The sequence below is a fragment of the Anaerostipes sp. genome (assembly GCF_018381315.1).
Lineage (GTDB): Bacteria > Bacillota > Clostridia > Lachnospirales > Lachnospiraceae > Anaerostipes.
This window is the reverse complement of the sequence record NZ_JAGZSD010000001.1, coordinates 115344-172435: the sequence shown is the minus strand read 5'-3', so window position 1 is coordinate 172435 and position 57092 is coordinate 115344. Positions and strand designations below refer to the sequence as shown.

At 44.2% G+C, this 57092-nt stretch carries 64 protein-coding genes and 1 tRNA gene (2 of these 65 cut by a window edge); 12 read left to right on the top strand and 53 right to left on the bottom strand.

Going from position 1 to position 57092, the window contains the following annotated elements:
* From KH180_RS00895 to KH180_RS00820, 16 genes are all read right to left on the bottom strand, one after another.
* A protein-coding gene (locus KH180_RS00895) for a DNRLRE domain-containing protein (RefSeq protein WP_290755497.1) crosses the window boundary here: on the bottom strand, positions 1–2119 show its beginning. 4973 nt of this gene lie to the left of the window's left edge; 2119 of the gene's 7092 nt are visible here — the first part of the coding sequence; it begins with the start codon at positions 2117–2119; its stop codon lies beyond the left edge, outside the window.
* A 462-nt stretch (positions 2120–2581) separates the two neighbouring features.
* Positions 2582–3184 (bottom strand): AAA family ATPase, encoded by a 603-nt coding sequence (locus tag KH180_RS00890; RefSeq protein ID WP_290755494.1) that lies wholly within the window; start codon positions 3182–3184, stop codon positions 2582–2584.
* Positions 3181–4083 carry a PfkB family carbohydrate kinase gene (locus KH180_RS00885; protein WP_290755492.1) on the bottom strand — a complete coding sequence of 301 codons (903 nt, stop codon included), beginning with the start codon at positions 4081–4083 and terminating at the stop codon, positions 3181–3183. Before KH180_RS00885 ends, KH180_RS00890 begins: the two co-directional genes overlap by 4 nt.
* Positions 4084–4086: 3 nt before the next feature.
* Positions 4087–4737: a deoxyribose-phosphate aldolase gene (gene deoC, locus KH180_RS00880; RefSeq protein ID WP_290755491.1), complete on the bottom strand. Its 651-nt coding sequence runs from the start codon at positions 4735–4737 to the stop codon at positions 4087–4089.
* A gap of 123 nt (positions 4738–4860) precedes the next feature.
* Positions 4861–5706: a class II fructose-bisphosphate aldolase gene (locus tag KH180_RS00875; RefSeq protein WP_290755490.1), complete on the bottom strand. Its 846-nt coding sequence runs from the start codon at positions 5704–5706 to the stop codon at positions 4861–4863.
* Positions 5707–5783: 77 nt separating this feature from the next.
* Positions 5784–6167 (bottom strand): tetratricopeptide repeat protein, encoded by a 384-nt coding sequence (locus KH180_RS00870; protein ID WP_290755488.1) that lies wholly within the window; start codon positions 6165–6167, stop codon positions 5784–5786.
* Between the two features lie 20 nt (positions 6168–6187).
* The gene (locus KH180_RS00865) at positions 6188–7465 is read right to left on the bottom strand and encodes a PTS ascorbate transporter subunit IIC (protein WP_290755486.1); all 1278 of its coding nucleotides are present in this window, start codon (positions 7463–7465) and stop codon (positions 6188–6190) included.
* Between the two features lie 24 nt (positions 7466–7489).
* Positions 7490–7780 carry a PTS sugar transporter subunit IIB gene (locus KH180_RS00860; protein ID WP_290755485.1) on the bottom strand — a complete coding sequence of 97 codons (291 nt, stop codon included), beginning with the start codon at positions 7778–7780 and terminating at the stop codon, positions 7490–7492.
* 88 nt (positions 7781–7868) lie between these two features.
* Entirely contained in the window at positions 7869–8318 is a 450-nt protein-coding gene (locus KH180_RS00855; RefSeq protein ID WP_290755484.1) for a PTS sugar transporter subunit IIA, read from the bottom strand.
* A gap of 1 nt (position 8319) precedes the next feature.
* Positions 8320–10311 carry a BglG family transcription antiterminator gene (locus tag KH180_RS00850; protein WP_290755482.1) on the bottom strand — a complete coding sequence of 664 codons (1992 nt, stop codon included), beginning with the start codon at positions 10309–10311 and terminating at the stop codon, positions 8320–8322.
* A 183-nt stretch (positions 10312–10494) separates the two neighbouring features.
* Positions 10495–10797: a septum formation initiator family protein gene (locus tag KH180_RS00845; protein WP_290755480.1), complete on the bottom strand. Its 303-nt coding sequence runs from the start codon at positions 10795–10797 to the stop codon at positions 10495–10497.
* Positions 10772–11251 (bottom strand): spore cortex biosynthesis protein YabQ, encoded by a 480-nt coding sequence (gene yabQ / locus KH180_RS00840; RefSeq protein ID WP_290755478.1) that lies wholly within the window; start codon positions 11249–11251, stop codon positions 10772–10774. Before yabQ ends, KH180_RS00845 begins: the two co-directional genes overlap by 26 nt.
* Complete coding sequence (gene yabP / locus KH180_RS00835) at positions 11251–11541, bottom strand: sporulation protein YabP (RefSeq protein WP_009289329.1); 291 nt, start codon at positions 11539–11541, stop codon at positions 11251–11253. The genes yabQ and yabP overlap by 1 nt, the downstream gene beginning before the upstream one ends.
* A 78-nt stretch (positions 11542–11619) precedes the next feature.
* Positions 11620–11859, bottom strand: a complete 240-nt coding sequence (locus KH180_RS00830; protein WP_290755475.1) for an RNA-binding S4 domain-containing protein — start codon at positions 11857–11859, stop codon at positions 11620–11622.
* Positions 11860–11975: 116 nt separating this feature from the next.
* Positions 11976–12254, bottom strand: a complete 279-nt coding sequence (locus tag KH180_RS00825; RefSeq protein WP_137327438.1) for an HU family DNA-binding protein — start codon at positions 12252–12254, stop codon at positions 11976–11978.
* Between the two features lie 102 nt (positions 12255–12356).
* A complete protein-coding gene (locus tag KH180_RS00820) occupies positions 12357–12785 on the bottom strand; it encodes a MazG family protein (protein WP_290755471.1) in 429 nt (142 codons plus the stop codon).
* A gap of 95 nt (positions 12786–12880) precedes the next feature.
* Here KH180_RS00820 and KH180_RS00815 point away from each other — a divergent pair, with 95 nt between their 5' ends.
* The gene (locus tag KH180_RS00815) at positions 12881–13717 is read left to right on the top strand and encodes a CvfB family protein (protein WP_290755470.1); all 837 of its coding nucleotides are present in this window, start codon (positions 12881–12883) and stop codon (positions 13715–13717) included.
* 22 nt (positions 13718–13739) lie between these two features.
* The gene (locus tag KH180_RS00810; RefSeq protein ID WP_290755468.1) at positions 13740–14657 is read left to right on the top strand and encodes a CPBP family intramembrane glutamic endopeptidase; all 918 of its coding nucleotides are present in this window, start codon (positions 13740–13742) and stop codon (positions 14655–14657) included.
* Here the strand turns inward: KH180_RS00810 and KH180_RS00805 are convergent.
* The 4 genes from KH180_RS00805 to KH180_RS00790 form a co-directional block, all read right to left on the bottom strand.
* Positions 14648–15589: a ketopantoate reductase family protein gene (locus tag KH180_RS00805; protein ID WP_290755466.1), complete on the bottom strand. Its 942-nt coding sequence runs from the start codon at positions 15587–15589 to the stop codon at positions 14648–14650. The genes KH180_RS00810 and KH180_RS00805 overlap by 10 nt on opposite strands.
* Positions 15586–16347, bottom strand: coding sequence for a glycoside hydrolase family 25 protein (locus KH180_RS00800; RefSeq protein WP_290755464.1), 762 nt, complete (start codon positions 16345–16347; stop codon positions 15586–15588). Before KH180_RS00800 ends, KH180_RS00805 begins: the two co-directional genes overlap by 4 nt.
* Positions 16348–16358: 11 nt before the next feature.
* A complete protein-coding gene (srtB, locus tag KH180_RS00795; protein WP_290755463.1) occupies positions 16359–17078 on the bottom strand; it encodes a class B sortase in 720 nt (239 codons plus the stop codon).
* A gap of 90 nt (positions 17079–17168) precedes the next feature.
* Complete coding sequence (locus KH180_RS00790; protein ID WP_290755461.1) at positions 17169–18395, bottom strand: NlpC/P60 family protein; 1227 nt, start codon at positions 18393–18395, stop codon at positions 17169–17171.
* A 225-nt stretch (positions 18396–18620) separates the two neighbouring features.
* Between KH180_RS00790 and KH180_RS00785 the strand changes: the two genes are divergently transcribed.
* Entirely contained in the window at positions 18621–19031 is a 411-nt protein-coding gene (locus KH180_RS00785; RefSeq protein ID WP_290755459.1) for a secondary thiamine-phosphate synthase enzyme YjbQ, read from the top strand.
* 23 nt (positions 19032–19054) lie between these two features.
* Positions 19055–19558: a GNAT family N-acetyltransferase gene (locus tag KH180_RS00780; RefSeq protein ID WP_290755457.1), complete on the top strand. Its 504-nt coding sequence runs from the start codon at positions 19055–19057 to the stop codon at positions 19556–19558.
* Positions 19559–19924: 366 nt separating this feature from the next.
* On the opposite strand, the gene KH180_RS00775 is transcribed toward KH180_RS00780, so the two are convergent.
* From KH180_RS00775 to KH180_RS00755, 5 genes are all read right to left on the bottom strand, one after another.
* The gene (locus KH180_RS00775; protein ID WP_290755455.1) at positions 19925–20656 is read right to left on the bottom strand and encodes an ABC transporter permease; all 732 of its coding nucleotides are present in this window, start codon (positions 20654–20656) and stop codon (positions 19925–19927) included.
* Entirely contained in the window at positions 20653–21498 is an 846-nt protein-coding gene (locus KH180_RS00770; protein WP_290755453.1) for an ABC transporter ATP-binding protein, read from the bottom strand. Before KH180_RS00770 ends, KH180_RS00775 begins: the two co-directional genes overlap by 4 nt.
* Positions 21499–21596: 98 nt before the next feature.
* Positions 21597–22499 (bottom strand): LytTR family transcriptional regulator DNA-binding domain-containing protein, encoded by a 903-nt coding sequence (locus KH180_RS00765; RefSeq protein WP_290755451.1) that lies wholly within the window; start codon positions 22497–22499, stop codon positions 21597–21599.
* Positions 22500–22510: 11 nt separating this feature from the next.
* Positions 22511–23350 (bottom strand): carbon-nitrogen hydrolase family protein, encoded by an 840-nt coding sequence (locus tag KH180_RS00760; protein WP_290755449.1) that lies wholly within the window; start codon positions 23348–23350, stop codon positions 22511–22513.
* A gap of 11 nt (positions 23351–23361) precedes the next feature.
* Positions 23362–24525 (bottom strand): AI-2E family transporter, encoded by a 1164-nt coding sequence (locus KH180_RS00755; protein WP_290755448.1) that lies wholly within the window; start codon positions 24523–24525, stop codon positions 23362–23364.
* A 248-nt stretch (positions 24526–24773) separates the two neighbouring features.
* Here KH180_RS00755 and KH180_RS00750 point away from each other — a divergent pair.
* Positions 24774–24846, top strand: a tRNA-Lys gene (locus tag KH180_RS00750).
* A gap of 99 nt (positions 24847–24945) precedes the next feature.
* Entirely contained in the window at positions 24946–25425 is a 480-nt protein-coding gene (locus KH180_RS00745; RefSeq protein WP_290755446.1) for a C-GCAxxG-C-C family protein, read from the top strand.
* A 262-nt stretch (positions 25426–25687) separates the two neighbouring features.
* Here the strand turns inward: KH180_RS00745 and iolE are convergent, their stop codons facing one another.
* From iolE to trmB, 9 genes are all read right to left on the bottom strand, one after another.
* A complete protein-coding gene (gene iolE / locus KH180_RS00740) occupies positions 25688–26587 on the bottom strand; it encodes a myo-inosose-2 dehydratase (RefSeq protein ID WP_290755444.1) in 900 nt (299 codons plus the stop codon).
* Positions 26588–26717: 130 nt separating this feature from the next.
* Entirely contained in the window at positions 26718–28295 is a 1578-nt protein-coding gene (locus KH180_RS00735; protein ID WP_290755442.1) for a response regulator, read from the bottom strand.
* Positions 28296–28308: 13 nt separating this feature from the next.
* Positions 28309–30042: a sensor histidine kinase gene (locus KH180_RS00730; protein ID WP_290755441.1), complete on the bottom strand. Its 1734-nt coding sequence runs from the start codon at positions 30040–30042 to the stop codon at positions 28309–28311.
* A gap of 160 nt (positions 30043–30202) precedes the next feature.
* A complete protein-coding gene (locus KH180_RS00725) occupies positions 30203–31222 on the bottom strand; it encodes a Gfo/Idh/MocA family protein (protein ID WP_290755439.1) in 1020 nt (339 codons plus the stop codon).
* A gap of 213 nt (positions 31223–31435) precedes the next feature.
* Positions 31436–32377: a substrate-binding domain-containing protein gene (locus KH180_RS00720; RefSeq protein ID WP_290755438.1), complete on the bottom strand. Its 942-nt coding sequence runs from the start codon at positions 32375–32377 to the stop codon at positions 31436–31438.
* A gap of 13 nt (positions 32378–32390) precedes the next feature.
* On the bottom strand, positions 32391–34172 hold the full coding sequence (locus KH180_RS00715) for an ABC-F family ATP-binding cassette domain-containing protein (protein ID WP_290755437.1): 1782 nt from the start codon (positions 34170–34172) through the stop codon (positions 32391–32393).
* 138 nt (positions 34173–34310) lie between these two features.
* Positions 34311–34628, bottom strand: coding sequence for a thioredoxin (trxA, locus tag KH180_RS00710; protein ID WP_290755435.1), 318 nt, complete (start codon positions 34626–34628; stop codon positions 34311–34313).
* A gap of 11 nt (positions 34629–34639) precedes the next feature.
* Complete coding sequence (locus KH180_RS00705; protein WP_290755433.1) at positions 34640–34768, bottom strand: hypothetical protein; 129 nt, start codon at positions 34766–34768, stop codon at positions 34640–34642.
* A gap of 48 nt (positions 34769–34816) precedes the next feature.
* A complete protein-coding gene (trmB, locus tag KH180_RS00700; RefSeq protein WP_290755431.1) occupies positions 34817–35452 on the bottom strand; it encodes a tRNA (guanosine(46)-N7)-methyltransferase TrmB in 636 nt (211 codons plus the stop codon).
* A gap of 126 nt (positions 35453–35578) precedes the next feature.
* Between trmB and KH180_RS00695 the strand changes: the two genes are divergently transcribed.
* A complete protein-coding gene (locus KH180_RS00695) occupies positions 35579–36022 on the top strand; it encodes a CYTH domain-containing protein (RefSeq protein WP_290755430.1) in 444 nt (147 codons plus the stop codon).
* Positions 36023–36088: 66 nt separating this feature from the next.
* On the opposite strand, the gene atpC is transcribed toward KH180_RS00695, so the two are convergent.
* The 12 genes from atpC to KH180_RS00635 all read right to left on the bottom strand — a co-directional run bounded on the left by atpC (position 36089) and on the right by KH180_RS00635 (position 45408).
* The gene (gene atpC / locus KH180_RS00690) at positions 36089–36496 is read right to left on the bottom strand and encodes an ATP synthase F1 subunit epsilon (protein ID WP_290755428.1); all 408 of its coding nucleotides are present in this window, start codon (positions 36494–36496) and stop codon (positions 36089–36091) included.
* Between the two features lie 12 nt (positions 36497–36508).
* Positions 36509–37906, bottom strand: a complete 1398-nt coding sequence (gene atpD, locus KH180_RS00685) for a F0F1 ATP synthase subunit beta (RefSeq protein WP_290755427.1) — start codon at positions 37904–37906, stop codon at positions 36509–36511.
* A 19-nt stretch (positions 37907–37925) separates the two neighbouring features.
* Positions 37926–38783, bottom strand: a complete 858-nt coding sequence (gene atpG / locus KH180_RS00680) for an ATP synthase F1 subunit gamma (RefSeq protein ID WP_290755426.1) — start codon at positions 38781–38783, stop codon at positions 37926–37928.
* Positions 38784–38797: 14 nt separating this feature from the next.
* Positions 38798–40309 (bottom strand): F0F1 ATP synthase subunit alpha, encoded by a 1512-nt coding sequence (gene atpA / locus KH180_RS00675; RefSeq protein WP_290755425.1) that lies wholly within the window; start codon positions 40307–40309, stop codon positions 38798–38800.
* A gap of 27 nt (positions 40310–40336) precedes the next feature.
* Complete coding sequence (gene atpH, locus KH180_RS00670; RefSeq protein ID WP_290755423.1) at positions 40337–40882, bottom strand: ATP synthase F1 subunit delta; 546 nt, start codon at positions 40880–40882, stop codon at positions 40337–40339.
* Positions 40870–41385: a F0F1 ATP synthase subunit B gene (atpF, locus tag KH180_RS00665; protein ID WP_290755421.1), complete on the bottom strand. Its 516-nt coding sequence runs from the start codon at positions 41383–41385 to the stop codon at positions 40870–40872. Before atpF ends, atpH begins: the two co-directional genes overlap by 13 nt.
* 77 nt (positions 41386–41462) lie before the next feature.
* A complete protein-coding gene (gene atpE / locus KH180_RS00660; RefSeq protein WP_006567604.1) occupies positions 41463–41726 on the bottom strand; it encodes an ATP synthase F0 subunit C in 264 nt (87 codons plus the stop codon).
* 61 nt (positions 41727–41787) lie between these two features.
* Positions 41788–42516 (bottom strand): F0F1 ATP synthase subunit A, encoded by a 729-nt coding sequence (gene atpB / locus KH180_RS00655; RefSeq protein WP_290755418.1) that lies wholly within the window; start codon positions 42514–42516, stop codon positions 41788–41790.
* A gap of 15 nt (positions 42517–42531) precedes the next feature.
* Positions 42532–42963, bottom strand: coding sequence for a hypothetical protein (locus KH180_RS00650; RefSeq protein WP_290755416.1), 432 nt, complete (start codon positions 42961–42963; stop codon positions 42532–42534).
* Positions 42947–43183 carry an AtpZ/AtpI family protein gene (locus KH180_RS00645; protein ID WP_290755414.1) on the bottom strand — a complete coding sequence of 79 codons (237 nt, stop codon included), beginning with the start codon at positions 43181–43183 and terminating at the stop codon, positions 42947–42949. The genes KH180_RS00650 and KH180_RS00645 overlap by 17 nt, the downstream gene beginning before the upstream one ends.
* A 275-nt stretch (positions 43184–43458) precedes the next feature.
* Complete coding sequence (rpiB, locus tag KH180_RS00640) at positions 43459–44340, bottom strand: ribose 5-phosphate isomerase B (protein ID WP_290755412.1); 882 nt, start codon at positions 44338–44340, stop codon at positions 43459–43461.
* 12 nt (positions 44341–44352) lie between these two features.
* Positions 44353–45408, bottom strand: a complete 1056-nt coding sequence (locus tag KH180_RS00635; protein WP_290755411.1) for an L-threonylcarbamoyladenylate synthase — start codon at positions 45406–45408, stop codon at positions 44353–44355.
* Between the two features lie 210 nt (positions 45409–45618).
* On the opposite strand from KH180_RS00635, the gene KH180_RS00630 reads away from it, so the two are divergent.
* Both KH180_RS00630 and KH180_RS00625 read left to right on the top strand, forming a co-directional pair.
* Positions 45619–47046, top strand: coding sequence for an alanine/glycine:cation symporter family protein (locus tag KH180_RS00630; RefSeq protein WP_290755408.1), 1428 nt, complete (start codon positions 45619–45621; stop codon positions 47044–47046).
* 165 nt (positions 47047–47211) lie between these two features.
* Positions 47212–47898: an N-acetylmuramoyl-L-alanine amidase gene (locus KH180_RS00625; RefSeq protein ID WP_290755407.1), complete on the top strand. Its 687-nt coding sequence runs from the start codon at positions 47212–47214 to the stop codon at positions 47896–47898.
* A gap of 45 nt (positions 47899–47943) precedes the next feature.
* Here KH180_RS00625 and KH180_RS00620 read toward each other — a convergent pair whose 3' ends face one another.
* Positions 47944–48141 (bottom strand): hypothetical protein, encoded by a 198-nt coding sequence (locus KH180_RS00620; protein WP_290755405.1) that lies wholly within the window; start codon positions 48139–48141, stop codon positions 47944–47946.
* 259 nt (positions 48142–48400) lie between these two features.
* Between KH180_RS00620 and KH180_RS00615 the strand changes: the two genes are divergently transcribed.
* The 3 genes from KH180_RS00615 to KH180_RS00605 all read left to right on the top strand — a co-directional run bounded on the left by KH180_RS00615 (position 48401) and on the right by KH180_RS00605 (position 51831).
* Entirely contained in the window at positions 48401–49096 is a 696-nt protein-coding gene (locus tag KH180_RS00615; protein WP_290755403.1) for an adaptor protein MecA, read from the top strand.
* Positions 49097–49357: 261 nt separating this feature from the next.
* On the top strand, positions 49358–50371 hold the full coding sequence (gene iolG / locus KH180_RS00610) for an inositol 2-dehydrogenase (protein WP_290755401.1): 1014 nt from the start codon (positions 49358–49360) through the stop codon (positions 50369–50371).
* A 77-nt stretch (positions 50372–50448) separates the two neighbouring features.
* Positions 50449–51831, top strand: a complete 1383-nt coding sequence (locus tag KH180_RS00605) for an MFS transporter (protein WP_290755400.1) — start codon at positions 50449–50451, stop codon at positions 51829–51831.
* A gap of 103 nt (positions 51832–51934) precedes the next feature.
* Here KH180_RS00605 and KH180_RS00600 read toward each other — a convergent pair whose 3' ends face one another.
* The 6 genes from KH180_RS00600 to KH180_RS00575 form a co-directional block, all read right to left on the bottom strand.
* Entirely contained in the window at positions 51935–53113 is a 1179-nt protein-coding gene (locus tag KH180_RS00600) for an iron-containing alcohol dehydrogenase (RefSeq protein WP_290755398.1), read from the bottom strand.
* 134 nt (positions 53114–53247) lie between these two features.
* Positions 53248–54066: a leucine-rich repeat protein gene (locus KH180_RS00595; RefSeq protein ID WP_290755396.1), complete on the bottom strand. Its 819-nt coding sequence runs from the start codon at positions 54064–54066 to the stop codon at positions 53248–53250.
* A 274-nt stretch (positions 54067–54340) separates the two neighbouring features.
* Positions 54341–54964, bottom strand: a complete 624-nt coding sequence (locus KH180_RS00590) for a dihydroxyacetone kinase family protein (protein WP_290755394.1) — start codon at positions 54962–54964, stop codon at positions 54341–54343.
* A 20-nt stretch (positions 54965–54984) separates the two neighbouring features.
* The gene (locus KH180_RS00585) at positions 54985–55992 is read right to left on the bottom strand and encodes a dihydroxyacetone kinase subunit DhaK (protein WP_290755393.1); all 1008 of its coding nucleotides are present in this window, start codon (positions 55990–55992) and stop codon (positions 54985–54987) included.
* A gap of 12 nt (positions 55993–56004) precedes the next feature.
* A complete protein-coding gene (locus tag KH180_RS00580) occupies positions 56005–56673 on the bottom strand; it encodes a class II aldolase/adducin family protein (RefSeq protein WP_137327391.1) in 669 nt (222 codons plus the stop codon).
* On the bottom strand, positions 56667–57092 hold the 3' portion of the coding sequence (locus KH180_RS00575) for a BglG family transcription antiterminator (RefSeq protein WP_290755390.1). Its footprint extends 1653 nt past the window's final position; the window shows 426 of its 2079 coding nt (coding positions 1654–2079); the start codon falls outside the window, past its right edge — the gene reads right to left on this strand; the stop codon is at positions 56667–56669. Before KH180_RS00575 ends, KH180_RS00580 begins: the two co-directional genes overlap by 7 nt.

Here is a 57092-nt window from a genome sequence, read left to right as displayed (position 1 = left end):
TATCAATATAGTAATAGGTTCTTGATGTCTCGGCTGTATAGCCTGCCTTGTCTGTAACCTTCATACTAATCTGATAGGTTCCTGCATCTTTAAAATTAGATGCCGGTATGGAAACCTGGCCGTTCAATGCACTTCCTGCATTGACATAACTTCCATTTCCTACTTTATACTCTACTTTCGACAAATATTTTTCAGTGATATTCCATTTCAGTGCCGGTGTCATGTTCGAGGATGGATTTTCTTCAGATCCTCCCTTTCCGTCTCCTGCATCAATGGTCATACTGTTAATCTTTGGGGCGGTACCATCCACATAGAAAATATATCCTTTTCCTGTCCCCTTGATTCCTCCGTTGTCAACTCCCCGGATGACAAACTTATAGCACCCCTCCGGCCAGTTCTTGCTGTCTGCCACTGATGCACTTCCACTGGCGGCTGTTCCAAGCTTGGTACTTCCTGAATAGGCACGGTAGTTGGCGTTCACTTCCGCATTTTTCGATGGGTCATAGGTTGCAACTCTGTATTCCACCCGGTTCAGGGATTTTGAACTGATCCCTGCCCACTTTGCTGTCAGTGTCTGCCCCTTCTTCATGTACTGCGGTGTCACTGACACAGAAGTCGGTGTTGTCGGCCCGTCATAATAGGTCACACTCATCTTTGGCCGATAGCTCGCATTGGAATAACGGGAACTGTAAAACTGCCCGTATTTTTTTGTTTCATCTGCATTTTTTAGCATCACGCCATAGGACGTAATCGAACCGTTGGCACACTCCCTGGCATACTTGGTAAGATTAATACTCCTTGACTTGTGTGTGGTTCCTGTTGTCTTTACACTTCCATAGTTGGTAGAATATCCGGGACGATTGCTCCATGTGAGTCCGGGCCTTGACCAGTTTGCAGTAACTCTTCTTGCTTCTATAGTCTGTCCGCTGGTACTGTCACCAGTTTCATACATCGTCAGTGTGGCAGAATCCACATACTTATTTTTAATCTTTGCTGTAAAATCTTTAAACCGCAGATAGGTACGGTATGTTCCCTTGCTGGCTTTTCCCGCCATCATGGCCGTTACGCCGGAGTCATAAAAATTGGTGTTTTTATAGCTTCCATTGATCACGTATACATCCCAAAAATCTGCAGATCCTTTCCATGTGACCGTAGGGTCAATAGTGATCGGATATTTTCGGTCTTTGTCTTTTAAATATGCTTCATCCAGTCTCAATGTCAGCTCATACGTATCCTTTTCGCCCTTGATTGGTTCAATATCATAGGACAATTTCTCGCTGTATGCTTCCTCTGTTGCGTCATTCATTGACGGTGCTTCCAGTGAGGCAATGATGTCCTCACTATCTTTATCATAGAAGGTAATGCCGCCGTCACCGATATTTTTCTTGGCAGTCAAGTTTTTGGCATAAAACTTAAATTTAAGTTCATTGCTTTCAGGAATCTCTTTTAATGTAACACTTTCTTTGATCCCTGTATCCAGTGACTGGTATAAGAAAGAACAGCTTTTATCTTCAGATTCATAAGCCACGCTGACCGGCAGCTCTTCCTTTTCATCCTCGGCTGTTAACACCTCTTCCTTTTGCAGTTTTGTTCTCTTTAGATTCTTGATCGAAGAAAATGCATTTGATTCGTCTTCTGCCTTTTTCTCTTCCTTTAAGCTGTCTTCACCCAGCATAGGAGCAAAAGAGATCTCATACTGGTCATGCTCCATTAAAACCGGGGTGGACTCTGTCAGTTTTTTCGGCAGATACTGTTTTTTATCTCCATCTTTATTCTCATACTGATAATCTTTGAGACTATGTCCATGTTCACTTGTTTTATCCTGAATCTTTACTAAACTCGGATCATAATCTTTTAAATTTCCATTCTCATCTTTGTACCGGATATCCTGCCCGTAAAAGACAGATTCCTTCTTTCCGCCGGATAGACGGAATGTTGTAGAGTTTTTTGTACTTTCGCTTTTAATAACTTCCTTGACTTCTTTTGGCTGTGCTGTCTTTGTTTCTGCTGCTTTTATCTGTCTGGAACCGATGATTATGTTGTTCCAAGGAACAGATGTAAAAATTAAAAGAAAGGACAAAACCGCACTAAGTGCCGGCTTTCCTGCTTTTTTTATCATAACTCCTTCTCCTTTTATCCTGCTGTACTGTCTGTTATAATAAAAATATCCATGTGATACACTATCTGCTTACGCAGATACCTGGTTTGCCGGCCATATGTATTGCATGGATATTTTTTAAATTATTCTCTTTTTTCTGATCAGTCTCATCTCTGCCCACTGACACCAGAATCGCTACCACCCCCAACAAAAAATAACAGAAAAATCTTAAAGTACAGAACATTTTTCTTTCTGCAGCTGAGAAAGAAAAATTCTGTTCAAAGCTCTGTAACTATAGCTTTTCACTTTGTAAATTTCCTGTAATTTCACTCTATTTTCTCCTGTTAAATACTTTATGATTTTAACATAATTGAAACAGTATTACAATTATTTCTTGTCCCTCATGAATATTCCATAACAAAAAAAGAGTATTCCAAAAAGTTATATAATAACTTAAGGAATACCCCTTTCTTTTCTTAAATATTAAAGCCATTTCTTCAGCTGTCCCAATATCTTTTCATAGTCAATCCGGCTGTAATCTGTCACATCCACTTCGATCAGGCGGCCAAGCTGAAATTCTCCATACCCTCTGGTTCTGCACCGTTCCATGAAGATCTCATGATTGACAAAACAGTCCCCTTTCGTCCGGTCCGACAGCACATCTCCTTTATGGTAACGGCTTACTACATGGGCCAGATGCCTTCCGGTGTCCAAATCTCTCTGTCTGGATCTCTCAAACAGTACCTCCAAATCACCTACCAGCCGGATCGTAACTGCCTGGTACCCATAATTTTCGCAGAGTTTTTTAAGCCTTCCCTTCTGTTTATCACTGAATGGATAATCGGAAATCACTCTGCTTTCTTTTTTCATGGCATCTTCGATCTTTTCATAATAAAGTTCCCAGCTTTTATTTTCCAAAGCAGTTTTCTCTTCCATATTATTAAAGCCATACTGATCCCATAGCTGTTCTTTCATATCATCCTGTGAGATCACCTGAAAGTCCTTTTCCTGCTCAAGGATTTTGCTGCACATATAAGTCTTTCCGGTACCCGGATATCCTGCCAGTAAAATCAATGTCTTTTTCATCGCTCCTGCTCCTTTAACTTACGTTCCACCAAATCAAGAGCCGGAATAGACGTCTGCCCTCCCAGGCTTTCTACAGAAATAGAAGATGCCATGGAACTCATTTTCAGTATGGCAGGAAGCGGCATTTTCTTTGCCAGACCATAGGCAAATGCCCCATGGAAAATGTCCCCGGCTCCGCTGGTATCAACAGCTTTTGCAGGATAGGCGGGCAGATGTTTTAATTCCCCGTCTTCCTCATACAAAAGCCCTTTTTCTCCAAGGGTAATAACCGCCTGTCTCTTATTGATTCCCTTGATCTGTCCAAAGATCTCCCGGCAGAGTTCCGGCTGTTCCAAATCCACAGCCTTTCCTGTATACTGCCTCGCAAAATCCTCAGAGCAGACAATATAATCCACATGAGGCGCCACCTCCATGGTGCTTTCCCTGCAGGTTCCAGCGTCCAGCACCGACAAGGCATCCGGGTATCGGCGGATAGCCTGAAGGCTCAGTTCCGGCAGATGCCCGTCACTCAAAATCACATCTGCGTCCAGGTCAGGATACTCATAATCCTTATAATGGATTTCTCCCGGGAAATTAAAAATCGTGCGGGATCCGTTTTTACGATTGGAAAGGATAATGCTGTAAGGGGTCTCTATGTTTTCACCTTTCACAAGATACTCTATGTGAACTCCCGCTTTCAGAAGAATACTTCTGATCTTTTTTCCATAGTCATCCTCTCCGATTCTGCTTATAAGATAAGCCTGTTCTCCCCACACTGCACAGAGATAAGCCGCATTCAAAGCCGGCCCTCCTCCGCACTCCAGACGTGAGTTCACCCGGTATTTCTGGTTTTCAACCAGTGCCTCATCATATGGAATGACAATATCATAGACAGACTGTCCCACACAGATGACTGCCATAGTCTACTCCTCCTTTATAATCTTAATCAAACGGCTGGTTCCGAGACGGTCTGCCCCCAGAGAAAGAAAACGTTCGGCGTCATCAAAAGATGCAATACCGCCTGCGGCCTTGATCTGCACTCCCTCTCCCACATACTTTTTAAACAGCTCCACATCTTCAAAAGTAGCACCGCCTGTGGAGAATCCTGTAGAGGTTTTAATGAAATCCGCTCCTGCTTCCGTGACAATCCGGCACATACGGATCTTTTCATCCTCTGTCAGCAGACAGGTTTCCACAATGACCTTTAAAATCCTGTCACCGCAGGCTTTTTTCAGCAGGCAGATTTCATCCTTCACTGCTTCAAAACTGCCGTCCTTGATATCTCCAAGATTTACTACCATGTCAATCTCATCTGCCCCGTTTAAAATAGCGTCCTTTGTCTCAAACTCCTTTACAGCAGCAGTAGCGTAACCATTTGGAAAACCGATAACAGTACAAATCTTCATCCGGTCTCCCACATACTCTTTTGCTCTCTTTACAAAAGAGGGCGGAATGCAGACAGAGGCTGTTTGGCAGGCAATGGCATCATCACAGATTACTTTGATCTCGTCCCAGACTGCAGTCTGTGCAAGCAGTGTGTGGTCAACTGTTTTTAAAATCTCATTTCTCTCCATAAAAAACTCCTTCTCCCAAAACTTTGGCGGCTCATTGACTGGTTTCTTACAATCTATTGTAACAGATAAAACCGGAGAAGACATCATCCCTCGGAAGGTTTCCCCGGTCTCATCCCGGCACCGCTAAATTCTGAATAAAGATGCTTTTTCTTTTACGACTTCTGCGATCTTTTCATTTGCAGGCCCAAGCAGATTTCTTAAAGAAGTAAGCGGCGTCACGTCATCCGCAGTAAAAGTTTCCCTCACTACTTCAATATAAGATTTGTTAAGCTCTGTTCCCACGTTGATCTTTTTCATACCTTCCCTGACACAGCGTCTCATATCCTCGTCGGACACTCCGGTTCCGCCGTGAAGAACCAGGCCCGTACTTCCCAATTTGGCTTTCAGCTCTGTCAGCAGTTCGTAATTAATCTTAGCTTTGGATTTGTACTGCCCATGTGTTGTGCCTATTGATACGGCAAGTGCATCCACCCCGGTACTCTGTGCGAAATGCAGTGCATCTTCCGGCTGTGTATACATGGCGTCATCCTTGGCAACCACAACACCTTCTTCTGCACCGCCGATGGAACCCACCTCTCCTTCTACAGAGACATTTCTTTCATGGGCATAAGCTACCACTTCTTTTGTGTTCTTAATATTTTCTTCCAAAGAAAGTGAAGAACCGTCATACATTACAGAAGAATATCCAAGGTCAATGGCTTCTTTTAATGCTTCGATATCCTTGCAGTGGTCCATATGTAATGCAACGCTTATGGATGATTTCTCTGCAATGGCTTTTACTGCTGCAATGAGAGGCTCCAGTCCAATATATTTTGCCGTTCCCAGGGAAGTCTGCAGGATAACAGGCACCCCCAGTTCCTGGGCAGCCCCGATCATAGACGGAAGCATTTCAAAACAGTGTACATTGAATGCTCCTACAGCCCCTTTTCCTTCATTCTCTTTAAATAAGTCAATTAAATTCTTATACATCCTGATTATCTCCTTTTACAAACAATGACTAAATAACACCTTCTGTTTAACCGTCATCCTTATCTGGCGGAACATGTTCATGCTTTTCCCCGAATTACGTCTTTGGACAGTGTCATGAGCTCTGAAATTTTGTCCATATACAGTTTCACCTGCTCTTCGTCCTTTGCCTCCTGGGCCTCCTGACGCTTTTTGTTGTAAAGCTTCATCAGGTCCGTGTAGGCTTTTCCTAACTCCTTGCTCTCATTCAGGCTGCTTTCATAATAAAAGATGGCCTGATCTGTCTCTTCCGCCTGGAAATAAAGGGAACCAAGTTCATTGAGAAGCTTCACCCTTGCGGCATCTTCAGCACTCTTAAGATCTTCCTTCTTTTCTGCTGCGGCTTTTAACAGTTCATCTTTATCTGCTTTCTGCACCTCTTTGGGAGCAGCCTTTTCTTTCTTGTTTTTATTAAAAAAGAACATTTTGATTCCTCCATTCCCGGCTAGAAGATTCCTGCAACAGATTTGATCAGCATGAAGAAGAATCCGGTCACAACGGTATCCACATCAGTACATGTCATGTTGACAAATCCAATCTGTCCTAACATCGGTGAGAGCAATGCCGGCAGGATCATGATAAATATACCGTGGGCAATACAGCCAATCATAACTCCCCGGCGGCCTCCCACCTGGTTTGCAAAGATTCCCGCAGTTCCTCCGGCAAAGAAGTTGCTCATAACTCCCGGAAGAATCATTGGAAGTCCGAAGACAGGTGTCAGGAACATTCCGATAATAGATCCGATGGTTGTAAAGATAAATCCTAAGATAACTGAGTTCGGTGCATACGGGAACAGTACCGGACAATCCAGCGCAGGTTTTGAGTTGGGAACCAGCTTCATGGAGATACCCTGGAATGCAGGAACGATCTCAGCAAGAAGCATGCGGACTCCGGACATCAATACATAAAGACCTACAACAAACTGTAAAGACTGAAGGAATGCATAGACCATGTAGTTCGTATCTCCGGCATATTTAGCACAGGCTGCCGGTCCTGCAAATGCTGCAGAGATAAGGTAAAACGGAATCATAACCACCATGACAGACAAATAGGTGTCCTGTAAGAATTCCATGCTCTTCGGCAGTTTGATATCTTCTGATGACTTTGACTCATCCCCTGTAAATTTGGCGATCAAAGCCGTAAACATATATCCAATAGTACAGAAATGTCCTAAAGCGATATCATCGCTCCCTGTAATTCTGCGCACGATCGGCTGTGCAAATGCAGGCATCAAAGTTGCAAACAGTCCTCCGACAACACTTCCTGCAAGGATCAGCGGAATTCCGCGCAGTCCTACGTAGTATGCAAATACCATACAGAGGGTGGCTTCCCAGAGCAGAGCCTGTCCTGTTAAGAAAATGTATTTAAACTTTGTGACTCTGGCCAGGATGATGTTGACGACAAAGATACCGGCCAATGTAATGGCGATTTCTTTTCCAAGTCCCAGCTGGTTCATGGCCTGCCCGTTGATTCCCTCAATAGAGGCAACAAGCCCTCTAAGCCCGAATGCTTTGTTAAAGATATCCCCGAAAAAAGCCAGAGACCCCTGGATTACTGTGGATCCTGCGGATAATACAAGGAATCCGAGCATGGTTTTCATAGTTCCGGAAAGGACTGTTCCCACTGATTTTTTCTGCAGTACCAGTCCCAGACACGCAATCAGCCCGATAATAACAGCCGCCTGCGTCAGGATATTATTGATAATAAAATTCAATGCTGACATATTTTCTCCTCACTTTCTCTTCTCTTATAGTTTTCCAAGTTCTTTTAGTACAGGGACCAGTTTTTCACGGATCTCATTTTTGTCCACCAGCCGTTCCAGAAATATGGTTGGGCAGTCGATTGTAAACCGTTCAAACTGTTTTTCAAAGTTCTTTGCGGCCATAATAATGTCCGCATGAGCTCCGGATACACTGGAAATATCCGTATGGTCCATCTGAGCTTCCACATTAAGCTCCTTGAGCACTGCCTCAGTACTCATCTGGCAGGCAAAGCTGCTTCCCAGTCCTGCTCCGCATACAGCCAAAATTTTTACCATGTTTTCTCCTCCTTTTTATAAATGAATTGTCTTGTGTCATATATACCAATGCGTCCGGAATGCCGCACGCATACAGCAGTCTCTTTTGTTACTCGGCCGCCTGATGGGATTCAAGGAAGTCAAACAGCTCCTGCTTTTCCTTCATATCTGCTATGGCCGGAATCCATCCTTTTTCCACAAATCCCACAATCATTTTTAGTATGTCTAAGTGGCTTTCGCTGTCCACTGCTGAAAAACAGATCAGCACTCTCACCGGCTCCTTATCACCGTCAAAATAGACCGGCTTTTTTAAAGTGATCAGGCTGCATCCGATATCCGTAGCCCCGCATTCGGGGCGGGTGTGCGGCATCGCCAGTCCTTCAGCTACAATAATATAAGGGCCCAGTTCTTTGACAGCATCAATGATTCCCTCCACATAAGACTGTTTTGCACAGTTCTGGCTGACCAGTATTCCGGCTCCGATCCTTACTGCCTCTTCCCAGTCTTTTGCTTCTACCTGCAATTTCACATTATTTTCATTTAAGATTAGCCTTTCCACTTTATATCCTCCTTGCTGCTTCTTTCAGTTTTTCTTCCTGTTCCAGCAGATCCTCGATAAATTGTTTGTAACACGGCTGCTTTACCAGCTTTGCCACCCCGGAATTTCCGATCAGGAACTGGTACAGATTCTTAAATACGCTCTCCCAGACATCATATTTGCTCTGGGGAATGTTCAGCATCAAGATTACCTGCACTTTTTCGTTTTCCCAGACAACCGGTTTTTTCAAGACCATGACGGAAACTGCCGCTTCCTCCATATCGTTAAATAAAGCGTGGGGTATGGCCACCAGACTTCCCAGTTCTGTGGTAGACATTTCCTCTCTTTTAAAAATTGATTTCTTGATTTCTTCGTTGATGTACCCTTTTTCCACCATGGCATTCGTCATAAATTCCAGGATCTCCTGTTTCCCCTTAAATTCCATTCCGGTAAAAAACAATTCCTTCCTGAAAATACTGCTGTAATCTATCACCTTCATCTGATTTCCGCTGTCCGTAATCACTGTAGCCAGATGGTTCAGATCTTCGTCATCCAGAAACAGATTAATCTTCTTAATCTTTTCCGACTGAAAATCCTGAAGCTCCACGGTTGTCAGCACCAGATCGGCGCTGGAAATCAGCTCCTGGTCCACTTCCTGCACCGGACAGGATTTTATGATTTCTATATACTGCCCAAACTTATGCTGCAGTTTTTCTTTCAGCAAAAGGGCGGTAGCAATACCTGCGATACAGACAAGAACAACCTTTTTCGGCTTCTGCTTCTGATTCAGCCCTTTTCTCTCCAGCGCTGCCCCGAAGTGCATAGCCAGAAATCCAATTTCCGACTCTTTGGCTTTCAGCCTGTGCTTCTTTTCAATAACCTCCCCGGCCACGACTGCCAGCTCAAAGGCCAGCGGATATATATTTTTAATGCTGTCCAGAAATTCATTCCTGATATTCATGTCAAACCGCAGTCTCTGGAGTGCCGCACTCAAATGCATTGCAAGACCGTTGACCAGCTGGTTATCATCTGACAGGTCAATCCCGGTTCCCTGCCGGATAGTAGACAAGATTTCTTCTATTTCGTCTTTATATTCGTAATCTCCGTCCAGGTTTTCGATCAAAAAACGCTGGCTTGAGATCAAATGCTGGGTCAGATAATAGACCTCATCCCCCAGGGAAATATCCAGTTTCCTATAAATTTCACTGATGATCTGCTGGGCGCACCTGAACTCTTTTGTTCCCGAGAACAGCTCAATATCATCTTCATCGTATTTCACATGACGCTTTTTCTCGAAACGCTTCAGCATAATGAGACTGTGCACCAGAAGATTCCGAAAGGCGATATCTGTCAGCCTTAAATTAAAGTCTGTGATCGCTTCCATCAGTATGACTCTGAGATCTTCCACCTCCTGCGGGGGAAAAATGTCTTTATAAAACTTATTTCCCAGATCACCTGTGACTTTCTGGCTGTTGAATATGTATTCGGAAATGCAGAAACGAATCTTTGTCTCCTGCCCTACTACCCTCATCCCCTCTTTTTTTGTGTCACTGATCCTCAGCTCATGTTTTTTTAAAATCCCGTCGATAGTTCTCAGATCTTTCTTCAGTGTGGATGTGCTCACAAACAGTTCTTCCTCCAGGTCAAAAAAGTCAATCCGCTCTCCGCTGTTCAGTGAATGAAGCAGAAGCCGGGAAATGATATAATTTACCCTCTCTTCTGAGTCCGACGGAATGATATTTTGAAATGGTTTAGAGGTTTCCTCCTTTTGAATCTCTCTTCTGAAGACATCAAACTTTTTTTGATCTGTCACAACAAGCTTATATCCCTGTCCGATTTCTGATGTAATCTCTGCTCCGCGTTCATTAAGGATCTGGTTCAGTTCCTTAATGTCATTTCTCACAGTTCTGGTAGAAACCCCCACAGACAATGCGATGCTGGCCCCGGTGATCTTTTTTTCGTTTTCTAAAAAGAAATGAAGAATCTTGATCAATCTCTTGTTGTACCTCTCCATAGTTTCCTCCTCTTTGTTTTTCATTATATGAAACCCGTATTTATCATTATAGTCAGTAAATTTCCGCTTAAAGCGGAAAGAACAAAGCGGGCATTCCTACATGAAATAAAAAAGAAAGCCCGACGATTTCCGTCAGGCTTTCCCCTGGTCCCATTACTGGCAGTTCTGTTTTCAATTATATCATCACTTTGATGGCCGAAGTACATATTCATCCGGATAGAACAGACCGAACTTCTCACGCGCCGTCTTCTCAATGAATTCCTTCGTCTTAATATATTCTTTCTTTTCTTTCAGTTCCTCTTTTTTATCTTTGGCCTTTTCAATCTGCTGCTCCAGCTGCGCTTCCTCTTTTTTCAGCGCCGCTGACTTTTCTGACAGCCTGCGGTAAGCAACAGACATCACGATAACGAACACAATGACGACAAATAAGATCACTCTTGTGCGCTGTCTGTGCCCCTTTTTATAGCTGCTTATCTTTCTCCCCATGTGCATCACCTCTTTTGTGCCCCTTCCTCATTAAGGCTATTTTAACGTTTTTTCTTTCCCGTTTCAATCTCCATCTGACATTAATTCCGATTTTAGCAAAAGGATGACGGATCACACGAAATATGCTTCCAAAGATTTTTCTAATTTTATGTAATAAAAACACAAGACCTTCCAAAACCTTCGGACTGATCAGCAGATAATAGACTGCCATTCCGATGAACAGTCCTAAAAAGAAAAAACCCCTGAGTTCTCCCCAATTATACCAGCACAGAAACCGGAAGCATAAAAATCCCACAAAGATCCAGTACAGCACATCTTCTGCAGATACCACCCACATTTTATGGCGGAATACAATACGGAAACTTCTTATGCCGTCATAGACAAGAAGCAGGCATGCCCCGAACCAGACGGCTCCCAGGAAGAAGTAAAGCTGTCCTAAGACTGCTTCCTGCATTATTTCAGCAGCCTTCCAAGAAGTCCTTCTTTTTTGCCTCCGTTATGGTCATCCACATCTGAATAAAGGAAACTGTCAACCTTTCCGTCAATCTCCACTTCCCCTTTTTCCACCAAAAGCTTTTTCACATGCAGATTAAATCCTTTGATCATTAAAAGCCCCTGTTCTGTGTCCAGTATGATTTCATTTAAATCGAAGGATACCACATCCCTCACTCCTGTAATAACACCTAAGGAACGGTTCAGCAAATCTACTTTATGTGTTTTCATAGGTTGTCTATCTTCTATCATGAAAAAATCTCCTTTCATAGTTTATACACTATATGAAAGGAGAGCTGTAAACATGCATAGGAGTTTTTCTCCAAAATATCAAAGATACTTATATAATTCGGCTGCCTGGTCTTTTTTTACTGTGTCTTCTACTCTGAGAACTTCCACAGCGGCCTCCTTGTTTCCGAACTGAATGCGGATCACATCCCCCGGTTTTATATCAGTGCCTGCTTTGGCTGTTTTGCCGTTTACTGTCACCCTTCCGGCGCTGCAGGCGTCATTGGCTACGGTCCGGCGCTTAATCAGCCTGGACACTTTCAAATATTTATCTAGTCTCATCTATACTACTCCTTATACTCAAAATAAAGAACGCTTTTTTATTCTGTAGTTTCCCTATAGAATAAAAGAAGCCGCCCACGTAAAAAGAGGGCAGCTTGACTTCTTAATCTGACAGATTATTTCTCGTTTACCATATCTTTCAGAGCTTTTCCAGCTTTGAACTTCGGAGCCTTGGAAGCAGGAATGTTCATAACCTCACCGCTTCTTGGGTTTCTTCCTTCTCTTGCAGCTCTCTCTGAAACTTCAAAAGTTCCGAATCCAACTAACTGAATTTTCTCACCCTTCTTTAATTCTTCAGCGATAACATCTGTAAAAGCCTTTAAAGCCTTTTCTGCATCTTTTTTAGATAATTCAGTCTTGCTTGCGATTGCCGCAACTAATTCTGTTTTGTTCATTGATTATATTCCTCCTAATTTCGTCATAAGCATTTTTCTGCTCTTCGATTACATGAATTCATTGTATAATTAAGGTGAGAGCATGTCAAGCCAAAATGCTCTTTATTCCTTATTTTCAGCCAATTCACGGGCTTTGCGCTTCTTTTCTATCTTTTCTAATTCCTTAATCTTCCTCCAACTGGATAATTGTTCCTCCGCACTTTCAAAAACTGCGTCTCCGAACACATGCGGATGGCGTCTGATCATCTTTTTACATACACCGTCCACCACATCAGAAAAATCAAAATCCCCCCGTTCTTCAGCGATTCTGGCATGCATCACGACCTGGAGAAGTACATCCCCAAGTTCCTCTTCCAGATTTATCATATCCTTTTTTTCAATCGCTTCCACCACTTCTTTGCTCTCTTCCATAAGACACGGAATCAGAGATTCATGCGTCTGCTTTTTGTCCCACGGGCACCCGTTCTCTCCCCGCAGCTCGCCCACTACCCGGACAAAATCTTCTATTGAATACCGCTCTTTTTCCTGCATACTGCCTGATCCTCCGTTTTCTTTTTATAGTATCACATTTTCTGCAAATGAAAAGTTATTTATGCTATAATAGGAAAACAAAGAAAGGAAGAATTATGATTAGATTAGGAGAAAACCAAGAACTTTATATTGTAAAATTTGCCGATTTCGGCGCATATCTAAATGACGAAGAGGGAGTGACAGAGCAGAGCATCCTCCTGCCTAAAAAACAGGTTCCGGAAGGAGCCGCTGTGGGGGACTGTCTGTCCGTGTTTGTCTATAAGGACTCCAAGGACCGCCCCATTGCCACCACATCCCATCCGCTGATCACCATTGGACATCTGGCTGTCCTCACGGTAAAAGAAGTTACTGATATCGGTGCATTTTTAGACTGGGGCCTTGAAAAGGATTTATTCCTTCCGTTTAAAGAACAGACTTCAAAGGTAAAACCCGGCCATTCATATCTGGTCCGGCTTTACATTGACAAAAGCCAGCGTCTCTGTGCCTCTATGAAGATTTACCAGGCCCTGAACAGTGAACATGATTATGTAAAAGACGACTGGGTTTCCGGAACAGTGTACAGCATCAATCCTGAGATCGGCACTTTTGTTGCAGTAGATGACCAGTACTTCGGTCTGATTCCCCTCAATGAGCTGCACACCAAACTCTCTGTGGGAGATACGGTAAGTGTCCGTGTCATCCGGGTCCGTGAAGACGGCAAGCTGGACCTTTCCCCGAGGAATAAAGCTTATCTGCAGATGGACACCGACAGTGAACTTGTCCTGGAAACCATCAAAAGCTATGACGGAGTTCTGCCATTTACAGATAAAGCAGATCCCGCCGTTATCGACAAGGAACTGGGTCTCAGCAAAAATGCGTTCAAACGTGCTGTAGGCCGTTTATTAAAACAAGACAAAATTGAAATCAAAAATGGAACAATCCGCATAAAATAATCTGACAAGGAGCTGAAGTTCTATGAAATATTTTAAGTCACCTGGATGCTTCTGCCTGATGTACCTGTTTGTTTACTTTTTTATCTCCCCGCTGCTGCAGTTTGCACTTCAGGACCAATACCTGTTTATGATTGTTTTTTATCTGCTGCTTCTGGGCCTGGCGGCAGGCTATCTGAAACTGAGCAGAAAAAATATAAAAACACGTCTTCGTTTACAGCCATTAAAGCCTTCCGCCGCTCTGCTGACTGTTCTGCTGGGTTTTACGATCCTGCCTGTTATCAGCCTGATCAACAATTTAAGCCAGCTGTTTTTCCGGGACTTCGTCACTTCCAGCGTTTCCACATCCGCACAGCACCCATGGCTCTCTATTCTGGCACTGTCAATACTTCCGGGAATTGTAGAGGAAGTTCTGTTCCGGGGTGTTATTTACTCCGGTATGAGAAAGGCCCGTCCTATCAAGGGCATTTTTCTCACAGCGCTGTTTTTTGGTATCGCACACATGAATTTTAACCAGTTCAGCTATGCATTTGTTTTGGGACTTGTGTTAGGTCTTCTGCTGGAAGCTTCAGGCAGTATCTACTCCTGTATGCTCCTTCATGCAACATTTAACGGTTTCAGTGTCATTATGAGCATTATCTATGGACTGACCGGACACTCGGATCTGCTCAGCCAAACTCTGACTTCTACACAGAGAATTCAGGGTATTTTCATACTCATTCCGGTGAGCATTGCCTTCCTGGTGCTCAGTACCCTCATCCTGATCGCCATTGCCCGCATTTCAAAGCGTGCCGGATATTTAAAAACGTGGCTCAACAAAGACATCAGGAAAAGCTGGCCAAATGAAAAAGCCGCCAGTATATCCTACTATGCGGCTTTGATTATCAGTTTCGGCTATGCAGTTTTACTGGAGATTGTATCCCGCGCTTCCACTTATTTATGATGGCGCTGATATTCATTCCATGTCTCCAGCGTCTTGATACAGTAATAAAACATTTGATTATAAGGAGTTGGGATGCCCAGCTCCTTTCCCATTTTTATAACCGATCCCGCAAACATCTCTACCTCAGTCTTTCTTCCGGCCTCAATGTCCTGCAGCGTGGAAGGTTTTCCGTAAAACGGTGCTCCTTCAAAGTAAGTTCTGTGTTCTTCTAAATCTTTCTCCGTCAGATTGATGCCCTTCTTTTCCGCAATGGCAATGACTTCTCTTGCAGCCTGCTCCCTCAGTTCATTGGCATCCGGGCTGACGGTCCAAATGCCGTAGGGCACACGCAGAACAGCGGCACTTTGATTTTCACTGACATTGGTCATAAATTTGTGCCACATATTTTTTAACATATCTTTTGGTATTTCATATGATATGCCGCTTTTCTCAAACAAATCCCTGACAGCCAGCACATTCTCCGTCAATCTGTCGTTGTATGCATTGCCAAAGGATATCTTCCCTGCGCCTTCCGGAAATGTAATCTCATTTCCCTGATGGAGAGCCGGGATACGGATTACGGAGTAGAGCACTTCATTGTCAGGATATGCCTCCTTAATACGTTCTTCACTTTCCACTCCGTTTAATAATGACATAATCACGGTATCTCTTCCTACCATGCTGCGGATATCAGAGATTGCCTGATCAAGGGCCGTAAATTTTACACTCAGTATAATAAGATCAGCGGGCCTGTTCTGCCCAGATGGATCAGCAGTCTGAAACTTCCACTGCTTTCCGTTAATCATGATGCCGTCCTGTTCCAAACGCTTTCTCCGGGTACCCCCGGCAATGACTTTGAAATTTTCTTCTCCCAGTGCCTGGAACAGCTTTGGTGCTACATAACCTCCGATGGCACCCAGGCCGATGAGCGCTGCATTCTTGATTTCTCTCATAACAGATTTCCTTCCTTATCAACCAGATAGTAATTCAGATCACAGTGGCCGCTCTCTGTATTGGCTCCCGCTATTGAAGCCTGGTCCGTAAACTGCCACATATGATACTGGTATGGAAAATCCGGCTGTCCTTTTTTTGTATAGTGGGCCACCCACAGCTTATAGTCCCTGATCCCCTCATAATCAAAATAGTGATTCAGAAAATAGGCATTGGAATAAACCATAGGCTCATAACCGGCTTTTTTGATCTCTTCACAAAAAGCTTTGGTCAAGTTTGTGACATTCTTCTTTCCCGTCTTCATAACACTTTCTTCCTCCACGTCAAAGACGACAGGAAGCTTCAGATCCCCCGGGGCAATATCATACTTCTTTAACAGAGACAGACAGTGTTCTGCTTCCTTTTTTGCGGTCTTTACATCTTTAGCATAGGAGTAATAGTAAACTCCGCAGTGAATGGAAGATATACGGGCATTCCGGTAGTTAGTCCCAAACATAGGATCTTCTGTCTTTTTCTTTTTTACAGATCCGGAACCGATCTTTAAGACGGCGTGGTTAATCTTCTGGTCCTTGACCTTCTTCCAGTTTACCTTTTTATTATACTTTGATACATCAATGACCTTGATATGGCCGTTTTCTATCTCCGTCTGAATCGGCAGTCCAATGGTCTGTATAATCCAGACAAAAATAAAAGTGACAATAAAAAGAAACGTACAGATAACTGCAAGTTCCTTTTTATTTTTCCTTGTAAATTTGAACATATAAGTCCTCGTTAATCTTTGCTCTCAATTGCGTGCACGAATGTACGGTTATCATCTTGTTCATAGCTGCATGTAACAAAGGTATAGAGTTTCTTTGTCTTCATGACAGTCTTCTCCGGTACTTTTGACTGAATATCACTCTGTGACAGGATCTCCTTCAGGTAATCCTTCATGTCTTTTCTGCCTCCAAAAGTAATCGGAATCTTTTTGTCTGCTTTTCTGGCATAAGAAGAGACCACTTTGAGATCCTTTTTTCCTTTCGGTGTATAGAGTGTGATTGTATCCTGTTTCTTGATGAAGCTCTGCTCTCTGAACTCCATAAGATCTGCAAACATAGAACCATTTCTCATATGGTGCCCATAAATGATATTATGCTCTGACTTAAAATCTTTATCTCCGTTGCAGTCCATAAAAACCGCTCCGGAGCTGTTTTTTGTTCCCTCAAACGTTGTATGAAGATAATAGTCATTATCTTTGCCGAGGACTATCGGATAATCAATCTTCGTTCCCTTTACATAGACCCATCCGATGGTATCCGGATTGATCTTTAACAGCTTTGCAAAATCAATAACCCGTTCATTCCCATTTGTTTTGACTGCTTCCTGTGCTATCTTATCATATTCGTCATCTGCTTTTTTGTATTCCAGAAAATAGCCTGCCAGTTTCCATCCGCTGAATAAGAATACCGCGATACACACAGCTAAAAGTATGTTGGATAATATTTTTTTCATGAAGCTTCCCTCCCCAAAACCTTATTTGGTATCAGTATAACATAAAAAGAACCGGCCTTCCTTATGGAAAGACGATTCTTTTCTTAAAATTTATTTAACCGGGCGCGCAATCATTTTGATGCACTTGGTATATTTATAATTGGCTTCAATAACACCCACTCTGCTGTTGGCTGCATGGATAATTCTTCCGTTTCCTATGTATAATGCCACGTGAGAAATATTCCGGTATCTTCCGTTTCTTGTATAGGAATAAAAAATCACATCTCCCGGAAGAAGCTTGCTGGCCTTCAGTCTCTTGTAAGAGACCACCTTTTTGTGCCGCTTCATATACTTGGCTTCGCTGGCTGCCACCGGCGCATAGGACCGGCTTCCGAAATGTACGCCATATGGTTTATAGCACCTCCAGATCAAAGAGCTGCAGTCATAGTATCCTTTTCTCATCCTTCTTGCCTGGCTGTAGCGGCATCCCTTTGCCTTCTTTGCCTTTGCAATGGCTTTTACTGCCTGATAAGAAGTGACCGCTGCCTGATATGTCTTCTTTTTTCCGTCGGCAGTGATATAAAACTTGGTTATCCCCTGTTTTTTAGGGTAGATTACCAGCTGTCCGTTCTGGATATAAGCATTTGCCCTGCTTTTGTTTACTGATACGGAAACCTTGCTGTCAGCACTCAGTCCCCTGATGGGTATTTTGGAAGTTCTTTTTTTAGCTACAGTACCGCTGCTCTGAGCCAGATAAGGATTCGTGACCTGTACATCAGCAGTTACCACCTGACTTCCTACCATGGCCTGCACATAAGTTCTTCCGGCTGTTTTTCCCTTTATATTCCCGCTGCTGTCCACGGTAGCCACACGGGTATCTCCGGATCTCCACGAAACCTGTGGAGATGCAGCATTCCTGACTCCCACTTTGGCCTGTGCAGAAACTGCCACTGTCACTTGGGCTTGGTCCAGTGTACATTCCTTTTCCCACACTGCTGTAAGCTTAATGTCTCTCTCCGGCATTTGATCGGTATCGAAGTCCCAAAACTCTGTCTGCCCGCTGTTATTTTGGAAACTCCAGCCCCGAAATACATATCCGTCTCTTTTCGGCGTTTCCGGTTCCTGGATATGATCCCCTGCCTCTGTATGAAATACTGTCTTCTGGATGGTGCCTCCTGCAGCATCCAATGTGATCTGGTATGATTTTTCCTGTACTTTCTCTTCCTGAACACTGCCTGTATCAGCCGTCTCTGCCGGTGCCGCAGAAACCGGAATGGACACTGCTGTCATGGTCAGAGCCATGGTCCAGGCCGTTATATATTTTTTATAGTTCCTCAACTCTCTCTTCCTCCGGTAACTTTTAATTCGTAAGGATTTTGTAATATAATTGTTAAATCCTATTCATAATATCATAAATTTTGACAGGAAACAAGAATCTGCGACAGATAATTCCAAAAAATACAATATCCCATCAATCTGAAAATCGGATGTTCTGTGGCTATATTTCCATAGCTGCATCTGGTAAAATATCAGTAGAAAATGTATGAAAAGGAGTGAGATACAATGAAACAAACGTTTTTTGAACATCATTTAGAACACACCAGACCAGAGGATATGATTAAGATCACCTCCTACCTCAAAGAAGATCTGGCAGCTTCCGGGATTAAGAACGGGATTGCTGTCATCCATTCCCCGCACACGACAGCTGGCATCACAATAAATGAAAATGCAGATCCGGATGTGGTTCATGATATGCTCTATGGTTTTGATAAGATCTATCCGGAGCACGACAGCCGCTACCGCCATATGGAAGGGAACTCCCACGCCCATCTGAAAACATCCACTGTAGGACCTTCACAGACAGTCATCATCGCACACGGTAAGCCGGTGCTTGGTATCTGGCAGGATATTTATTTCTGTGAGTTTGACGGCCCCAGAAACCGCAGTTTTTATATTAAGATCGTAGATTGCTGAGATCCTGAAAAGGAGGACAGAGGATGAATTATGAATTGAGACCGTGGCGTCATGAAGACGCCGAAGATATTGCCTTCTATGCAGACAATAAAAAAATAGCATCCAATATGAGGGATGCTTTTCCGTATCCGTATACTCTCAGGGATGCCCGGGAGTATGTGGATTCCTGTATTCAGAACAAAAACTCAGGACAACTGTGTTATGCTGTCCATGCTGACGGACATGCTGTGGGCAGCATCGGTGTGTTCTTGTGCAGCGATATATACCGATACAGCGCGGAACTGGGCTACTGGCTGGCAGAAGACTACTGGGGACAGGGAATTATGAGCAGTGCAGTAAACAAAGTCTGCAGAGAAGCATTCCGCACCTTCCCGATTGTACGCATCTTTGCAGAACCGTTTGCCCGCAACATTGGTTCCAGAACTGTACTGGAACACTGCGGCTTCCTGCTGGAAGGAATAAAAAAAGACAGTGTCTGTAAAAATGGCGAACTATTAGACTCCTGTATGTATGCTTTATTGAAGTAATTTCCCATGCAGGAACAAAGTGGACGAGCCACCTCATCTCTTAGGCCCCTCACCCTTTGATGGGCTTGTTCACTTTGCGCGCCAAATGCGATTTGCCAAAGGCAAATAATTTCTCTGCGCATTTGTGCGCATCCTGCACGGAGTGCTTTTTATTGCATAGGAGATTCCAAAGGAATTTCCTATGCAATAAAAAATCAGTGCCGGAATAACTTCCGGCACTAACCTGCTTACACTATGTGCTCTGTAACCGGCAGAGCATTTTAAAAAGAGAGGATTAAGTATATATGAAAAACTATATCTTAAGTATAACAACTTCTCTTTCTAAAACAATATACAGAGAATAAACAATTCTAAACATATTATAAACTATTGGCTGTCAACGCCTCTTTTTTTATAGACAACGTTAAATACAACAATGCCGATAAGAATCCAGACAAGGCAGACTGCATAATATTTCAGATTGCTTCCTGCAAAAAATGCCGCCTTATTATAATATTCCCGGTTCATGATCTCCATAAATGCATTGGTGGGAAGACAGAATGCAATCTTTTCCAGCACATCATTCATCCCTGCAAACATTGGCGGCAGCATCAATAACAGCATGAGCGGCGTAGAAATAGTTCCGGTCGACATCTGATTTTCTGACAAAATGCCTACGGATGCCCCCAAAAACAGGATCCCTATAGACGCCAAGGTGGATATGAACAGATAACCTCCAAAATACTTCACACTGATTCCTACAATGAAAAAGTTTGCAACAGATACAACTTCCATCAGCAGAAGCACTACAAACATCTTGCTTGCCAGAAATTCCATAGCTCTCACATCAGACATGATTAATGTCCTGAGTGTATTTTTCTCTTTCTCTTCCGCTACCATCATACTCAGAAGAGAGATCGGCGCACAGACTAAATTGAGCACCTCGCAGAGAGCCAGCGGGTAGATCTGGCCTGCCTGTTCTCCGATTGGCAGGATCTTCGTATAAAGTACACAAAATAATATCGGCAGGAGAAGGATAAAAAAGGTGTTTTTATTGCCCGAAAGCATACGGAAATCCTTTTTCATCAGTGCCTTAATAATTCGTCCTCTTAATTTCATGCTAATTCCCTCCCTGTCAGATCTAAGAAAATAGTTTTTAAGTCAGGTTCCACTGAATGGATCGTCACAATCTCTTTGTCTGTACCGGAAAGTTCGCTGGCAATTCTTTCTTTATTTTTCGGTATCTCTTTTACCGTGCCGTCTCCATAGAGGATCCGCACCCTGTCTTTTGCATATTTAATCTTCAGTTCTTCGGGAACCCCGATCTCTTTAATGCTTCCCTCATTAAGGAATGCCACCCTGCTGCAGAGTTCATCCGCTTCTTCCATATCGTGTGTGGTGAGAAATACTGTAGTTCCGTTTCTATTTAAATCTTTGATAATGTTATGTACGTCTTCACTTGTGGACGGATCCAGATTAGCCGTCGGTTCATCTAAAAACAAAAGCTTAGGTTTGTGCAGAATAGCCCTGGCAAACAGAAGACGCTGTTTCATTCCTCTTGAGAGCTTCTCCGCTTTTTTCTTTTCATCCCCGGCAAGATGGAGCTGCTCCAATACTTCCGGAATTCTGGTTTTGGGCAGCCGGTAGATCTCTGCAAATATTTTTAGATTCTCTTCCACCGACATTTTTTCATAGAAACCGCTGTTGTCAGATAAAATTCCGATATTCTGATATAATCTGCTGACATCCTTCACCGGTTCCATTCCCATGACAGAAATCTGTCCCGTATACTGAGTCAGCTGGGCGCTTAATAATTTGATGGTTGTGGTCTTTCCTGCTCCGCTGGGTCCGAGGAAACCAAAGATTTCTCCCTCAGACACCGTTATATTGACATCGCTTAATGCTTTTTTGTCCTGAAATGCAATGCCCACATGTTCCATTGTAATGCAGTCTTGATTCATGTAAATACCTCCTCGTTATATTGGCATTCTATTGTATTCCGGCAGTTTAAACAATGAAATTTTGATGAACGGAGACATAAGGGTGATGAAAAGAGCCGCTAAAAACCATAGAATTTTCTAAGTTCTTCTACTCTTCCTTTGCTCAGAGGTATCCTTTTTTCTTCATCCGCTTTTATTCCGAGGGCATAAGAGTTCTTTGTCCATTTTACAACCTCGCACACTTTCTGCATATTTACAATATAAGAACGATGGCTTCTGAAAAATCCAAATCCTTTCAGTTTCTCATTCAGTTCGTCCATAGTCATAGGACACTGATAACTGGCCTGTCTGACATGGAGATAATTTTTACCCTGCATACTTTCAATATAATCGATCTCTTCCGGATCAAACAGCAAAAGCTTTTCATCCATTTTGGCAGGGATCTTTTCCGCCAGCACAGCCCCGGATTCTTCCCTGCTTATGAATATATTTTCAGTCAATTCTTCTATATGGCGGGCGTCCGCAAAAAAATGTCTTCCCGGAAGCTGGTATACATGTTTTAAGGATTGGGAGGTTGTGATAACCTTTTTTCCTTCCGTACCGCACAGTTCAAGCCATTTCATGATCAGTCCGGCAGAATGAGTGTCAATGCCCAGTATAGGCTCCTGTATAAAGAGAACTTTCCGGTTCAGAACAATCTCCCTGGCAGCTGACAAACGATGTTTTTGGGAAGCTGTCAGTCTTTTGATCTTGCAATAGAGAAGCTCTTTCAGCTGCATTCTGTTTAAAGCAAGTTCCAACGAAATATCATCATCAGACAATTCTGCAAACATACCCAGATAGGTTCTGACAGACATAAATTCATAAAACCCTTCCTTCCGGCAGACGGCTCCCACACTTTTATAAAAATCTGACGCTATAGAAAGAAGGAGATCACTGATATCATCCCGGCATTCGAAATGATACAGGGAATCTCCGCTCTCCTCCATAATCTTTAAAATGTCTCTCAGCCCGATTTCCATGTTCCTATCCTTTACACGTCTTTGGTTTTATCTCCGACAGCCGGCGAAATCTCATATAAATCTGTACGCCGGTTTTTCACAGACGGCACCTGCTTTTTAGCCTGTGCCGCTTTATCTGTATCTGTTGTCAGTACGATCAGCTCTTCCCCTGATCCGCCTTCCGCAAGCTTTCTTCCGGACGGATCAAATGCAAGGCTTCTGCCCATATAGTGTTCTTCGCTGTAATGACAGCATCCAATGACAAACACACCGTTTTCGATGGCTCTTGCCCTGAGCAGTGTCTCCCACTGCATAAACTTATCCGGACCGTCTACCCATGCCGACGGATAGACAAGCATCTCTGCACCCTTCAGTGCCTGAATCCTGGCCGGCTCCGGAAATCTCAAATCATAGCAGATGCCCAGCCCGATTCTTCCGAACGGAGTATCCACCGGTTCATGCAGAGCATTTCCAGGCAGAGTATCTTTTGACTCCTGCCAGGAGAATGCATCAAACAGATGGGCTTTTCTGTAAACAGAACGCACTGTCCCCTGATCGTCCATGAGGACCGCAGTATTGTAACATCTGCCGCCGGACTTACGTTTTGGTTTCTCATTCATCCCAAACAAGATCCATTGACCGTATTTTCGGGCCAGTATTTTCATCTCCTTGACAAAGCGACCGTCAAGAGACTGTGCCTTTTTAAAATACTCGGCCCTGTCTGTAGGATAGTACGTCATAAAATACTCAGGAAAAATGAGAAACTGTACATTCTTATCATATCCTTCCCTGCAGAACCTCTCTGCCTTCAGAATATTCTCTTCCGGCTCAGCAGAAGCTCTGCACTGGGCCGCCGCAACAACAGTATTCATGGGCCTGCCTCCTAATTGATATTCAAATCCTTCTTATACAGCCTGTAGTTCACCCAGTTGTTGATCAGATACTGTACGACCGCAAAAAACGGCACTCCCAAAAACATTCCCAGAGGCCCGAAGTAAGCGCCTCCTACTGTAATAGAAAACAGAATGAGGATCGGCCGTACACCTGTAGAGTTGCCCAGGATCTTTGGCCCCAGCACCAGTCCGTCAAACTGCTGGAGAATCAGAATCATCACAAGGAAAATGAGAGCTTTATAAGGGCTCACAATAAACAGAATAAAGGCTCCCGGCACAGCACCGATAAACGGTCCGAAATACGGTATCATGTTTGTCACTCCTATGATAACACTGATTAGCACGGTATACGGAAGATGCAGGATACTCATAAGAAAGAAGCAGAGACAGCCAATGATCAGGGAATCCAGGGACTTTCCGATAATATATCCTGAGAAGATATTATGGCACTCTTTCAGTCCGTGAATGATTGGAACAGCTGCTTCGTACGGAAACACCGCAAAAATAATTCTGCGGCAGGAGCTTTTTAAAAGCTGTTTATCTGCTGTCATATAGATTGAAACAACAAAAGCAATAAAAAGATTAAACAGCCACTTCACAAATGAAATAGAAAAATTATAAAGCAGCGGGATTGCATCCGTAAGCATCTGATTAGAGAGCTGCACAAGCTTCGGAAGGCTTTTGGTCTCCAGTGTCTCCATTAATTCAGGGGGCATCAGCCCGGAACCGCTCTTTCTGTAGTGGTCCAGTAATTCCATAATTTTATCAGAGATGACCGGGATCTGATTTGACAATTCTTTAATACTGTCATAGAGCTGGGGAACAATGAAAATCAAGCAGATGGTGAGAGCCCCCACTAATATAATGTAGGTGGTAAGGATTGCACATGCCCGATTGATCCTCTTTCTTTTTTCACCGAATAATGGTGCAAATACCTTCTCATTAAAAAAACTTACAACCGGATTCATAACATATGCGATCAGAAAACCAATAAAAAACGGAAAGATCGTATCCCATAAATCTGTCAGGATGCCGATGGTAGATGCCCAATTATTCACCAGACGGAAAATAATACACCCGATTAAGATTACTACGATTGAATAAATCGATATAGTAAAATACTTTTTATTAGATTCAAATTTATTGTTTTTCAAATTTTACACTCCTTCTTCTATCCCCTGGGCACAATCAAATTTTGGGTTTATTCTAGCACAAAGATCCGGAAAAGTATAGGGTCCGCCGGCTTTTGCTCCCCTTCTTTTTTATATATTCTGTTCTGAATCCCATCTTCTTTTTTCTGCCGACAAAAAGATACAAAAAAATTTTCAATTTTCACTTGCAATTATCGGAAACATCATATATAATAATTCTTGCGTTGAAAAACCAGCGCATTAAGAAATAAGCGTGATTAGCTCAGTTGGTAGAGCACCTGACTCTTAATCAGGGTGTCGAGGGTTCGAGCCCCTCATCGCGTATCAAAACACTATTTTTGGCTTGTTTGGGGCTGGGGATGGTGTTTTTTATTTTATTTGATGAATATAACCTGCTGTCCGCAAAAGAAAAGGAGCCCTTATATGATCACAGATCCCGTTTGCAGTCAATATGCCCAAAAGGCTATGGATTTATTTAAAGAAGGCTACAACTGTTCCCAGTCTGTTTTTCTTGCCTTTCAAGACCTCTACGACATAGACCGGCAGACTGCACTGAAGCTGAGTTCTTCCTTCGGCGGAGGCATGGGCAGACTGAGAGAGGTCTGCGGATCTGTCAGCGGCATGTTTCTCACTGCCGGTATCCTGTACGGATATGATTCCCCGGCAGACCGTACTGCCAAAACAGAACATTACAGGCGGATCCAGGAACTTGCACGGGCATTTGAAGAACAAAACGGCTCCATTGTCTGCCGGGAACTGCTGGGCCTTAGCCAGAAAAAGGAATCCTATATTCCTGCGGAACGGACAAAAGAATATTATGAGAAGCGCCCATGTGTGCAGATCGTCGGCTGCGCCGCATGTATTATGGAAGAATATATAAAAAACCATGCGGTACATCCATAAGAAACACAAGACTTTCTTAATGTTTGTTTATAGGATGTTTAGAATTGTTTAGTTTCTATACATTGTATTCGAATATAAAACTGATATACTTAAGACATAGTTTTTCATATATATTTTAATCCTCTCTTTTCATTAAAGACCCCGCAGGCATGCGGGGTCTTTTGTTTGTTCTGAAGGATTTACCAAAACACAAAAATACTGCCGGAAGAACTATTCAAGTTTCCGGCAGTATTCTGCTCATAAATCAAGAGCTTATATTTTCTTATAATCCAGTTTTCTCAGCGATAAATTTTCTTGCTTTCAAAGCATATTCCAGCGGATTTGCCTTAGCAGGGTCCTGTTCAGCCTCTACCAGCATATATCCCTCATATCCTGCATTCTCAAGCACTTTAAAGATCGGATCAAAATCGATGCATCCGTCACCCGGCACTGTAAACGCACCCATACGCACGCCGTCCAAGAAGCTTAAATTTTCTGCTTTTACCTTTTCTACCACTTCCGGGCGGATATCTTTTAAGTGAACATGTTTGATACGGTCTACATATGTTGTGACCATTTCCAGAGGATCTGCCCCGCAGTATGTAAAATGCCCTGTATCAAACAAAAGGCTTACATATTCAGGATCTGTTCCTGCCATCATTCTCTCCACTTCATCCGGATTCTGTACAACAGTTCCCATATGATGATGGAACGTAAGACTGATTCCGTATTCTTCTTTTGCAATCTTTCCTAATTTATTCATTCCTGTGCAGAATGTCTCCCATTCTTCATCGTTCATCACATATTTATGTCCAAAGATCGGGGTATCCGGCATACCCTGTACACTGTGGCTCTGCTCAGAAGCACCGATAATCTTTGCTCCCATAGCCTTTAAGAAGCTTAGCTGTGCACGGAATTCTTTTTCTACCTCTTCAAATGGCTTAGTAATCAAAAATGATGAAAACCATTGATTGCAGATCTCGATTCCGCGGAGTTTAAGAGCCTTTTTCAAAACCTCCGGATCCTTTGGATATTTATTTCCTACCTCTGAACCAGTGAACCCTGCCAATGCCATTTCGCTGACACACTGCTCAAAGGTGTTTTCTTTTCCCAGATCCGGAAGGTCATCATTGGTCCAGGCAATCGGGGCAATTCCTAATTTTACTTTTTCTTTGTTAAACATAGCACTTCTCCTTTATCCGTGTTCTTTTTTGATCTGAATAAAGAATACCATGGGGGAGCACTAAAAAAATCGGGAATATTTTTAGCTTTGTTGTACTAAAAATAGATGTTCCCGATTTTGTGTCTTTTTTTTAGGAGCGTCTGCGGTACTCCGCCGGACTGATGCCGTTCAGCCGTTTAAAAGCTTTTGAAAAGTAGTGATAATCATTAAATCCTGATTCCAAAGCCACATCCTTGATCTTATAGCTTGTATTTTTCAGCAGATCTTTTGCATATTCTACCCTAAGTTCCAGAAGAAATCCGGAAAAGCCGATGCCCATCTCCTGCTTAAACAGATAACTCAGATAGGCAAAATTAAGGCCTACCGCATCAGCCACCTCCTGCAGCCCTATCTGTTCTTTGAAATGTTCTCTGATATACTGTACAGCCTGTCTGATCTGGGTTCCTGCGTTTTCAGGAACCTCTTTCCCCACTCCGAGAAAAATCTTTTTCCTGTAGTCCTCAAATATTTCCGTGAGCTGTTCAGCGTGGGTCAGCTTAAACAGTTCTTCCTGGCTGTGCTCCGTTCCCATTGCGGTATCCAGTCTGCGGATCCAGCGGAAAATGATCTTGGGATCTGTCCTCAGTTCCCGGCACATATCTATGACCTGGCCGAATTCCTCTCTCATCTCCTTTTCCTTCCGCCCTGCGGCATATTCCTTGGCATGGCTCAAAAGCTCCCCGGCACATTCCGGCATACTCGTACCGATGGTCTTCTGGCTGTCAAAATATAAAATATCGCTGTCCTCATAAAAACTCAGCTTAATCGTATCCCTTGCCTGCTGATATGCCTGGCGGATACCGCCCTCACCGATACAGATATTGCTGACGCCGATGTCATAGTCATAAATCTCATCCTTACAGCATTGAAAGCATGCAGACGCCACACTGGTGAGCTTCTGCTTCATCACGCTGCTCCTGCTTTGGTCGGAAAGATCCAAAAAGCAGCAGAATATTCCTCCTCCCAATGAAATCGTCTCTGCCTTGCTGCTCTCTTCCCCCAGGAGCATTTCCAGCTGCGCAGAAAGGCGCTCAATAAACCCGGCTGCATACTGTTCTGTCTCCGCCGGAGACTGGCTGTCCTTAATACTCATCCACCCGGGGATAAACATGTTCACAACTGCGCTGTTGATATATTTTCCCTCAATGCCGGCTTCCTTCCGTCTTTCCTCCCGTTCTTCCGTGCTCATGTCTCCCGCCAGAATCTCATTAAAAAACCGGATCTTTAAAGACTGGCTTCCCGCCTTGATGAGTTTTTTTGTACGCTCATCATCACTGTTCTGCTTCTTCATGCTGTCCATATGGCGCTCTGCATTTTTCAGCACCTCAAAAAGAGAATCCTCATCCAGAGAATTTTTCAGCACATATTCATTTGCTCCCAGGCGCATAGCTTCTTTCACATAATTAAAATCATCATGACAGCTCAGAACGATAATATATGTAGAAAGACCCATCTCCCGTACCTTCCGTATCAGCTCAATCCCATCCATCAGAGGCATGGAAATATCAGATACAATCACATCAGGAGACTGCTCCCTGACAGCATTCAGGGCCTCCTCACCGTCCCTCAGGTCTGCAATGATCTCATAGCCTGCTTCCTCCCAGGCATCCAGCTGTTTCAAATAGCTTCGCACTAAAAAATCGTCATCTACAATAATCGTTCGGTACATGGCGTTTCTCCTTTCACACTGCATACAGATTCTGCTCTTTGTAAGCCGGCAGGTAAAGATATGCCGTCGTTCCGTCAGAATTGCTGTCATATCCAAGACCTGCATTATTTCCATAATACAGCACCAGTCTCTCACGGACATTGGCTACTCCAATGCCGCTGAGTCCATTTGTTTTTTTTGTCTTCTTCGTCAGTAAATCATATATCTGTTCCTGGGTCATACCTCTCCCATTGTCTTTAACGCTGATGCAGAGATAATCCTCTTCAATCATCGCTTTGATCTCAATCCGGCTGTTGTCCTTTTTCATATCCAGCCCATGAAGAATAGAATTTTCTACCAATGGCTGCAGAATCAGACGGGGCACAAAACAGCTTCCCGCTTTTTCATCAATCTGATAGTCCACCTCAAAATGTCCGTCATAGCGGATCTTCTGCAGGTGAATATAATTGTTCAGAATATGCAGTTCATCAGAAACTGTAACAAAGGTCCCTTTTTTATTGACACTGGCCTGGAGAAGTTCCACAAAGTCCCCGATCAGATTGCCCAGTTCCTTCTCCCCCTTCAGCAGAGCAGCAAATTTTATGGAATTCAGCGTATTGTACATGAAATGAGGGGTGATCTGGTACTGGAGTGCTTCTAATTCCGCATCCTTTTTCAGCCCTTCCTCTTTGACCAGCCGTTCGATGAGCTTTTCAATCTGGTTCAGCATGTTGTTGAAGTCATTGGAAAGGCGGCCGATCTCATCGTTTGTATACACTTTAACTCTTTTGTCCAGTTCTCCTGCGCTGACCTCATCCATGGCTGCTGTCAGGTTCCTTAGCGGCTCATACATGGCCCTTGTGGCAAAATAGGCAGGGATCAGGGAAATGCCAAGGAACAGGAATAAAAATGCCAAAAGAAAATATTTGAGCTGGTTTAAATCTCTCAGAACCACACTTTTTTCCACAGTTATAAAGAAGCTGCATCCGGTGAACACTGTTTTGTAACTGATTCCCATAACCGCAGGCTTTCTCTTGTTGAAAATACCATTTTGCTGCACATTCGGAAAGCTGCTGTTTTTATAGATTTTCCCCATGGACTCAGCATTTTTTGTAGAGACAACAGCATTCTCCTTATTCAGCAGAACTGCTTCGGAAGATTTTCCGTCGTTTAAAATATCGAGATATTTATAGTAGATGGCTCTCTCCTCAATATTGCACATAACATAGGCAATGGTTTTTCCGCCATCTGATTTGAGCGGCTCAATGAAAGACAAGATTTTTTTCTGATTTCTTATCGGATCATCTATAATCACCGGATGATCTTGCCGGGAAACGTTTTCCACACCCTGCAGGACAGAGTCCCTGACCTTTTTCTCATAAATAGGATAGTCCTCTGACGTGACAATGGTCTTTTGCCCCGGTATCACCAAATATACAGAGCCAATGTCACTGTAGCGTTTTTTAAATCTGCCCAGGTCAGATGATATCTTTTCCAGACTTGCCACATCTTTTGTAAGGGAATAGTTTTCTGTCCGGGCTGCAAGCTGTCCGTCATCTGAAGCCTGGACCGTGATATAATAAATCTCCTTCATGGCATCATCAAATGCATTCCCCACTTGTTCTATCCGCCCGTAGAGGTTCTGCCCATAATTGTCCTCAATCATCTGCGTCGACTTCAGATAAAATACCAAGGTGATGGCTGAAGCTGTCAAAAGCGTGATGCTGATAATTGCCAAGAATACTTTACTCCGCATACTGCGTATCATACCGTGCTTCCTCTCCCTTCCCTGGTGTCCGATGCTAGCCTGAACCGGCATGCCAGTGCCGGCTCAGGCTAACTGTAAAGCTTGAAAATATCAGTTTTCCAAGCTTTACATAAACAATTTCTTCTATATCTAATTATACGTTACACTAAAAAAGTGTCAACTAGTACGCAATCTTTACCGTACCGCCCTTTTTCCAGGCTTCTGTCGTGGCGAAACCAATCTGTGTGGATTTTGTTCCGTCATATACGGTTACGTCCGGTTTTGTACCGCTCTGCACGCAGTCAATGAACTCGCTCATTTCCAGCAGATACGCTTCTGAAAATCTTTCTGAAAATCCGCTGACACACTCAGTCACGGCCCCATTTTGATCATAAATCATGCACAGATTTTTTTCCGGCACAGGACTGATTCTTAAACTTCCCTCTGTACCGATAATCTCTGTCTCCACATGATATCCGTGGGCTGCCGTACGTCCCACATGTACAAATCCCAAAGCTCCGTTCTCACATTTATACATTGCAGCTCCCGTCTCATCGTCTCCTGCTTCTCTGAATTCAGGATGTTTAAATGTAGCCCCTGCAGCATAGACTTCCACCGGATCAGATTCCAAAAACCAGCGCATTAAGTCAATATCGTGAATGGCCATATCAATAAAGATGCCTCCGCTGGTGGCCGCGAACTTGATTGCCCCCTCCACGAGAGCTTCCGGATCAATACCTGCAGCTTTTACCATGTAAGGCTTACCGATTGCTCCCTCCTCGATCTTTTTCTTTGCATATGCATAGGACGGATCATAACGGCGCATGAATCCCAGAAAGAATGCAAGCTCCGGATGGCGCTCCACAGCGGCCTCGGCTGTTCTGCACTCTGACACAGTGACGCCAAGAGGTTTATCGGAAAAGACATGTTTTCCGGCATCCAATGCAGCTTCGATCTGCCAGCAGTGTTCTCCGCTCGTTGTTACAATCGCCACAGCTTCAATATCTGCTTTCTCAACCATCTCACGAAAATCTGTATAGACGTCTGTCACTCCAAGATTCGTTTTGGCATATTCTAATTCTTCCGGTACGATCGAACAAGCAGCCGTAAGTTCCGCATTGGGAATCTTAAATGCCAAATTCTCTGCATGTAACTTTCCTAATCTTCCTAATCCTGCGATGCCTACTTTAACTTTGTTCATAATGTAATCTCCTTTTCTGATCTATATATTCGCCATGAAACGGCAGGATCTTTTTCTCTGCCCTCAGTGCTATTTTACCTTTCCGCACTTCAGGGCGTATTCCGATAATTTTTAGATTTGATTTTATTTTTTTATAGGCTCGTCAGCATTTATGTTATTTGTATAAAAAAAAGGATTCCCCGTAATTGGGGGATCCTTTTTTGTGTCATATTTTTATTTTTTGGGTTTTATTTTTAGATCTGCATGGATGATTTTCTGATCCGGCTGTTTGATTCCTTTCTTTTCATTCACAATATACCGGATTGTTTCATAGCCAATCTCATAGCCCGGCTGGTAGGCCAAAGCGGCAATTCTTCCTTTCTTTACTGCATCCAGGGCGTCTTCCTGGGCGTCTACGGTAGCAATTAGCACCGGCCGGTCCTTCATATATTCCATAATGCCCAGAGCCGTCACGGCACTGGTTGCAAATATGCCGTTCAGATCCGGATGTTCTTTCATAAGTCTGGAAATCTCCTGCTCTGACATCCTCAGGTTGCTGTACCCGCTTTCCGTAAAGGCAATTCGGATATCTGTGTTCTTTTCTATGTAGTCTTTAAAACCTTTCAGTCTTGACGCATGGGAGTTTTGTTTCAGATTCCCTGATATGATACCCACCGAACCTTCTTTTCCCATCTGTCCTGCCATATACTCTGCCAGATCCCTGCCTGCTTTTTCATTGTCGATCCCAATATACGGAACTCCCTTTTCCATAATCTTAGTATCGTAGGACACTACTTTTATATTTTCCTTTTCTGCTTTTTTCAAATACTTATCTGCATTGTAAGAATCAATAGGTGACACAGCCAGTGCATCAATGTCCTTTTTCAGCAGACTGTCGATCATCTGCTGCTGTGCTTTTTCATCAGTCTCCGTGTCAGGAGACATGATAATGACTGATACGCCCAGATCTGCAGCAGCCTTTTCCATGCCTGAACAGACAGACATCCAGTATTCACTGTCCCTTGACTTCGTAACGACCCCTATGACATATTCAGGATTTTCCGTTTCCAAAGACTGGTCCTTCTGACAGCCAAAAAAGCTTCCTGCAGCCAGTATACATGTAAGAACTGCACAGACGGCATTCAGCATGCTTCGTTTTCCAAATCTCTTTTTCATTGATTTCCACCTCTCAGGAATTCTGGGCTTCAATTCTCTCTGCCAAGTCGTTCAGGTAGACCCACCGTTCCATTTTGTCGTTCAGCTGTTGTTCCAGCACTTCTTTTTCTTCTGTCAATTCCCCAAGCTTTGTATACTGGCTGGCATTTTCCTCTATTGCCTGCTCCAACGATGCAATCTTTTCTTCCAGTTCCTCGATATCCGCATCGATGGTTTCATACTCCCTCTGTTCATTGTAAGAAAACTTTAGCTTGGTACTCTTCGCCTTCCAAGCTTTTTTCTCTGTCTTGTCTTTTGTTTTTTTCGGTTCCTCCGGAGTTCTGGCCCTCAAATAATCTGAGTATCCTCCCTCATACTGGGTTAATCTTCCTTCTCCCTCAAAGGCAAAGATCCGCTCTGCAATCCGGTCCAGGAAATAACGGTCATGGGACACGGTGATTACAATGCCCTGGAAGGAATCCAGATAATCCTCCAAAACCCTCAGAGTTGCAATATCCAGATCATTTGTGGGCTCATCCAAAATCAGTATATTGGGCGCATCCATCAATACTTTCAGCAGATACAGCCTTCTTTTTTCTCCGCCCGAAAGCTTAGAGAGCGGTGTGTACTGCATAGACGGCGTAAACAAGAACCTCTCCAGCATCTGTGATGCACTGATTGTTCCGCCGGAAGTCTCTATATAGTCTGCTGTATTGCGGATATAGTCAATCACGCGGATATCCTCTTCCATATCTTCATTTTCCTGAGCAAAATATCCGATCTTTACCGTATCTCCAATCACGACCTCCCCGTCATCAGGAGCCAGGCGCCCTGTGATGATCTTCATTAAGGTTGATTTTCCGCACCCATTAGGCCCGATAATGCCCAGACGGTCATCCCTTAAAATGATATAAGTAAAGTCTTCAATGAGCTTTTTCTCTCCATAGGACTTTGAAATATTATGGAGTTCTATGGTTTTCTTTCCAAGTCTTGTGCCGACGGAATCCATCTCAACATTCTGCGTTTCTCTGGGTCCCTCCATATTTTTCAGCTGCTCATAGCGGGAAAGCCTGGCTCTCTGCTTTGTTCCTCTTCCCTGAGGGCCGCGTTTTACCCATTCCAGCTCTGTCCGCAGCACACTTTGGCGTTTGCGCTCTGTAGCTAACTCCATTTCTTCTCTCTGTGCCTTCAAAGCCAGGAATCCTGAATAGTTGGAATCATAGGTGTACAGTTTCGCCTGGTCAATCTCCACGATTTTGTTCGTTACACGGTCCAAAAAATAACGGTCATGGGTCACCATAATCAAAACACCTTTAAATCTGTTCAGATAGTCCTCCAGCCACAGTGCCATGTCATTATCGATATGGTTGGTAGGCTCGTCCAGTATCAGCACATCAGCCGGATCCACCAAAGTTCTTGCCAGTGCTACCCTTTTTTTCTGTCCGCCTGACAGATGGCTTACTGATGCATCAAAATCAAAGATTCCCAGCTTGGTCAGGATGGTTTTTGCTTCGCTTACAGGCTCTCCCCCGTCTGCATCCTGTTTTCCTTCCGTTACATAGGAAAGAACCTTGGCTCCTTCAGGAAAATGAGGGTTCTGAGGAAGAAATGCTGTCTGGATTCCTCTTCCGAAAATAACCTCTCCTTCATCCGGAACTTCCAGACCGGCGATCACTCTCAGCAAAGTTGACTTGCCTGTGCCGTTGACTCCAAGGATCCCGATCTTATCCCCCTGATGCACTCCAAGAGATATGTCATCAAATATGGTCTTATCTCCAAAAATTTTATTTACATGTTCTATATTTAATATGTTCATGCGCCCACCTTTTCTTTATCATTCTCTGCTTTTTAGTTTAATTGCTGTCCTGCCTCTTGTCAAACCGAACTAAAAAAGATAAAAACGGACAGCAGATAACTCTGCCGTCCGTTTTTATCTTTTAATGTGAGAACAGGATTACCGGGCTTTATCCACAGCCGCCATCAGTTCTTCTTTTGGCACAGCTCCCACAACCTTCGCTGCCACCTGTCCGTTCTTAAATACCAGAAAGGTAGGCACTGACATCACGCCGTACTGTGCTGCAATATCACTGTTTTCATCAATATCCAGCTTTCCGACTTTGACACTGTCTTTGTACTCTGCTGCCAGTTCTTCCACTACCGGTCCCATCATTCTGCACGGTCCGCACCATGTTGCAAACATATCGACAAGTACCGGCTGATCTGAGTCTAACACTTCTGCCTGGAAATTTTCCTTCGTAAACGTATACTCCATACTACTTCTCCTTACCTTGACCGGCATAAACAATCTTTCGCTTCTTCCAGCGATGCCACCAGCCGGCAAAACCACTTTCTGGACTTTGGATGCTGGTAGAAAAATTGATTTACCTTTACTTGACACTTTTTCTGTTTCATAATTATCTTACCACTTTTTTATTATAGTATGCAACATCGGCAGAAATATTAACGGTAAGCTGTCAGCCGGCAGATCGGCTTGCCTTCCTTTGAAAATCTGGTTTCATATTCCGTCATCACATTATCTTTCGCATACTCGCTGTGATGCAGATCAAAGGTACAGTTTAAAAGCTTCCATCCCGCTTCCTCTGTCTGCTCCAAAGAAAAATCAAACAGCCCTTTGTTATCTGTTTTAAAGATCACCTGTCCGTCTTTTGCAAGAATATGATCGTACCGTTCATAGAATCTCGTGGACGTCAGCCTTCTCTTGGCATGGCGTTCCTTGGGCCACGGATCGGAAAAGTTCAGATAAATCCGGTCTATCTCTCCTTCTGCAAAAACTTCCTCAAGATTTTCCGCATCCATACGGATCAGCTTTAAATTGTCTCCCTCAAATTCTTCTGTCTTCTCTACTGCCCTTACCAGAACACTTGAAAACTTCTCAATTCCAATATAGTTGATTTCCGGATTTTTTTCTGCCAATGTCAAAAGAAATTTTCCTTTTCCCATACCGATTTCTATATGGATCGGCCGGTCATTGCCAAACAGTTCCCTCCATCTGCCCTTCCATTCTTCCGGTTTACAGACTGAAAATGGGCTGTCCGCTATCGTATCTGCCGCCCCCGGCACATTTCTTAAACGCATTCTAATTTCCTCGCCTTCTCTGAATTAATGCTTCTAAAACATTTTAAAAGCTTTCCGCCTGGTTGTCAATTTCCTTTGCATTCTGTCTTTGATACGTATATAATGAGGAAAAAGGAGGACCGCACTATGGAAATTGAACGCAAGTTTATCGTTACCGACCCGCCAAAGGACCTTGACTCTTACCCTCACTCCGAGATCGAACAGGGTTATCTGTGCATGGAACCGGTCATCCGGATCCGCAGGCTGGACCATGAATATATCCTTACTTATAAGTCCAAAGGACTTATGAAACGGGCCGAACATGAATTTCCTCTGACAAAGCAGGCATATGAGCATCTGAAAAGTAAAATTGACGGTATCCTCATTTACAAGACTCGTTACCAGATTCCTACATCCGATTCCCTTACCATTGAACTGGATGTGTTCCACGATGACCACGAAGGACTTATGATGGCGGAAGTAGAGTTCCCATCGGAAGAAGCAGCCCTTGATTATGAAGGCCCTGACTGGTTTGAGGATGAAGTGACTCTGGATCCAAGATACCAGAACAACAATCTGGCCAACCGCTGAAATTATAAAATACACCGAGCCGCAGCAAAAGAAACTGCAGCCCGGTGTATTTTGATTCCAAGCATTTTATATCTTCTTGGATAATTCTTCTCTGACTAAAGCTCTCCTAAGAGACATCTCCGCCCGATGGAGATCAGTGTCATTCCTGTGTTTCAAACGTTCTTCTGCGCGTCTCTTGGCACGCTCCATACGCTCAACATCAATCTCACCCGGCCATTCTGCAACTTCTGCCAGAATGTTTACAGCCTCTTTTGTGATCTCCACAAATCCCTTCATCAATGCAGCCTGCTTTTTTGTGCCGTCTGCCTCTGTGATCGTCAGGATACCGGGAGCAACGATCATCGTCATTGGAATATGCTTCGGATAGATCCCTACATTTCCTTCTGTGGTTGTAAACTCAGCCATCCGGACCTCCCCTGTGTAAAAGGACCGGTCCGGAGTTGTTACTTCTAATTTCATCAGACTCTCAGCCATCAGATCACCTGCCTACTTTGCATTCGCACGTTCCACGACCTCATCGATACTTCCCGCATTCAGGAACATACCCTCCGGAATGTCATCATGTTTGCCTTCCAAGATCTCTTTAAAGCCCTGAATCGTGTCGTTTAATGTTACATATTTTCCAACCGTACCTGTAAACTGCTCGGCAACAAAGAACGGCTGTGACAGGAACCTCTGAATCTTTCTTGCACGGTCAACAATCAGCTTCTCTTCATCAGAAAGCTCGTCCATACCGAGAATCGCAATAATGTCCTGAAGTTCTTTATATCTCTGAAGGATCTCCTGTACTCCGCGGGCCACCTGATAGTGTTCCTCTCCTACGATCTTCGGATCCAGAATTCTGGATGTGGACTCTAAAGGATCTACCGCCGGATAAATACCCTGCTCCACGATGGCACGGGAAAGTACCGTTGTCGCATCCAGATGAGCAAAGGTTGTAGCCGGCGCCGGGTCGGTCAGGTCATCGGCCGGCACATAGACTGCCTGCACGGATGTGATAGAACCATCCTTTGTGGATGTGATCCTCTCCTGAAGGGCACCCATCTCAGTCTGCAGAGTCGGCTGATATCCAACCGCACTCGGCATACGTCCGAGAAGTGCAGACACCTCAGAACCTGCCTGGGTAAAACGGAAAATGTTATCGATAAACAGCAGCACATCTTTACCGCCTTCATCACGGAAATTTTCAGCAATGGTAAGTCCTGTAAGCCCTACACGCATACGGGCTCCCGGCGGTTCATTCATCTGTCCGAATACCATGGCTGTCTTGTCAATAACACCTGAGTCGCTCATTTCATAATATAAGTCATTTCCTTCTCTGGTCCGCTCTCCAACACCTGTAAATACGGAATATCCGCCGTGTTCCGTGGCAATATTCCGGATCAGTTCCTGAATCAGTACGGTTTTGCCCACACCGGCACCGCCGAACAGACCAATCTTTCCGCCCTTTTGGTACGGGCATAAAAGGTCAACAACCTTGATTCCTGTCTCCAGCACTTCAGTTTCTGTAGACTGGTCTTTGAATGCCGGCGCCTTTCTGTGTATCGGCAGCCGTTTGGCATTCTCCGGAGCCGGTTTATTGTCAATAGGGTCTCCAAGGACATTGAACATCCTTCCCAGAGTCTGCTCTCCTACAGGCACAGAGATCGGCCCGCCCGTGCAGACTGCCTCCATCCCTCTGACCAGACCGTCTGTGGGTCCCATCGCAATACATCTTACGGTATCATCTCCCAGATGCTGGGAAACCTCTACAACCAGTTTCCCTCCCTGCTTTGTCTTAATATCAATGGCGTCGTTGATCTCCGGCAGATGCCCGTCGCTGAACTTGATATCTAAAACCGCACCAATAATCTGGGTGATCTTCCCTGTATGATTATCTGCCATTTAATAATTCCTCCTACTTCTATTCCAGCGCCTCTGCCCCTGAAATGATTTCTGTCAATTCCTGCGTGATGGCGCCCTGTCTTGCCCTGTTATAGGCAAGGCTCAGGTTGTCAATTAATTCTTCGGCGTTGGTCGTTGCTGAATCCATGGCCTGCATCCTGGCGCCGTTCTCGCTGGCAACCGATGTGACAAGCGCACCAAAAATCAAACTGCATACATACTTGGGAATCAGCATAGACAATGCTTCTTCCGGTTCCGGTTCATAATTCATGAGAGTTTTCGCATCCTCTCCGTCTTTTGCCTTTGAATCGATCTCCACAGGCAGCAGTTTGATCATAGTCGGCTCATGGACCACGGTATTTTTAAAATTGGTATATGCCAGATAGATCTCGCCGATATCACCGTCTTCAAAGGCTTTCAGCACACGGTTTCCGAGATCCACAGCATCCTCATACTCCGGTTCATCAATGATCTCGGAATCATCGGAAGCGATATGATAGCCTCTGTTTGCAAGACTGTCCATAGCCTTATGCCCCACACCATAGATCACCGCATCCTCTTTGGAAATCCCGCTGTCCCGGATCAGCTTCACAATATTGTTGTTATATCCTCCGGCCAGCCCACGGTTAGATGAGACTGCAATGACTGCTTTCTTCTGTGAACCGTTGGCCTTTAAATAGGGATGGTCAATATTGTCAGACTGGGCTAAGATCGAGGATACCGTCTGATACATTTTGTCAAAATAAGTCCTGGATTCCTCAGCCCTTACCCTTGCCCTCTGAAGCTTTACGGTAGAGACAAGCTTCATTGCCTTTGTGATCTGTCCGGTGCTTTCTATACTGGCTTTTCTTCTTTTTATATCAACAATTGATGCCATAAAAGCTCACCTCTTTACTTTGCCTCAAACTGCTGTCTGCACTCTTTGATGGCAGTAATCAGCTGTTCTTCCGCTTCCTTTCCAAGCTCTCTGGTCTCACGGATTGACCGGAATACATCCGGGTATTTCGTATCAATCAGCTCAAACAATTCTTTCTGGAAGTCTAAAATGTCTTCCACCTTGATCTCCAGCAGATACTTCCTGGTAGCTGCATAAATAATCACTACCTGCTGTTCTACCGGAAGCGGCTGGTACTGAGGCTGCTTCAGCACTTCTTTGATCCTCTCGCCCTGTGCCAGACGCTCTTTGGTGTCATCGTCCAGCTCTGATCCAAACTGGGCAAATGCAGCAAGCTCCCTGTACTGTGCAAGGTCGGTACGGATCGGGCCTGCAATCTTCTTCATTGCCTTGATCTGCGCCGCTCCGCCGACTCTGGATACAGAAAGGCCTGCATTGATGGCAGGACGGAAACCTGCATTAAACATCTCAGTCTCCAGATAAATCTGTCCGTCAGTGATGGAAATTACATTGGTAGGGATATACGCAGAAACGTCACCTGCCTGAGTCTCAATGAGCGGCAGGGCCGTTAAGGAACCGCCTCCCAGTTCATCTGAAAGCTTTGCCGCACGCTCCAGCAGTCTGGAGTGGAGATAAAAGACATCTCCCGGATAAGCCTCTCTTCCCGGCGGTCTTCTAAGGAGCAGGGACAGGGTGCGGTATGCAGTTGCATGTTTGCTCAGATCATCATAGATGACAAGAACATCTTCCCCGTTTTCCATCCATTCTTCCCCTATGGCACATCCTGCATACGGTGCAATATACTGGAGCGGCGCCAGCTCACTGGCTGTGGATGCCACGACTGTGGTGTAATCCATCGCTCCGTGCTCTTCCAGTGTCTTTACGATATTAGCAACGGTTGAGGACTTCTGTCCGATTGCCACATAAATACAGTGAACGCCCTCACCCTTCTGATTGATAATTGTATCGAGTGCAATGGCAGTCTTACCGGTCTGCCGGTCGCCGATAATCAGCTCCCTCTGCCCCCGTCCGATCGGCACCATGGCATCGATCGCTTTGATTCCTGTCTGAAGCGGAGTATCTACGGATTTTCTTGAGATAACTCCTGATGCTACTCTTTCTATTGGACGGTACTTTTCCGACTCGATCGGGCCTTTGCCGTCAATCGGCTGTCCCAGGGAGTTCACAACACGTCCGGTCATCGCATCTCCCACCGGCACTTCCACAACTCTTCCGGTAGTTTTTACGGTATCTCCCTCGCTGATGTTTGTTTGATCTCCCAGCAGTACAGCTCCGACGTTATCTTCCTCCAGGTTCAGCACCATTCCGTATACTTCCCCCGGGAATTCTAAAAGCTCTCCCTGCATGGCCTCATCAAGGCCATGGATTCTTGCAATTCCGTCGGCTACCTGAATCACGGTTCCAATATCAGAGGTTTCAAGCTTGGTAGAGTATTGTTTGATCTGCTCTTTAATGACAGAACTAATCTCTTCTGGCCTTAAATTCATTTTGCTTTTTTGCCTCCTTGCCTATAATCACAACTGTATTTTTGACAGACTTCTTCCCATAGTCTGAAGCTTCGTCCGGATGGAACTGTCGATGACTCTGTCCTCAAGACGCAGCACAAGCCCTCCGATCAGGCTCTCATCCACCTCATAATCCACTTCAAACTCCTGATAATCTGTCAGTTCTTTCATACGATGCACAATGTCTGCTTTCTGCCCTTCGGACAGTTTGAAGGCAGAGGCAACCTTAAGGCTCCCTATCCCCTCTTTTTTCTTCATCTGGCCAATGATATAGTCCAGAATCGACATTATGTCACGGTATCGGTCCTTCTTCACAATGACCAACAAAAAGCCCATCATGTCCTCGGAAATCCTGCCTTTAAATGCTGTCTCCAGTATCCGCATTTTTTCTTCTTTTACGATTTTGGGATGAGAAAGCATCTGATTCAGCTCTCCGCTCTCCAAAAACACCTGGCGCACAGCCAGGACTTCCTCCTTGACAGCATCGAGGGTATTCCTCTCCTCTGCCAGAGAGAGATAGGCATCTCCATATGTTTTGCTGACTAGCTTCGCCATGTCTGATCACCCATCTCCTTTAAGGTCTCTTCCACAAGGGCATCCTGTGCGGCCGGATCGATCTTTTCTGTGATGATCTTTCCTGCCATAGCCACTGCAACCTGGATCATCTCCTGTTTCACCTGATCCCGTACCTTTTTCTTTTCCAGCGCGATCTCATTTTCCGCCCGCTCAGTGATCCTTGCGGCTTCCTGCCTGGCATCCGAAACGATCTCCTCTTCCCTTTTCAGGGCTTTCTTCCTGGCCCGGCTTAAAATCTCATCGGCTTCTTTTTCTATATCCCTGATCTTTTCTTCATACTCAGCTTTTAATCTGGCTGCCTCTTCTTTGTCGGCTGCCGCTGTATCCAGATCATCTGCAATCTTATTTTTCCGGTCATTTAAAAGCTTTCTGACCGGCTCAAATAATACATAAGATAAAAAAGCAAACATGATAAAGACTGCGATTGCCTGGCATATTAAATCAAATCCAAGCTGGATATCAAGTCCAAAGATTCTGTCCACGTCCTGTCCTCCTTTCCCTAAATTGTCCGGTTTGTCATGTGCTGCCGGCTACCTTCTGCCGGCCTTCTTCCGCCGGATTATAATTTAGCGAATAATGGGTTTGCGTATAACAGAATCAAACCGATAACCAGACCGTAGAGACCTGTAGTCTCGGCAACTGCCTGTCCGAGAAGCATGGTGGACATGATATCACCTTTTGCCCCTGGATTGCGTCCCACAGCTGCAGCACCCTGTCCTGCTGCATATCCCTGTCCTACACCAGGCCCGATACCTGCGATCAGCGCAAGGCCCGCTCCGATTGCTGAACAACCTAATACAAATGCTTCACTTGAAATATTCATAAGAAAATCCTCCTAAAAATAAAATTATTCTTTTCGATTACTCTTGATCGTTCTTTCCGGACTATGCATTCCTCTTATCAGCGATAAATGTCATAGTCAGCATGGCAAACACAAAGGTTTGGATGGCACCGGAAAACAAGTCAAAATATACATGCAGAAATGCCGGCACCCCCAGCTTCGCAAAAATCGGAAGCAGGCCGTACCACAGCGAAAGCATGATGGTTCCTGCCATAATGTTTCCGAACAAACGAAGTGACAGTGAAACCGGTGTTGCAAATTCTCCGATGACATTCACCGGGAACAGCACCGGGATCGGCTGGAACAGATCCGTAAACATACGGAATTTCCTCGTCTTGAAAGCGCTGTACTGAATCATGACAAACGTGATCAGCGCAAGGGATAAGGTCGTCCCATAATCAGCCGTCGGCGCCCTAAGCCCGAACAGCCCGGATGTGTTGGAAATAAAGATAAAGAACATGATGCTGCCGATATAGTTGGCAAACGGCCTCCAGTGTTTTCCCATGGTGCTCTTTACCAGCTTATCCAGCATCTCTACCACCAGCTCCACGGCGTTTGCAAGACCGCTGGGCTTCTCATAATCTTTCATGATACTGCGCCTTGCAACTAATGCCAGAACCATGATAAAGATCATGACAATCAGAGTTGTCACATGAGTGGTGGTGATCCATACCTTATGCCCGAAAAAATTCAATGGTATCAGCCCGTGTACCATGAAGTCCACATCATTTCCTGATGCGGCAGCCAGCATGGGGGCCTGAATCATTCCCATAGCATACCCTCCTTTTTAATAAATTCTCCTTTTTACTTCTTTACTGCTGCCGGATCTTCCTCCCGATATCCGGCCGTGGATCATCGGCTGCAGATATGCTGCAATCTTGATCCCCAAAACTCCCAGTATGATTCCAGAAAACGCAAGCATATGGATCTTAATTCCCACCGCTGCCACAAAAACAGTTAAAAATTTGCGGACCAGTGTCCGGCGGACCATATACTTATTTGCAGATTCAGGATCCAGATCCAATGCAGTGTCAATGGTCAGATACATATTCAGAACCAGACAGACCGCAAGAAACAGGCCTGCAAGGATCCCGCCGAGAAAATATACAGAACCTCCCGATGTGACCATGCCGGCTGTCCCGGCCGCTGCACCGTAAATCCCTAGTCCAGCCAGCAATTCCAAAAGGACAGGATTGATTTCTTTAATCTCTTTTATCATCGTTATCCTCCTCGTCTTGGCTGACATTCCTTATGAGTTTCCAGGCACCGCTTAATCCTCCTCCGACGCCCAGAATTAAGAAAGGAATAAAAAAATGGGTAGAAAACTTCCGGTCCAGCCAAAGACCCAAAAACATGCACAGGAATACCGATGTCAATATGGTGATTCCCAACTGAGTTATCAAAGATAACGAACGCACAATGTCCCTATTGATCTTCATAAAGACCTCCTTCAAAAGTTTCTACTCACACTTAGTAATTATATCATCCATAAGATATTATTGCTACAAAAAAAACCTCTATGCACACTTACGCTGACAAATAACAAAATCTGGGCAAAGCCTCCTTCCGGCAGAACAGGTCATACTGTATTTTTCCATAATTACCTGTTTTTTATTCTCTCTTCTTTTTATATCAGAACAAACCTTCCTAAATATTGAAAAACGGCACCCTTTAAAATAAAAGATGCCGTTTCTACATTATTTTATCAGTAAAATTAATCTTCGATCATCTGAATCCTGCGGATATGGCGTTCATCATTGGAAAACTTAGTCTCCAGAAATGTATCTACAATATCCAATGCCAGTCCCTCTCCGGTCACTCTTGCCCCCAGCGCAAGAATATTGGCATTGTTATGTTCCCTTGTAGCTCTGGCGCTGAAGGTATCCCCGCAGAGCGCGGCACGGATTCCCTTGATCTTGTTGGCCGTAATCGAGATACCGATGCCTGTTCCGCAGATCAGGATTCCCTGTTTCACTTCATCTTTCAGAATTCCCTCTGCCACTGCTTTTGCATACACCGGATAGTCACAGGATTCCTCAGAATAGCATCCGTAATCCTTCACCGCATGTCCCTTTTCCTCCAGATGCTTGATAACTGCCTGCTTCAGCGCATATCCGCCGTGGTCGCTTCCAATACCTATCATTTCATTTCCTCCTAACTTTTGGTTCCATATTTTATGGATTAACTGTGTGATCTGTACAAAACAATGCTCATAGTCTTCGTCATCCATTCCGTAGGGATCGATGACTGCACCTTCATCGTTGGCATACTCATTGATGGTGGCAACTTCCTTATATCCATGATAGTCTTCCAGTACCATTTCTTTCTGCTTATCATTCATGGTAAGAATCAAGTCACTGGTCTCCACATCTTCCTGTGTAAGCTGGGAAGCCTTGAAATCTACAATCTCGATCCCGCTTTTTCTGACCAGGTCTGCTGCTTTTGTGTGTACCGGCTCCGGAAATAAAACAATCAAGCCTTTCGATACCACTTGGATATCTCTTCTGTGGGCATCTTTTAAATACTTCCGCAGCACCGATTCCGCAATAAAACTGCGGCAGGTGTTGTTCGTACTAACAAATATAATTTTTTTCAAACTAATCTCCTTTTAAACACGGATCATCTGATGCCCCGCTGCTTTGGCCAAACGGTTCATCACCGCCTCTTCATATTCTTCTCCCTCAAATCCTTCTGAAAAGATCATATCTACATCTCTATGGTCAAACTCTCTCAGTACATGATACAGATTTGCTGTCACCGTCTCCATGTGTTTACGGCTCCCCACCGAAATCACTTCGTCCGCATCATAGGCGTCCTTTGTCTCTTCCGTGGCAATGACTCCGGTTCTCATACCCTTGCTCCGGCAGTCATGAACCCTTTTTGTTATCTCTTTTGTAACTTTTTCTCTATCCATTCCAAGAACGAGGATCAGCTGGGCTTTCGGTGCATAATGCTTATACTTCATCCCGGGTGCCTTCGGCACTGCGTCTTCTTTCACCGCGAAAGAGCCCAGAAGTACCTCTGTCGAAAGAATCTGTTCCAGTTCATCTTTTGTAATTTTTCCAGGTCTCAGGATCACCGGCACATCTCCGGTAAAATCAACGATTGTCGATTCAACGCCTACATCTACTTTTCCGCCGTCTAAAATCATAGGGATCTTTCCGTCCAGGTCCTCAACTACATGCTCAGCCTCTGTGGGACTGGGCCTTCCTGAAGTGTTCGCACTGGGCGCTGCCACAGGAATCCCTGCCTCTTTAAGCAGAGCTAAAGCAACCGGGTGGCTGGGCATACGGACAGCCACAGAATCCAGACCTCCTGTTACACGGTATCCAACTTTGTCACTTTTCGGTAAAATCACAGTCAGCGGACCGGGCCAGAAAGCATCCATAGCTTTGCGGGCCAGTTCCGGTATGTAGGACGCAATCTCGTAAATCAAGTCCATGCTTCCGATATGCAGAATCAGAGGATTGTCGGATGGTCTCCCTTTTGCCTCATAGATCTTGTCAGCAGCATCGTCCATCCAGCCGCTGCCTCCCAGCCCGTAGACAGTTTCTGTGGGAAAAGCTACAAGTTCTCCCTGTCTGAGAAGTTCTGCCGCCTCATGGACCGCTTCTTTATTGTCAGTATTTTCAACGTTTCTCACAATCGTATTCATAATTCCCATCCTTCTTATAGAGAAAACCCCATTGGTAATTAGTATAACAAACTTTTTTAAAAAAATAAAGCAGCAGCTTCCCGGGCTCATTCTGAATGTATTCTTTGCTGCATTTTATGACCTTTTCATCCTGGCATCGTTTAATATAGAAGTGAATCATTCATAAATCTATTGCCTGACCGAATATAATGCTTTAATTACCGGAAAGAGATTTTACATATGGAACAAATTTTTTCTCTGATCAGCCGGCTGAACAGTGCATTAAATTCCTTTATATGGGGAACACCCATGCTTGCCTGCTTTCTTGGCATCGGCCTGATGTTTACATTTCGGACCAATTTCTTTCAGCTGAGGCACTTTCGGCTCTGGTTCTCTTCCACCTTTCTGTCTTCTTTCAGAAAATCTGAAGTACGCAAAACTAAGGATTCTGCCTCCATCTCCCAGTTCCAGTCTCTCTGTACCGCTCTGGCAGGGACCCTTGGCACCGGAAATATAGCCGGGGTTGCCACCGCCATCACTGCCGGAGGGCCAGGAGCTGTCTTTTGGATGTGGATTTCTTCGGTACTGGGTATGATGACCCACTATGCAGAAGTAACTTTGGGCATGAAATACCGCTACAAAGATAAAAACGGAAATTGGGCCGGCGGCGCCATGGTCTATATGGAACGGGGCCTGCACTCAAAATGGCTGGCTTCCCTGTTCGCAATGTTTTGTATACTGGCTTCCCTTGGAATCGGAAATATGGCACAGGCAAACTCTATGTCATCTGCTCTCTCTGCTACCTTTTCTATTTCCCCTGTTATCACCGGGCTTGCAGGTCTTTTTTTGGTGGGATTTGTTATTATGGGCGGCATTAAACGGATCGCCAGTGTCACAGAAAAAGTGATACCGGTCATGGCAGCTTTATTCACACTCGGCTGTATCATCATTATTGTTGTCCACATAGACCAGCTTCCGTCCGCATTCCATTCCATCTTTCACGGAGCCTTCTCCCCAAAAGCTGCCGGAGGAGGGGTGCTGGGCTATGGAATCACTGCTGCCATGAAAAAAGGAATCTCCAGGGGAGTGTTTTCTAATGAAGCCGGGCTTGGAAGCTCTGTTACCGTACATACAAACTCTGATACAAAAGAACCTGTTGTCCAGGGCATGTGGGGAATCTTTGAAGTATTTACCGACACTGTTGTCATGTGTACGATTACAGCACTTACAATTCTCACCTCCGGCGTCTATGCAGAAAGCACTTATCTGAATGCCATGGCTCTTGATGCAGTTCAGGGAACTACCGCCCATTTTGATTCCCTGCTTAACGGAGTGCCCCTGACCAGCGCGGCATTCTCCACAGTTTTCGGGCCCTGGGGCGCTGCCTTTGTTGCCATCGCCATCGTTTTCTTTGCATTTTCAACTTTGATCGGCTGGTCCTTTTACGGAGAAACAGCCGTGGCCTACCTCTTCGGAAAAAGAGCCGTGACCAATTACAAACTCGTATTTTTATATTTTATATTTCTGGGATCGATCCTTCACCTTTCCTTTGTATGGAATCTTTCCGATACCTTCAACGGATTAATGGCCGTCCCAAACCTGATCTCCATCACCCTGCTGTCAGGCCAGGTAATCAAAATGACAAACGACTACCTAACCCGAAGGTGACAACATGCCATAGTGAAGAAAAAATTTGGAGGCGGTGCGCAAAGCGCAGTGAGGCTGTTTGAACGAAGTGAGTTCCGAACGGGCCGCCGGAGAACTGGTCAAAATGTCATACATAAAACGTGCCCTGCAATGAATATAATATTACAAAAGTCCTGAGGTCTTTAAATGAAATATCGCAAACAACTTTTAGGAGTTGCTGTTTTCTGTATTGTGGTTCTGCTCTATATCTCATCCATCACGCTTCCGATCTTTGTAAATCAAACCATCGGCAGGCAGAATGTCATTATCATTGATCCCGGCCACGGCGGCAATGATCCCGGAAAGGTCGGCAGCGGCAATGTACTGGAAAAGGATATAAACCTGTCCATCTCAAAAAAATTAAAAACAATTTTGGAGAAGGAAAAATTCAAGGTAAAGATGACCAGGGACGGTGACTACAATCTGGCCACCAGCACCACCAATGTAAAAGTATCCGATCTTTCCAACCGCAAACAGATCATATTTGATGCTGAACCAGTCCTGGTCGTGAGCATTCATCAAAACAGTTATCCAAGCGGTGATGTACATGGTGCACAGGTATTTTACTATCAAGGCTCCCAAAAAGGGAAACAGCTTGCTGACTGTCTCCAGAGTTCGCTTGTAGAAAATCTGGATCCCGGCAATCACCGGGTGGCAAAAGCCAATAGCGATTACTTTCTGCTCAGAGACAATCCGTATGTGACTGTCATCGCAGAATGCGGTTTTTTAAGCAATGAGGCAGAAAAACAGCAGCTTCAGGATAAAAACTATCAGGAAAAGGCTGCTCAGGCCATCTATAAGGGAATTCAATCCTATTTAAGCCAAGAGAAATAATCCCTTGGCTTAATTGAGATACTATTGGTATAGATGACGCATTATTTAATGATTGGTTACTTTTTGATAGTAGACGGCACAGATCTCCCCTTTCTCATCATCAATGAAGTCTTTCATGTAGGAATCATCTTCCCTGAGCATAAGATCCATCTGTTCCTGGTTGCTGCTGTCTACGGGTATTCCATCGACCTGGACTGCCAATCCAAGTTCTAAATAATCCAATAAATCACTGCGATGTCCCATGATAATCTCCATTCTGAATTGCTTGTGAAATGAGCCAGAAAAGTGCTATGATATATAAATTCCAGACATTGCCGAAAGGCAATGAAGATACGGCGCCTCAGCATAATAAAGAGCTCTTTTCCATATGCTGTAAATTCATCATAACAAATTCTGTAAATAATTTCAAGTATTATTGTATATTTTTGTAAGTTATTCAGAAACACTTTACACATATGCAATCTGATACTATACTATAATATAAAGTAAGGGAGTGATGACTATGAAGATAGAACGAATCAGTGACAATCAAATCCGATGTACTTTGAATAAAGCTGACCTTGCTGGAAAAGAGACTCTGCTCAATGAACTGGCATTTGGCTCTGATAAGGCCAAAGGACTGTTCAGAGAACTTATGAAGAAAGCTTCCCAGGAATTAGGTTTTGAGACCAATAATATTCCGCTGATGGTTGAAGCGATCCCGGTCTCCCAGGAATGTCTGATACTCGTCGTCACAAAAGTGGAGGATGCCGATCAGTTTAATGACCGTTACGAAAAATTAGTAAATTCCAAGATATCTTCCGAAGATATGAAGCTGGATGATGCTGACGGAGTGCTTAATTTTCTTGACGAGACTTCTGACAGCGACTTATCTGATCTTGCAGATGCCATGCATCTGGCCATCATGGATTCAGGATGTGACGTATACTGCTTCTCCTCTCTGGAAGAAGTTTCATATGCAGCAAAACTGGTAATTAGCTTTCCGCATGAAAGCCGCTTATATAAAGATACCGAAAATAATTGTTATTATCTGTGCCTGTCCTCTGAGGACAATAAATATGATTTTACAAAAGTCCGGAACATCTTATCAGAGTACAGCAAACGTATCCCAAATACCTATGCGACGAAAGCTTTATTCGATGAACATTTTCAGACCATCCTTTCCGAGGATGCTATTCGGCAGATCGCTGAATTTTAAACTTTAATTTAACCAAAGGAGAGACCCGCATTTATATGGCGGGTTTCTTTTTTTTGGTCTTTTCTTTAGGCTGTATTCTTTTTTGGCCGGCATCAGGCTCATTTTCCAAAAATAAGACACAAAAAATAATCACCCAAAAATATTATTAATAAAATACTATGAAATCCAAAAAAAATACTAGTTTTGGTTAAGTGTTTGTGCTGATATGATTAACTCATAAAGAAATCAGACCAGTTAAAAACGAGAAAGGAAGTTATTATTATGGTAAATGTAGGTATTATCGGAGCAGGAAGAATCGGAAGAGTACACGTAGAAAGCATCTGTACACAGGTGGGAAATGCAAAGGTTAAAACCCTTGCTGATCCGTTTATGACAGAGGACACAGCAGCATGGGCAAAAGAGATGGGTGTTGAAAATACCACAAAAGAATATAAGGATATTTTAAATGACCCTCAGATCGATGCAGTGCTGATCTGCTCATCCACAGATACACATTCACCGATTTCTGTAGAAGCCATTGAAGCAGGAAAACATGTATTCTGTGAAAAACCAATCGATCATGACGTACAGAAAATTCAGGAAGTGGTCGATGCTTTAAAGAAAAGCAATGTAAAATACCAGGTAGGTTTCAACCGCCGTTTTGACCATAACTTTGAAGCAGTAAGAGATGCTGTAGCTGCCGGCAAGATCGGTGAGACACAGATCATCAAAGTGACATCCAGAGATCCGGAGCCGCCAAGTGCAGAGTATGTAAAAGTTTCCGGCGGAATGTTCTTAGACATGACAATCCATGATTTTGATATGGTACGTTTCCTTGCAGGATGCGATGCTGAAGAAGTATATGTTGAAGCAGCAGTCCTGGTAGATCCTGCAATCGGTGAAGCAGGGGATGTGGACACTGCCGTTATTACATTAAAAATGAAAAACGGTGCCATCGCTGTCATCGATAACTCAAGAAAAGCTGTTTACGGATACGACCAGAGAGCTGAAGTATTCGGATCTAAAGGAATGGTCGCAACAGCAAATGATTCAGCTTCTCAGGCAGTAATCAGCAATGCAGATGGTGTAACCGGAGAAAAACCGCTTTACTTCTTCCTGGAACGCTACATGGCAGCTTATGCAAAAGAGGTTAAATGCTTCATTGACGCTATTGAAAAAGACACAGACACTCCTCTCGGGGTTATGGACGGCCTTGAGCCGGTTCTCATGGGACTCGCTGCTAAAAAATCACTGGAAGAACACCGCCCTGTAAAAATTTCTGAAATCACGGTATAGGAGACAACAGCCTGCCTGTCTTTTCCGGCGGCAGGCTGTCCTCTTTCCATATGCCAGATGAAATAAGGAGAAGAAGAATGGATAAAAACTATGTCAAAGGCCACAAGCTCAGCTGGGGAACCCGTGTCTCTTATGCAGGCGGAGATGTGGCATGTAATGTAATCTTCGGGATGATCGGTACATTACTTACACTTTTTTATACTGATTATGTAGGAATCAACCCAGCCACCGTCGGACTGGTTATGCTGCTTTCCCGGCTGTTTGACGGAGTATCTGACTTGATTATGGGTGTCATCGTAGAACACACCAATTCAAAATGGGGAAAATCAAGGCCGTGGATCTTATGGATGAGCGTACCTTATGCTCTCTCAGCCGTGCTGCTGTTCACTGTGCCTCATACAACCGGAATCGTTCAGGGAATCTACCTGTTTGTTACATATAATTTCTGTACCACACTTTGCTACACAGCCATCAATCTTCCTTACGGAAGTCTTTCTGCTATGATGACCCGTGTCTCCACTGAGAGAGACATGTTAAGCGTAGTGAGAATGGGACTGTCACCAATCGGCCGTATTGTAGCCGTAACTTTCACTCTTCCGTTAGTAAAGGTTTTCGGAGACAATCAGGCTGCATGGGTAAAAACCATGTCTATCTGGGCAGTTCTTGCACTGATACTGCTTATAAATTGTTTTCTCAAATGTAAAGAAACCGTAGTAATAGCGGCAAAGGAAAAAACAAAAAGTGTACCGTTGAAAAAAGGGCTGAAAGCCCTGGTTACAAACCAATATTTCTGGGCAGTCCTTGTTCTCTGGATGCTTCAGAGTGTATCCTTTGGTATTTCAGGAACCATCCTTCCCTATTACTGCAAATATATTTTCCACAACGACACCTGGATGTACAGTGCTCTGTATCTGACAGAGACGCTCACTTTAGTAGCCTGTATCTTCGCCTGTGCTCCGCTTATCGGAAAATTCGGAAAAAGAAATGTTGCATTTGCCGGAGCATTTATTGCCCTTGCAGGCCAGCTGCTGTTCTTCCTGAATCCATATAGTTTTCCGTGGATGGTTATGAGCTGTGTGGCCCGTGCTGTCGGACTTGCACCTCTGAATGCTGTTGTATTCGGAATGATCGGTGATGTAGTGGAATTCGGACAGTGGAAAACCCACATCCGCCAGGAAAGCCTGATCTTTGCAGGCGGTTCTATCGGAACAAAAGTAGGCGCAGGTGTAGCATCTGCCGCCATGACAGGACTTCTCTCCCTGTCAGGATATATCAGCTCTGCAGCAGGTTCCGTAACACAGCCTGGTTCTGCACTGAACATGATCATCACAATCTACAAAGTGGGACCGATCATTGTCGCAGTTTTGGCAGTTGTCACACTTGCATTCTATAAATTAGATAAACAGTATGATTCTATTATGAAAGAATTAATTGACCGTGAATCCAGAGGAGAATTATAGACCTCTTCTGCTGGAACAAAGTGAAAAAAAGGCACCTTCTTTTGAAAGACCGCTGATAACTGCGGAAACTTCTTAAGAATGGTGCCTTCTTTAATTACATCTTTTATTTTGCCATATGATAGATCTTTTCTATATCATCTGCACTCAGCCTCTTAAATGTACCAAGTTTGTATGCCCCTCCCCCGGTAGCTTTCTGAGCCATTTCTTTTATCTGTTCATCTGTCGGGCTGACTCCCAGTTCTCTTAAATTTGTCGGCATATGTATAGCGCGGTAGAAATCCTCTACAGCCTCAATCCCAAGAAGCGCTGTCTTCCTGGCATCTTTCTGGTCCTCCACGCCCATGACATTTACTGCAAAAGCTGCAAATCTCTCCGGCTTTTGATCCATAACATATCTTGCCCAGCTTCCCCAGACAGCAGCCAGTCCGGCTCCGTGGGCTACATCGAACAGTCCGCCCAGCTCGTGCTCAATCAGATGAGTGGCCCAGTCACCTCCGTTGGTTCCGCATCCGGTAAGATCATTGTGGGACAGCGTGCCAGACCACATAATCTCTGCCCTCGCATCATAATTCTTAGGATCGTCAAGGAGCAGCTTTGCATTCTTCATCACAGTGCGCATAAGGGACTCTGCAATTCCGTCTGTGATCTCCATAGTATCCTCTGCCACAAAATAGCGTTCCATAGTATGCATCATAATATCTGTGCATCCGCTTTCTGTCTGATATTCCGGGAGAGTATAGGTAAGTTCCGGATTCATCACAGCAAAACGGCAGCGCCCGTAATTTGTATTCAGCGCCTTCTTATACCATCCTTCCTCATTGGTAATAACAGACGAATCACTCATCTCACTTCCTGCCGCTGCAATCGTCAAAACAGCACCTACCGGCGCGCATCCCTTTGCTTTCTCTTTTCCGGTATACATATCCCACACGTCACACTCGTTGGCAAGCCCATATCCAATGGCCTTGCAGGAATCAATGACACTGCCTCCGCCAACAGCAAGCAGGAAGTCCACCCCTTCCTTTCTGCAAAGCTCAATGCCTTCATATACCTTGGAGAGCCGCGGATTAGGCACTACCCCTCCCAGGCTGACATAATCAATATCTGCCGCTTTCAGAGAATCAAAGACCCTGTCAAGCAGTCCGGATTTCTTAGCACTTTGTCCTCCGTAGTGTACCAGGACCTTCTTACATCCCTCTTTTTTTACCAGATCTCCGACCCTGCCCTCGGTTCCTTTGCCAAATACAACCTTTGTAGGTGCATAATACTGAAAATTCAACATATTGTTTCCTCCTTGATTTCTTATTTCATAAACTTATTATACCATACTTCTTCCAAACATTAGGAAAATCATTAAGAAAAAAACCTCTGCAGCACAGCCCGCTGCCGGCAGTGCATTGCAGAAGTTTTTTCATTTTATTTTGTAACTTTTACTTTAATTTTATAGGATTTCCCAGAAATCCTTAACTTTACTTTAATTGTTGCTTTTCCTTTTTTTAATGCTTTTATATTTCCATACTTACTCACTTTTACAACTTTTTTATTGGAAGATGTGAATTTTAAAATGGAATAATCCAAGTATCCTTGTTTCTTCTTTCCTGAAATATATACCCTTGTATAGATTTTTTTCTTCTTTCCTTTCTTCAGCTTAATACTCTTCTTAGAGGCAGTAATTTTAGTAACTTTAGAAGCTTTATAGTTTACTTTTTTGTTTTTTCCCTTCTTGGGAATCTTCACTTGGGCAATTGCTGTATAAGATCCGTTCTTCTGCTTTTTAAGAAAAGACGGCTTTTTAATTTTTGCTTTACATCCGCTGAATGCACCTTTTTGTATTGTATATATGCTTTCGGGAACTTTGATTTTTTTTAATCCCGTTTTATTTTTAAAAGTTCCGCTGGAAATTGTCCTTACTGGAGTACTTAATATTTTGGATGGAACAGAAATTGATTGTTCAGGCCCGGTATATCTTTTAATATTCAGTTTATATCCATTTTTCTCTTTGCTGTCTTTTTCTATCTTGTACTGATAATCTTTATATGTATGGAGACGTTTCATATATTGTTCATACTCAGCTGGTGTGTCAAAATCATCAGATTCTAAAATCCCGGGAGCACTATCCTGTTCCTGTAAAGTCTGCGCTTTTACAGGAACAGGACCATAAGCTGCAGAGCCAAGCAGCATAAGCGCACTCACTGCAAATGAAGCAAAAATTTTTATATATCCTATTTTTCTCATATTGTTTCCTCCTAAAGTTTAGACTTTATTTCTCTGCTTGTTAAATCTCCAGATATCATAACTTGCCCCTTATACATTTAAATATATAGTTATTTATATTTAGTATATCATTTTCTGGTAATACTTACAAGTATTATACAGCAGAACAAAGTACGCATCCTGCACGGAGTGTTTTTTATTTCATGGGATGCACTTTCCTGTGCAATAAAAAAATCGGACCGGCATTTTATATATGCCGATCCGATTTCATTTATGCTATTTTATTTGGTGCTGATTATTTGGTACTGTTTTCAAATGCCCTCATGATCAAAACTGCTACATAAGCTCCCGGATCTTCAAGGCTTCTTGATGCCTCTCCCCTGGTAGCCGCCCGCCCGTGAACGGCAAGCATTGTGGTTGTATTTTTAAAGCCTTCCTCCGCTGCTTTCACAGCTCCTGCTGCCATGTCTTCCAATGAAGCACCCTCTGCCGCTGAAGCATTCATGCTCTCCACTGCCGGGTGAATGCCGTCGATGAAGGTTTTCTCTCCAACCTTGGCTTTTCCTCTGTTTGCAACACCTGCTTCATAGGCTTCAAAAATCTTTGCCACATCCGCATTCTCAAGTGTCTCTGTGCCTTTCAGGACTTTTCCTGCCTGCATAAGGCCTGACGCCATCAATGTCCCCATTGTTGAAGGCACAGCAGATGCCATAGCCTTACCGGCCTGATATAAAAGCTTTCCTGCATCCGTAATAGATCCGTCTGCAACCTTCTCATAGGCAGCCTTAAATCCGTCACCCATGGTAAGCCCTAAATCTCCGTCACCGACAATGCTGTCCATCTCGATCAGGTGCTCCCTGTTTTCAGCCATGATATCACTGATCTCTTTTAAAAGTCTGATTAAATAACTGTTGTCCATTCTTTAACGTGCCTCCTTACTTATTGGCGGAAAAATGGTGTCTTCGCGTCCGTATCCAGCATTTCTTTCAGTTCATCATCCAGTTTCAGCAGAGAAATAGAGAAGCCAGCCATTTCCAATGCCGTCGCATACTCTCCGACATAATATCTGTGTACACTGATGCCCTTTTCTGCAAGCACCTGGTCAATGCGGCGGGTCACAATATACTGCTCATCCAATGTTGTAGCCCCAAGCCCGTTTACGAGTACTGCCACTTCATCGCCGCTCTCATATGGAAGGTCTGCAACGATCTGATTCAGCATTTCATCCACGATCTGATCTGCCGGTTCGATCTTTCCGCGGCGGATTCCTGTCTCTCCATGGATACCCATACCGATCTCCATCTCATCTTCCCCAATAGAGAAGCCTGCCTTTCCTACTCTCGGAACAACACAAGGAGTCAGGGCAACACCCATAGTCCGCACATTTGCGTTTGCTTTGTCTGCAATTCTTTTTACATTGTCAAGATCCATCATCTTGTCTGCGGCGGCACCTGCACATTTAAATACAAAGAATATGCCTGCCACTCCGCGGCGTGTGCTCTTCTCGCCCGGTGCAGACGGCCCTGCTGAAGCCACATCATCTGCTCCAAGGACAGTCTCTACACGGATGTCTTCTTCCATATCTGCCATCTCCGCGGCCATATCAAAGTTAAAAATATCTCCGTTGTAATTTCCATAGATGTAAAGCACGCCTGCTCCGCTGTCAATTTCTTTTGTCACAGCCAGCATCTGATCTGCGCTTGGAGACTGGAATACATCTCCTACACAGCATCCGTCCAGCATGCCTTCTCCCACATATCCCAGGAACAAAGGCAGATGTCCGGAACCGCCTCCTGTGGCGATGCCGACTTTTCCTTCTTTTTTGTGCTTTGTTACAAGACACTGCAAATCATCATCTGTACAGGTGACCATGTCTTTGTGTGCAATATAGATACCTTCCAGCATCTCTTTTAAATAATGGTCCGGCTCATTGATAATCTTCTTCATGATTCACGCTCCTTATTTGTTTGGAAATTTAATCTGTGAAGGATAAGCCCAGCTCTGTAATTCTTCTGGTGGGAAATAATCTGGTTCCTGTCCGCCGTTGGCAACAAGAGAGTTAAAGTATAACTGAGCCAGTTCTTCAATGTAAGATGCTTTCAGGTAAGCGTCATAAATCTCTCTGCCGTCTACGGCAACTGCACCGTGTCCCTGGAGAAGGAAGCAGTCTGCTTCCTGAACCGGTTCAATGACACTGTCAGAAAGGTCTGTGGATCCTGGACGTCCGTAAGGTGCTACCGGGATTCTTGATTTGCTTACGCCGAGGTTTGCAACTTCATATACAACGGCAGGGATCGGCTTTTTCAGCACTGCAAATGTGGTTGCATACATAGAGTGTGTATGGGCAACAGCATTTACATCCGGTCTTGTCTTATAGATCTGTAAGTGCATCAGAGACTCACTGGTAGGACGCAGTCCGGAAAGGTTTTCAATGACATTGGCATCCAAATCCAAGACAACCATATCCCGCGGAGTGAGCAGTTCCCTGTCTACCTGGGTAGGTGTGATAACTACATATCCTGTCTCTTTATCTCTGGCACTGAAGTTTCCGGATAAGTGTTTGCACAATCCGTCCTTCTGTGCTCTCTTTGCAATCTCTACTACATCTTTTTTTAATGATTCTAACATAATGATTTCTCCTTTTCTTTTTGAACAATGTTAAGGATGTCTTCCGGCTGTTCTGCCATCTTCAGCTGTTTCAGTGCAGATGGATCCTCCAGTATCTCATTGAGCTGGAATAAAACTCCCAAATGCTTTGTGGCATCCGGTGTGCCCAGGACAATTACGATATCGGCCTTTAAATAACCGTTCACATCAATCTTTTCCGGAAGCTTTAACAGCGAGATGCAGATCCTCCCGGCTCCGTCCTCCACACCTGCATGGGCAATAATCACACCGTCGGCAATCATAATATATGGCTTATCTTCCCGGATGATCTGAACCATCCTCTCCACATACCGCTGTTCAATGTCTCCTCTTTGAATCAGCGGAGCCGACGCTTTCCTCACGGCCTCCTCCCATGTCAGCTGTTCTTTTGATATCTGGAT

Bases quoted from the DNA above. Each gene is read 5' to 3' on its own strand.
- KH180_RS00885 (WP_290755492.1), bottom strand. From the start codon at position 4,083: ATGGCAGTCATCTGTGTGGGACAGTCTGTCTATGATATTGTCATTCCA.
- KH180_RS00770 (WP_290755453.1), bottom strand. From the start codon at position 21,498: ATGAATCAAGACTGCATTACAATGGAACATGTGGGCATTGCATTTCAG.
- atpA (WP_290755425.1), bottom strand. From the start codon at position 40,309: ATGAATTTAAGGCCAGAAGAGATTAGTTCTGTCATTAAAGAGCAGATC.
- KH180_RS00890 (WP_290755494.1), bottom strand. From the start codon at position 3,184: ATGAAAAAGACATTGATTTTACTGGCAGGATATCCGGGTACCGGAAAG.
- KH180_RS00585 (WP_290755393.1), bottom strand. From the start codon at position 55,992: ATGAAGAAGATTATCAATGAGCCGGACCATTATTTAAAAGAGATGCTG.
- KH180_RS00820 (WP_290755471.1), bottom strand. From the start codon at position 12,785: ATGCAGGAAAAAGAGCGGTATTCAATAGAAGATTTTGTCCGGGTAGTG.
- KH180_RS00875 (WP_290755490.1), bottom strand. From the start codon at position 5,706: ATGTATAAGAATTTAATTGACTTATTTAAAGAGAATGAAGGAAAAGGG.
- KH180_RS00810 (WP_290755468.1), top strand. From the start codon at position 13,740: ATGAAATATTTTAAGTCACCTGGATGCTTCTGCCTGATGTACCTGTTT.
- trxA (WP_290755435.1), bottom strand. From the start codon at position 34,628: ATGGAGTATACGTTTACGAAGGAAAATTTCCAGGCAGAAGTGTTAGAC.
- deoC (WP_290755491.1), bottom strand. From the start codon at position 4,737: ATGGAGAGAAATGAGATTTTAAAAACAGTTGACCACACACTGCTTGCA.
- KH180_RS00580 (WP_137327391.1), bottom strand. From the start codon at position 56,673: ATGTTAGAATCATTAAAAAAAGATGTAGTAGAGATTGCAAAGAGAGCA.
- yabQ (WP_290755478.1), bottom strand. From the start codon at position 11,251: ATGCAGGAAGCAGTCTTAGGACAGCTTTACTTCTTCCTGGGAGCCGTC.
- KH180_RS00815 (WP_290755470.1), top strand. From the start codon at position 12,881: ATGATTAGATTAGGAGAAAACCAAGAACTTTATATTGTAAAATTTGCC.
- KH180_RS00620 (WP_290755405.1), bottom strand. From the start codon at position 48,141: ATGGGACATCGCAGTGATTTATTGGATTATTTAGAACTTGGATTGGCA.
- KH180_RS00780 (WP_290755457.1), top strand. From the start codon at position 19,055: ATGAATTATGAATTGAGACCGTGGCGTCATGAAGACGCCGAAGATATT.
- KH180_RS00775 (WP_290755455.1), bottom strand. From the start codon at position 20,656: ATGAAATTAAGAGGACGAATTATTAAGGCACTGATGAAAAAGGATTTC.
- KH180_RS00725 (WP_290755439.1), bottom strand. From the start codon at position 31,222: ATGAACAAAGTTAAAGTAGGCATCGCAGGATTAGGAAGATTAGGAAAG.
- KH180_RS00600 (WP_290755398.1), bottom strand. From the start codon at position 53,113: ATGTTGAATTTTCAGTATTATGCACCTACAAAGGTTGTATTTGGCAAA.
- KH180_RS00760 (WP_290755449.1), bottom strand. From the start codon at position 23,350: ATGAATACTGTTGTTGCGGCGGCCCAGTGCAGAGCTTCTGCTGAGCCG.
- KH180_RS00715 (WP_290755437.1), bottom strand. From the start codon at position 34,172: ATGAACATATTAAATATAGAACATGTAAATAAAATTTTTGGAGATAAG.
- KH180_RS00605 (WP_290755400.1), top strand. From the start codon at position 50,449: ATGGATAAAAACTATGTCAAAGGCCACAAGCTCAGCTGGGGAACCCGT.
- yabP (WP_009289329.1), bottom strand. From the start codon at position 11,541: ATGATAGAAGATAGACAACCTATGAAAACACATAAAGTAGATTTGCTG.
- atpH (WP_290755423.1), bottom strand. From the start codon at position 40,882: ATGGCGAAGCTAGTCAGCAAAACATATGGAGATGCCTATCTCTCTCTG.
- KH180_RS00695 (WP_290755430.1), top strand. From the start codon at position 35,579: ATGGAAATTGAACGCAAGTTTATCGTTACCGACCCGCCAAAGGACCTT.
- iolG (WP_290755401.1), top strand. From the start codon at position 49,358: ATGGTAAATGTAGGTATTATCGGAGCAGGAAGAATCGGAAGAGTACAC.
- KH180_RS00830 (WP_290755475.1), bottom strand. From the start codon at position 11,859: ATGAGACTAGATAAATATTTGAAAGTGTCCAGGCTGATTAAGCGCCGG.
- KH180_RS00595 (WP_290755396.1), bottom strand. From the start codon at position 54,066: ATGAGAAAAATAGGATATATAAAAATTTTTGCTTCATTTGCAGTGAGT.
- KH180_RS00745 (WP_290755446.1), top strand. From the start codon at position 24,946: ATGATCACAGATCCCGTTTGCAGTCAATATGCCCAAAAGGCTATGGAT.
- srtB (WP_290755463.1), bottom strand. From the start codon at position 17,078: ATGAAAAAAATATTATCCAACATACTTTTAGCTGTGTGTATCGCGGTA.
- KH180_RS00615 (WP_290755403.1), top strand. From the start codon at position 48,401: ATGAAGATAGAACGAATCAGTGACAATCAAATCCGATGTACTTTGAAT.
- KH180_RS00630 (WP_290755408.1), top strand. From the start codon at position 45,619: ATGGAACAAATTTTTTCTCTGATCAGCCGGCTGAACAGTGCATTAAAT.
- KH180_RS00705 (WP_290755433.1), bottom strand. From the start codon at position 34,768: ATGAAACAGAAAAAGTGTCAAGTAAAGGTAAATCAATTTTTCTACCAG.
- KH180_RS00800 (WP_290755464.1), bottom strand. From the start codon at position 16,347: ATGTTCAAATTTACAAGGAAAAATAAAAAGGAACTTGCAGTTATCTGT.
- atpB (WP_290755418.1), bottom strand. From the start codon at position 42,516: ATGGGAATGATTCAGGCCCCCATGCTGGCTGCCGCATCAGGAAATGAT.
- atpG (WP_290755426.1), bottom strand. From the start codon at position 38,783: ATGGCATCAATTGTTGATATAAAAAGAAGAAAAGCCAGTATAGAAAGC.
- trmB (WP_290755431.1), bottom strand. From the start codon at position 35,452: ATGCGTTTAAGAAATGTGCCGGGGGCGGCAGATACGATAGCGGACAGC.
- KH180_RS00805 (WP_290755466.1), bottom strand. From the start codon at position 15,589: ATGAGAGAAATCAAGAATGCAGCGCTCATCGGCCTGGGTGCCATCGGA.
- KH180_RS00720 (WP_290755438.1), bottom strand. From the start codon at position 32,377: ATGAAAAAGAGATTTGGAAAACGAAGCATGCTGAATGCCGTCTGTGCA.
- atpE (WP_006567604.1), bottom strand. From the start codon at position 41,726: ATGAATATTTCAAGTGAAGCATTTGTATTAGGTTGTTCAGCAATCGGA.
- KH180_RS00785 (WP_290755459.1), top strand. From the start codon at position 18,621: ATGAAACAAACGTTTTTTGAACATCATTTAGAACACACCAGACCAGAG.
- KH180_RS00635 (WP_290755411.1), bottom strand. From the start codon at position 45,408: ATGGGAATTATGAATACGATTGTGAGAAACGTTGAAAATACTGACAAT.
- KH180_RS00850 (WP_290755482.1), bottom strand. From the start codon at position 10,311: ATGGAGAGGTACAACAAGAGATTGATCAAGATTCTTCATTTCTTTTTA.
- KH180_RS00625 (WP_290755407.1), top strand. From the start codon at position 47,212: ATGAAATATCGCAAACAACTTTTAGGAGTTGCTGTTTTCTGTATTGTG.
- KH180_RS00590 (WP_290755394.1), bottom strand. From the start codon at position 54,964: ATGGACAACAGTTATTTAATCAGACTTTTAAAAGAGATCAGTGATATC.
- KH180_RS00650 (WP_290755416.1), bottom strand. From the start codon at position 42,963: ATGATAAAAGAGATTAAAGAAATCAATCCTGTCCTTTTGGAATTGCTG.
- atpD (WP_290755427.1), bottom strand. From the start codon at position 37,906: ATGGCAGATAATCATACAGGGAAGATCACCCAGATTATTGGTGCGGTT.
- KH180_RS00860 (WP_290755485.1), bottom strand. From the start codon at position 7,780: ATGGTAAAAATTTTGGCTGTATGCGGAGCAGGACTGGGAAGCAGCTTT.
- KH180_RS00735 (WP_290755442.1), bottom strand. From the start codon at position 28,295: ATGTACCGAACGATTATTGTAGATGACGATTTTTTAGTGCGAAGCTAT.
- KH180_RS00865 (WP_290755486.1), bottom strand. From the start codon at position 7,465: ATGTCAGCATTGAATTTTATTATCAATAATATCCTGACGCAGGCGGCT.
- iolE (WP_290755444.1), bottom strand. From the start codon at position 26,587: ATGTTTAACAAAGAAAAAGTAAAATTAGGAATTGCCCCGATTGCCTGG.
- KH180_RS00845 (WP_290755480.1), bottom strand. From the start codon at position 10,797: ATGGGGAGAAAGATAAGCAGCTATAAAAAGGGGCACAGACAGCGCACA.
- KH180_RS00825 (WP_137327438.1), bottom strand. From the start codon at position 12,254: ATGAACAAAACAGAATTAGTTGCGGCAATCGCAAGCAAGACTGAATTA.
- KH180_RS00765 (WP_290755451.1), bottom strand. From the start codon at position 22,499: ATGGAAATCGGGCTGAGAGACATTTTAAAGATTATGGAGGAGAGCGGA.
- atpC (WP_290755428.1), bottom strand. From the start codon at position 36,496: ATGGCTGAGAGTCTGATGAAATTAGAAGTAACAACTCCGGACCGGTCC.
- KH180_RS00645 (WP_290755414.1), bottom strand. From the start codon at position 43,183: ATGAAGATCAATAGGGACATTGTGCGTTCGTTATCTTTGATAACTCAG.
- KH180_RS00730 (WP_290755441.1), bottom strand. From the start codon at position 30,042: ATGATACGCAGTATGCGGAGTAAAGTATTCTTGGCAATTATCAGCATC.
- KH180_RS00870 (WP_290755488.1), bottom strand. From the start codon at position 6,167: ATGTTCTTTTTTAATAAAAACAAGAAAGAAAAGGCTGCTCCCAAAGAG.